The organism is Flavobacterium mesophilum (assembly GCF_039581405.1).
Taxonomy (GTDB): domain Bacteria; phylum Bacteroidota; class Bacteroidia; order Flavobacteriales; family Flavobacteriaceae; genus Flavobacterium.
On sequence record NZ_JBCPXZ010000002.1, the window covers coordinates 173,014 to 230,684 of the forward strand.

Here is a 57,671-nt window from a genome sequence, read left to right on the forward strand (position 1 = left end):
TTGTTATTTCAGCTTTGGTATTGGCATCAATAATTTTTGAAGCCGAATTTTTATCTAAATAATTATACACTCTGTCCAATACCTCTTTTATTTTTTCCTTTTGCGGAATCACATAAGGTGTTGGATAGTCGGGTTGCATTAAGTGCAAAGGTGCTGTAGCATCTGTTTTCTGAGCGTTTGCAGTACCGAATACTCCAAAAGCAAGTAATGTGATTGTGGTTAATTTATAGTTCATGGTTAGTGTTTTAGTTAGTTGAAAATGAAATTATTTGCTTACTTCAACCGTTATTTTGGCAGAAAGCTGTTTCGCCAAAGTGGTTACATAATTGCTGAAATATGTTGAATCTTTAAAATTTTTATCAGCACTTAATTCCCAGCCAGCGATGGCGTAATAACTGATTTTTTTATTGTTTTCGATAGCTAATTTTGCTAAGTATGAATCTGTTAATTGTCCTGTTTTTGGTGCTTCGATGTATCCTTTATATATTTTTTTCGGAACCAAAATTGCAGTTCCTAGAATCCATTCTCTATTGTATGTCAAATTATCGTGCTGAATAAAACAAACCCAATCACCAGCTTCGACAACCTGTAGCGGATTTTTATTGTTGATATTTGAAATGGCCGCTAAAAATGTCTCGCCACCTTTTAATCCAGTTATTGAAACTGTATTTTCATAACCATACATTCCCGGCCAAATTGAGGTCGTTTCCTGAACTTGATATTGATTTCCAGAAGCTTTCCAATTCTGGTATTTATAACTCAAAACCGAATTCACCGGGCCTTCACTCACGATCTTAAACGTTGTTTTTTCAACGTTATTCAAAGTATCATTTGTCAAAATTCCGAGTCTGTTGATTTTGTCGTTGATTAATAAAGCATATCCACCTAAACCAACAGAATTTCCAACAGGAAAAATATCTCTACCCCAATCATACATTTGGTGATAATTATCTTCAACCTCTCCTTTGCTGTTAATTCCAACATTTTCTGGCGTAATCGCAGGAATTTTTTTCCCGAAAACATCTTTAGAATTTCTTCCATCCAAATAATGTCTGAAACCTACTTTATCATTTTCCCAAGTTGGACCGTCAGTCTGATATTTCTGAAAACCTAATTTTTTATAAACTTGGTTCGCCATTAAAACTTCTTCAGTCGCAGGTTGAACTGGCAAATTTTTGGCTTCTCTTTTTCCGAAACGCACACTCGTTTTAATTGGAAATTTCGGATCTTTTAAAGACCAAGTTAATATTGCCGTTTTGTTTTCACTTGGTGCAAAATCAGTTACCAAGAAAAGCTCATCCCATTTTCCATCGCCATCCAAATCATTTAACTGCGCTGGAATTGTATCCTTTTTACTGATCAAAATAGGAAAACTGTTTGCAACATATTTTGATGCAATTTGGTTTCTTTTGATGCTGATTGCTTTTTGTGGAACAGCAATGTCAGAAGTGTTTTTTAATGTAATTTTTTGTGCATTGCAATTGACGAAAATCGTTGTTGCAAAAACTACAGACAAATAATATTTTGTTTTCATATTTCTTTGTTTCAGGTTTCAGGTTTCAGGTTTCAGGTTTCAGGTTTCAAGTCTAAAAACAAACATTAATCCAGGTGAAAAACCTCTTTTAAGGAAACTGCAACTGGAGAATTATCTGGATTTGTTTCCATAATATCGCCCATATACGCCCACCATTTTTTTACGATTGGATGATTCGGCAAATAATCGAAATCAAAATCAGCACTTATTTTCTGAACGGCAAAAAGCGTCAAAGTTTCTTCATCTAAAAAAATACTATAATCTTGGATTCCAGTTTCAGAAAGCAAAGCTGCCAATTCAGGCCAAATTTCGTCATGTCTTTTTTTGTATTCTGCTTCAAAACCAGGTTTTAATTGCATTTTGAATGCGTTTCGAATTGTATTTTTATTTGCCATTTTTCTAGTGTTTTAAATTTATTTGAACTTGATTGTCTCTATTGCATACAATCTCTCCATTTATATATTCAAGTTCTGCAACTTGTATTGAACTTCTTTTTGTTTCGTAACTGTCAACTCCTTTATTTTCTGGAGTTCTTCCTGGATGTGTAAAGTAAAAAATATACGCTTTATCTCCGTCAACTATTACATCTGGATGTCCTCCAATCACTTTGTCATCTTCACCAGTTCCGGGAGTTTGAAGAATATTTTTTTCTTGACGATTCCAATTTAAAAAATCTTCCGAAGAATAAACATTCAAACCTCGCCAAGAATCTGAAATCATCCAGTTTTTTCCTTTCCAAGTAAAGACTTTTGGGCCTTCTCCTCTATCTTTTACAATTTTCGTTCCGCTGTCCCCCCAATTGTACAAATCTTTGCTATCTGCGTAATAAATTGATTTACCGTCATTTTCGTTATTGTAAAACATTCTCCAAGTTCCGTTTGGCAATCTAAAAACCGACGCATCAATGCATCTTTCCGAAGCTAATTTCAATTCCGATTCAAATTTCCAATCCATTAAATTCGAACTTGTCAAATGAATGATCGAACGTGGATGATACCAATCAGTAAAAATTCCGGGAACAATGGTCAAATACATATGATATTTGTTTTTGTATTTAATGACATCTGGTGCCCAATAGGTCACATTTTTCAAATTGTATTTAATGTTGCAAGTGTCTTTATACGTCCATTTTGCACCATCTTCCGAAGTTGCAACTCCGATTTTTGTTCCGTGAACCCACGTAATTCCTTTTGCGGTTGTATCTTTTGCTCTTCTGTTGGTATAAAACATGAACCATTTTTTCTCTTTTTCATTCCAAATAATCGTTGGATCAGCGGCACCATCAAAAATAGGATCACGATATAGTGGTTTTGGCGCAATATGTTTTTGGTCTTTTTTTGCTTCTTTTTGAGCATTCATTGTTATACTGAAAAATACAACAATAAGATTAAAAAAAAGATGTTTTAAGTTTATTCTCATTCCGTTTTGCTTAATTATTTCACTCGCAGATTCCGCAGATTATTTGCTTTGATTATCATTTAATTTACTTTCCCAATCATCTGTTCTAAAAGGCGATGCAGGCAAATTTTCGGCGTTGAATAAATTCGGTTCTGGAACTGCTTTCCATGCAAATCGAACAGCTACTGGATCTTTCACTTTTTCAGAATAAACTACAATTGTTTTGCCTTCAATTTTTGCCGTTGCCGGATAAAACACTTTGTCACTTCCAGCTATTTCAAACTCTTTCAAAGCTTCGTTGCTCTTTTTAAATCCGTTTTGAACATCATCAAAAAACAATTTGATTTGCTTTTTTTTGATTTCCATATGATTGTATGTTGGTCCAGAGAATACAACTTTATTTTCTCCGTACGTTTTTGCTTTTGCGATTAAAGCCAGACGATAACCAACAGTTTGTTTGTCAATCGGATGAATATTTGTGGCATTTCCAACATCTGTAGTAACTACCATTCCGCTATTCGGAATCACTTTTGACGCCATCAACTGCGCTTCTCTAATATCTGGATTTTGGCCTTTATGTGGAGCAATCTGAACATAATAAAAAGGGAAATCACCTTGATTCCATTCACTTCTCCAACTTTTTACCATTGCAGGAAAAAGACTTCTGTATAAAAATGCTTTTTCGGCGTTGCTTTCTCCTTGGTACCAAATCACACCTTTCATTGTATAATTTGTAACAGGATGAAGCATTGCATTATAGAGAACATATGATGTTTTATTTTCTTCTTTTTTAGGCTTTTTCAATTTAGAAACATCTCCATTATTTGCAAGACGTTCTTTTGTCAAATCAGCATAATAATTTTCTAATTTTTCTTGGAACAATTTTTCGTTTTTTGCATCCTGTTCCAAAATCGGAAGGAAGTCTGTGTTTTGCTCCAATACAGCTTGCGAAGTCCAAGCTTCGGCTTTAGTTCCTCCCCAAGAAGTCGAAATCAACCCAATTGGAACTTTTAAATTTTGATACAAATCTCTTCCGAAGAAATAAGCAACTGCTGAGAAAGTTTTAATCGTTGATGGAGAACATTCTGCCCAATTTCCTGTAACATCTTCTAAAGGTTTTTGCGAAGCTTTTGTCTGTACCGTAAACAATCTGATTGCTGGGAAATTTGCGTTTTGAACTTCTTCTTCATAATTTTTCACTCCTGTTTTCCAAGTTCCGTCTTCTTTTCCAACAGGAAAATACATATTCGATTGTCCCGAACAAATCCAAACTTCACCAATTAAAATATTCTTAAGAACGATTTTATTTGAAGCTTCAATTGTGATTTCATATTGTTTTTCGCTTCCTGCTGGCGTATCAACAGTCGTTTTCCAAGTTCCATCAGCATTTGCGGTAATTTCTACGGGAACATTCTGCCAACCTAATTGCAGTCTTATTTTTTCGTTTGGAGAAGCCCATCCCCACAAATTCACTTTTGAATTTTGTTGCAAAACCATATTATTTCCTACCAAAGCAGGAAGTTTTACTTGAGCGCAGACTGTTAGCTTTAATCCTAAAACAATGAATAATAATAACAGTTTCTTTAAATAAATCATTCGGAATATAATTTTAATACTAAAACTTTAAAGATAAAGCACTAAATCGATATCGGTATCCTGTGCTTCCCTGTTTTACAGAAGAATTGTAAAAAGAAAAAGGCAGTAACAAGAAGTTACTGCCTTCGTAAAATCAAAACCACTTAATTTTACCTTTACCATATTAACGAAAACCAATATCCTTAAAATGATTAATCAAATATATTTATTAAATAACTGAGAACTATCCTGTTGTACCCTGCTCAGACATAAAAAAAACCGTCTCATTTTTTGAGACGGTTTCTAACATGAAAAAACTAAAAAAACAAGTTCTTTTTAATATCCTGGATTCTGCATTGCATCTTTCTCTGCAGCAGTTAAAGGTTTTCCGTTTGCATAAACTCCGTCAAGGAAAGTTTGCGGAATTGGGCGCAAATTATGATACTCTTGAATGTTTGGATTTGCTTCAATATTATAAGCTTTTGCTCTCGCCACCAAAGTTTTAGTTCTGCTCAAATCTTCCCAACGGTGAAATTCTCCGCATAATTCTCTAGTACGCTCATTCAATACCAAACATAACATTCTGTCATAATCTGTACTATATCCCAATTTTGCAATTACCGCCATATCTTCAGCAGGCAAAGCATTCACACTGCTTATAGTCAAATTTGTTGCTGTTGTCGCAACGGCAATATTATTTGACTCATAATATGAGTTTTCAGGAATATAAGAAATAGGAATTCCAGCTTGACCTGTAGTCGTATAAGCAGCTGAACCATCGGCGTAAGCAGCACGGTTTTCACCAGATTTATAAGCAGCACGCGTACGAACAGCATTAATATAAGGTAATGCATCCGCAAATGTTGCTCCTCCCGCTTTTGCCAAACGAATTTTTGCTTCAGCAGCCATCAAATACGTTTCGGCAGAACGAGCCAAAGTAATATCACGTGACCCTTTTATATTACTTAAATCGATTCTGTTTCCGTCCATATATTTACTTAAAGATGGAAATCTTACATCGGCCATTAAACCAACTTTATCCGCAGCATAAGCAACATAGGCACTTGGAATCGTTTTTCCTGTTTTTGGATAAATAATAGCATCCGTATTTTTAGTTTTTGCAAAACGTGTATCAGACGGGCTATTAATGATGTACATGATACCTAAATCTCCGTTCACATAATAGTTTCCTGATTTATTGTTTACAATACTTTTTGTTTGGAAGCTTTTCCAAAAACGAGAATCATTTACATGATCAAAAACATCATATACAAAGTAAGTTGGAGCAAGACGGCTAAATGGTCTTCCACCGGCAAGGTTACGCTTCATTTGAGGCAATTGGTCGTAAGTTGAAAGGAAATATAAATGTTGCTGATTTCCTCCAGTTGTTAATGTACTGGCATTGAACTGAGCAGACAAAATTAACTCTGGAAGTTTTTCATTTGCACCATCAGCAGTTGTGTAAGTCCATAAATTATCATAATTAGCGGCTAATGGGTGATGCGAAATTACCTCGTCTGACAAAGTAACAACTTGCTGTAAATCGGCAGTTTTTGTAGTTGCATTCCAGCTATCGTTGATTTCACTTGCACGAGTCAAATATGCTTTTGCCAAATAATGCGCAGCAGCATCTTTAGTAATTTTTGCTGGTGCACCAGCATTGCCTAATAAATTATATGCTTGAGTGAAGTCGTCAATTATTTGCTTTAAAACATCTTGTGGCGCGGCACGAGTAAATTCCAACTCCACTTTTGAGCTTGGTTTCAATTTTAAAGGAACTGCTCCATACTGGCTAACTAATTGAAGATAACAGAAAGCTCTCATGAAATAACCTTCACCTAATGCTGTTTTTTTGATTGCATCGTTTGTCGAAGCAATTTTTGTAGCCGAATCAATTAAAGTATTTGCATTTCCAATTCCGATATATAAATTATCCCAATGTGTATTTGCTGCAACTGTATTCGCATTAGAAACGGTTACAAAAGCATTAAAACCAGTTGAATAAGAGTTCCAAATCCAGTTTGACGGGTCACCTCCAGCATGGAATTCATCTGTCCCTGATTCTGTTGACGAAAGTGGTACTTCGCCTTGAAATTCAGCTGCAAATACCTGATAATAGGTCCCGACAGCCAATGCCTGAATTCCAGCTTCGGTATTATAATAATCTTGGCTGTAGGCAGTTGTCAACTCTTCGTCAAGAAAATCTTTGTTGCATGAACTGCTCACAGTCAGCGCCGCAACAAGCATTAAGTTGATATATAGTTTTTTATAATTTTTCATAATGATGTTTTTAAATTAATTTAGAATCCTACATTTAACCCTAAAGTTATACCACGATTTGAAGCCGTTGTTTGCGTATCCAAATCAGTCCATTTTACTTTTGTGAAAATCATACCCGGATTATTTGCCTGGCAGTATATTCTCAATTTTGAAAGTCCTAGTTTTTGTACTAAATCTTTATCGAAATGATAGCCAAGAGAAATATTTCTCATTTTTAAGAATGAACCGTTACGGTATCCTAAAATTGGATAATATGCATCTCCAGTACCTGCAGAATAAATTGGTTTTTGATATTCTGAATTAATGTTGTTATCATTATAATAATTAATAGAACGTTGGCTTCCTTTTGCTCCTTCATTTTCTCCACCTGTATCATAGTAATAGCCCATTTTTCCATAAACAAAGAATGATAATTCGAAATTTTTATAATTGAAAGTATTGGTCATACCAAAAATATATTTTGGATCTTTTGACCCAATAATTACACGATCATTATTAGCATCAATTTTATAATCCCCATTTTGATCTACTGGTCTTGCATTACCAAAAGAGAAAATGTTTGAACCTGCCGCAGCATTGAATTTTGCCATTTCAGCGGCGTCTTCAGGTTTCCAAATTCCATTTGATGCGAAACCATAAATTACGTTTTGAGAATATCCAATAAATAAATTGTTGTTGATGTCGTCAAATTTTCCATTTTGAAGCGAAACAATTTTGCTTTTTTGATATGACGCACTAATATTAGTTGTCCATTCAAAATCTTTAGAAGTAACGTTTACTGTATTCAACGTAAGCTCAACTCCATGCCCTTCGGTTTCTCCAACATTTTGGTACGTATCTTTTACTCCAATAACTGTTGGCACACTACTTTTTAATAATAAATCTGTTGTTCTACTAGTGAAATAATCCAAAGCACCTGACACTCTGTTGCTGAACATTGCGAAGTCAATACCATAGTTGAATTGCGCTGTTTTTTCCCAACCTAAATCAACATTTCCTAAAGAAGTATTGTTTACAACTCCAGATCCGTTTGGATAAACAATTCCAACTAATGGAGGTTGTGTAGCATAAGCCGGAACTGCCGCGTTTCCGGTTTCTCCATAACCAACTCTCATTTTTAATTGATTGATCCAAGTTACGTTTTCTAAGAATTTTTCTTTATTGATAACCCACGCCGCAGAAGCACTTGGGAAAAACGCCCATCTATTTTCAGCTGCTAATTGTGAAGCACCATCATAACGTCCAGAAGCTGTTAGCAAATATTTGTCAGCATAACTATAGCTTACTCTACCCATATAAGACAGTAAACCTGTATCAACCAATCCAGAAGAATATCCAGCAAGTGTAACATTTGCAGGAGTTAACGCATTCCATTTATTTTCAGGATTCTTGATGTCATTTGCAGACATTGAACTGTTTTCATTATGATACTCCGTTTGGCTCATCAACAATGTTCCTCCAAAAGTGTGATTTCCAAAAGTTTTATTATACAAAAGCAAATTATCCAGTGTATATGAAATCGTTTTTTCATTTGTTAAAGAAGCAAAACTTGTTCCTGAACGAATTGCTGATTTCCCATCTAAATAAACACCATCACGGTATGAAGTAAGATCCGGACCAAAGTTGATGCGGTATTTTAAACCGTCAAGTTTATGAGAAATTGCTCCTAAATCAAATTGTGCGTACAAACTACCAAAAGCACGTAATGTTACTCTTTGATCTTGAGATAATTTATACTCATCAACCGGAGTTCTGATTGTTGAATCTCCACCAGGATTATCAATTCTGTTTCCGTTGCTGTCGTAAGGAACAGCATAAGGAAGGTTGGTACGAGCTGTAGCATAAATTCCTGTTGAACTTGTAACCGCAGTTCTACCTACGTTTGACTGTCCGTATTCATTTACACCGTAACTTGTATTAAGGCTTACACCCATTGAAAACCATTTTGTTGGTGTAATATCAACGTTTGCCGTACCACTATAACGAACATAGCTTTGTCCGAACAAAGTTCCTGTGTTATCCAAATATCCAAATGAACCGTAGCCTTTCATTTTTTCAGTTCCACCACTTACACCAATTGTATGTTGTTGGGTGATTCCTGTACGTGATACAAATTTGGTCCAATCTGTAGTTGCAACTTTAGAACCGTCCCAAGTTGTAGTAAGATTTCCATTAGCATCTCTCCAACCTTTTTCGATATTTGCCCAAGCAGAAGGATCTGCAGAAGCCAAGAAAATCAATTTATCATTTTCGATATTTGGCTGATCTCCTTTTGGAAAAGCTGAAGGATTAGAGTAGTATCTTCCCCAACGACGAAATTCAATATATTCTCCTGCCGTCATCATTGGCGCATTTTCATGAATTGTTTCTGTCATTAAAGACGTATCGTAATTCAAGGTAAATTTCCCGTTTTTACCTTTTTTTGTTGTTACGATTACAACCCCGTTTGCACCACGTGAACCATAAATCGCAGTTGCCGAAGCATCTTTCAAAACGTCGATTGTTTCAATATCTGTTGGATTCAAGAAATCAATCCCTCCAGAATTGGGATCAACACTAATTTTTCCTGTTGATGCATCAGTAACCAATCTTGTATTTAAAGGAATTCCATCAACAACATAAAGTGGCGCATTTGAAGCAGAAATAGAACGAGCACCACGAATGGTAATAGCTCCTACCGTTCCAGGACGCTCACTTGACGCAACATCCACACCGGCAGCTTTTCCTTGCATTGCCTGTACAGCATTTACAACTGGTCTTGATGCAATTTCATCCGCATTTACACTCACGATTGATCCGGTAAGATCCTTTTTCTTTTTTGTACCGTAACCTACTACGACTACCTCCTCAAGAGAATTGTCTTCTTCTTTCAACACAACGTTGTAAACGGTTGCCGCTCCAACAGTAATTTCTTGTTTTTTAAAGCCGATAAAACTGTAAACAAGCGTATTTCCAGTTGCAGCATTAATGGAGTAACTTCCGTCCAAGTCAGTACTAACACCGTTTTGGCTTCCCTTGATAAGTACATTCACACCTGGGATTGGCAACCCTGTGGCATCTTTAATGGTACCTTTGACTACTTTGTTCTGCGCGTAACCAGAGGCATGCAATAATGCAAAAATGGCTATGAGCAGCAGCACATTCAATTTGTTTTTCATAAAAGTTAAATTTGGTTAATTAATTAGTTACTCAAATTTATTTAGAAGTTAATTCGGCACTATCCTGTAGTGTCCTGCAAAGCAATTTAGTACCATTCTAATTTACAGAGTTTTACAAATTACTTTTAAGTTTTTTTTAACCATAAAATCCTTCAAAGCCTTGATTTTCAAAGGGAATTGAAGAAAAAACTTCTAAATGCGAATATCCGAATCAAACAATATTTTTTTTTCAGATACCATAATTTTATTCAAAATTTTTTATCGAATATAAAACAAATATCTGAAAATTATGACAATTTGAAGATAAAAATGTAATCGATTGCATTTTAATTTTGAGAAAATTGTTTTGCGCCTCCATTTTAGTGTCATTTATAGTGCTTATTTCTGAGCTTAAAACAAAAAAAAAACCGCCTCACGAATGAGACGGCTTTCAAAAACAAAAATAAAAAAGTTTAATAACCTGGATTCTGCCAAGCTGCTTTTTGCGCTGGAGATAAATTAGAACCATCATCATTCAGCAATCCATCAATAAATGTTTGAGGAATTGGACGAAGTTCGTGTTTATTCGCTGTAATATTAGTTGCTGCTTCAGCATTAAATGCTTTAGCACGTTTGATAAGCATTCCTGTACGAGAAAGTGTTTCCCAACGTTGCCACTCTCCTAAAAGCTCACGAGTTGACTCGTTAAGAATAAAGTTGATTGCACGTTCTTTATCTGATGAAGCTCCAATTTTAGACATAATTGCTTCGTCTTCCGCTGGTAAATTATTTGGGAAAGAAGTTAATCTTAAATCTGAAGCTGCAGTAGTAACCGCTACTGTTGGGTTAGATAAATAATACGTATTCATATCTAAGTTAGAAGCTGTAAAGTTTGTAGCTGAACTTCCAGTATTTAAAGGATTCACTTTAAACGCTTGAGAACCGTCATTATAATAAGATCTATTTTCTCCTGCTTTCCATTGTGCTCTCGCTCTAACTACGTTAATATCCTGCATTGCATTTCCATATTGGCTAAGACGAACATAACATTCCGCACGTATTAAATAAGTTTCAGCTAGACGAGCCATAATTACGTCACGGTGTGCATCACCTCTTTCAGCTGTACGAGAACCGTCATCTGTTTTGTTGATACCAGCAAAGAAGTTACAAATTGGTTGATTTTTGAATGTTGGAGCAACATAGTTTCCGTTTTGGTAAAGTACCAAAGAGTTCGGAACAAATTGTCCTTTTTTAGCTGTCAAAGTTCCAGTTGTAGCTGTTTGTCTTTTTCCTGTAGCCCATTCTGGCAAACGCCCTGCAGCATCTGTCCAAGTTGGAGCCTGAACACTTGCACCAAATTTAGCACCATTGTAAGTGTTATCATTTTTAGTATTCAAAATCATTACGATAGCAGGATCACCAATAGCTACTCCAGCATTTGCTGTTACTACAGTATTAGTTCCATAAACCGTTCTGAAAGTTTTCCACATACGAGCATCGTTTACGTGATCAAACACTGCATACGTGTATTCTGTTGGACGACAACGTTGAAAATCCATACTTCCGATCCAAACTCCACGTTTTACCCATCCTCCAGAAAAACTAGAAAATTGAGGAGCAAAATAGTTATAAGTACGGTTTCCGAAACGACCTACAGTAGAAGCATCTCCATTATGACCAGCTGCCATCAAGATTTCACTCAATTGCTCATTTGGACAGTCAATTCCAGTCCAGTTTGCATATAAATCACTATAATTTGCCGTTAAAGGACCACGAGCTGTAATTGCATAAGAACAAGCATCGATTGCTTCCTTAAGATCTGCATCTTTATAAGAAGCATTCCAAGAATCATTACGCTCAGATGAACGGAACAATAAAGCTTTTGCTAAAAAGTGAGCTGCAGTTGCTTTTGTCCAAGTAACTCCTTTTCCATAAGTATAAACTTCACCTTCAAAAAGTTTGTAAGCCTCACGGAAGTCAGCAATTACTTGTTCCCAACATTTCTCTTCTGTCGCACGCTCATAGTTACGAACAACTCCTTCAATAGGTTTAGTTTGAAGAACAACACCTCCGTATTGTGCAACCAATTTATAATAGTTAAATCCTCTTAAAAAGTAAGCATGAGCCAAAATACGATTTCTAGTTTTTAAATCTGGAATTACTTTTTCAGCTTTAGCAATTATCGTATTAGCAGATGCAATACCATAATACATTTCATCCCAAACCGCATTCGGGTTAGTTGCATTTCCATTTGCAGCACCTGTTGAAGTTGATGCACCTACTGGACCGAAACGATTATCGTAGGTATTCCACATTTCGTTTGTAAGGTCATTTGCATTAGTAAACTCATCTGTACCATACAATGTAGTTCCGTAAGACCATTCAAAACCAAAATGCCAACGAATATTACCATAAAGCGATACTGTTAATGCCTCAAGACCTTCAGGCGTATCAAAATATGCTGTCGAATATGCATTTGTTTGTTCTTCGTCCAAGAAATCTTTCGAACATGATGAAAAGGTTACCCCTGCCATTATCAAAAGACCGATTCCGATATTTTTTATATTATTCATTTTGTTACTTTTAATGTTATAATTCAATTCGCCATAATTTATTAGAAACCAACTTCAACGCCCATTACATAACTGCGATTGAAATATGTTCTCTCAGTATCAAAATCATACCATTTTAAAGATTGATAGATACTTCCTGGATTTACAGCTTGAACATAAAATTTCATGTTTGCCAATCCAATTTTATTTGCAACATCTTTAGATAAATTGTAACCCAAAGAAATATTACGAATTTTCACGAATGATGCCTTTTGGAAACCAAGAAGTCCAGAGAAAGGATCTGCAGAACCTGAGGTTGCCTGACCTAAAATTGGTTTTTGGAATTCAGCATCTGGATTATCTGGAGTCCAGTAATCAGTTTCACGTTGGTTAGCATGTGCTGTCAAAGCTTCACCTCCTAAAGATGCAGTGTAACCTGTACGTCCAATAATATTTACTCCTAAATCAAATCCTTTATAAGTAAAGCTGTTATTCCATCCTCCTGTCCAACGAGGGTTGCTGTTACCAACAACTACACGATCAGTAGCATCCATTTTGTAATCACCATTTTGATCTTTAGGTCTTACGTTACCTGGTGTAAATTTGTAACCGTTAGCATTCCATTTTGCCATCTCAGCAAGATCTTCTGGCGTATTCTGCCAAAGACCATCATTATCGTAACCGTAACGAACAGCGATAGATTGTCCAATAAACCAAGAGTTGCTTACCATGTCTTGTGCACCATTTGCTAATGAAACGATTTCATCTTTTTGGAATGCAGCATTCAAATTAGTCTCCCAAGTAAATCCTGTAGCAGTTTGAATTGGAATAAGATTAAGTGTTGCTTCAATACCATGATTTTTTGTTTCACCAATGTTCGAAACAATATATGGGTATCCTGATACTGGTGGGATATCTACTCTTAATAATAAATCTTTAGTATCTGATTTATAAGTATCAATTGTACCGCTGATTCTGTTGTTCAAGAAACTAAAATCAATTCCAAGATTGTATTGAGTCGTTTTTTCCCAACCTAAGTTTTTATTAGGCATTCCAGTTTGATTAGCTGTATAATAAGGTTCATTTGTAGTAAAACCAATAACGTTGCTCATACCATTAAAAGGAAGGAAAATTTGGCTAATATTTCCTAAAGTTCCATAAGGATCAACAGAAGAGTTACCAGAAGTACCAAAACCTAAACGAAGTTTTAAGTTTTTAATCCAATCAACATTTTTCAAGAATTCCTCATTGTTGATACGCCAAGCTAATGCTGCAGAAGGGAAAAAGTCCCATTTGTGTCCTTCAGATAATTGAGTAACTCCGTCCCAACGTCCTGATACAGTCAATAAATAACGATTATCATAACCATAATTAGCACGAGCCATATAAGAACTGATAGCACGTTCTGTAAGACCTGAACTCATACGTGCATTGTTTGCCGCATTTGTAGCATCAACTGAACCCATTGCATTCCATAAGAATGAAGGCTTAGGAATATTATTAGCACTCATTGAAGAGTTTTCGATATTCCAAGATGATGCAGTTTGCAATAAAGTCATTCCAACTTTATGTTTAGCAGCAAATGTGCGATCGTAGTTAATAATGTTATCTACAGTCCATGAAAAATCGCGACGGTTTTGAAGACGAGCAAAGTTAGTACCTGCACTACCATTTGAATTCACTTTCAAAGATGATGTTCCATCAATATAAACACCTTCTCTCCAGTGACGGAAATCTGGTCCGAAATTCAATTTATAAGTAAGTCCTTCTAATGATTTGGTCATTTTACCAAAATCTAAATTAGCAGTGAAATTACCTAAGATACGCATGGTTTGAGATTGTTGCGTACTTTTATTCCATTCATCCATGATCGTGTAAACACCTGATTCACCACCTGGATTAATAATCAAATTGCCATTTGCATCATAAGGCACAGCAATGTTGTAAATTTGTTTAGCAGCACCATAAATTGCATCTGGCGCTGTACCACTTCTTGCACTTAAAGTTGACATACCGTAATCTTGCTCACTCCATGAAACATTAAAAGAAGCAGTCATTTTAAACCAATCAACTGGTGTAATATTTGAAGTCAATTTAGCAGTATAACGTTTGTACCACTGCCCTTTTTGAGTACCTTGATTATCTAAATACCCAACAGAACCATACGTATTCACTTTTTCAGAACCACCACTTGCACTAATTACGTGCTCTGTGCTAACTCCACCTTGAGTTACATATTTAGTCCAGTCTGTGTTCGTTACTTTAGAAGCATCCCAAGTTCCACTTGCCCATCCTTTTAATACATTGTCTCTTGATGTTTGACCATCTAATGCGCTGTCAAAAATCAATTTATCATTTGCAAGCGTAGGTGTTGCTGGATTAGCATATTTAGTTGGATCAAGATTGTATGCTGCCCAACGTCTGTAAGTAATAAAATCTTCAGCACTCATTGATGGTGATCTATCAACAATTTCAGAAGTAGTTACCGTACCAGTATAATTCAAAGTAAATCTACCAGATTTTCCTTGTTTTGTTGTTACGATAATAACTCCATTTGCACCACGAGATCCATAAATAGCTGTTGCAGAAGCATCTTTAAGAATATCCATAGATTCAATATCTCTTGGATTTAAAGTTTCAATTGCAGATGCAGACATTAATGGCACACCATCAACAACATATAAAGGATCATTACTAGCAGTCAAAGATCGATTACCACGAATACGAACAGTACCAACACTTCCTGGACGCTCGTTTGTTGTTACATCAACACCGGCAATTTTACCTTGTAAAGCTTCAGTCGCACTTGCAACAGGTCTATTCATTAATTTTTCAGAAGATATCGTTGCTACTGCCCCTGTCACATCAGATTTCTTCTGAGTCCCATAACCAACTACAACAATCTCGTTAAGCTGAGAAACTTCTTCTACAAGCTTCACATTAATTTCTGAATTCGTACCAACTGTTCTCTCAACAGATTTAGAACCTGTGGATGAGAAAACCAATACTTGTCCACTATTAGCACTGATAGAATATTTTCCATCAAAATCAGTACTAGTTCCCTGTTTTGTTCCTTTAATAAGTACATTTGCTCCTGGAATAGGTAATCCGGCCGCATCAGTGATTGTACCTTTAACCACTTTGTTCTGCGCATAACCTGCCGTCTGCAATAATGCAAACAAAGCCAAAATTAGCAAAAGACTAAGTCTATTTTTCATAAAAGTTAAATTTGGTTAATTAATTAGTTTATCCAAATTTATCCAGAACAACATGGCACAGCATCCTGTAGTATCCTGTTAACTTTCAGGTTTTTATAACAAATTTTATATTTTTCTTAACTTTAAAAAGTTTCAACTCCTTGATTTACAAGGGTGAATAAGTGTAGAATCCACAAATATTATATCGGAAATTTTATTGAAATATTTTTTTGTAATTCATAGTATTTTGAACTGAAAAATGCGAAATGAGAAAAAAATACGACAAATTATTACTCATTTGATTTTTAACAAAAAGATACAAAACAGGACGCTACAGGATAGCAAATTGAGTTTCTACTTCTACTTTTACCTTATCACAACTATTAAAAAGTTACTATTTTATGATTCTATACTTATATGAAGTAAGTAAATTAGTGACCGCTACATAAAACTATTGAACCTTAAGTAATGAAATTAACCAAATCAAATTGTCTTATCCTTTTATCCTTTTGCTGGATCTTTAGTGCTTCGGCTCAGGAAAAAAATTCACCTTGGCCAAAATCAACAAATATAAATCAGCCGTGGGCACGCTGGTGGTGGATGGGAAGCGCGGTAGATAAACCAAACTTAAAAAGAAGCTTAATCGATTTTCACAATGCAGGAATTGGTGGCGTAGAAATCACCCCTATATATGGTGTAAAAGGTGAAGAAGCTAATTTCATCGATTATCTTTCTCCAAAATGGATGGATATGCTAGACTATACCGTTCATATTGCAGACAGTCTTCATATGCAGGTTGATATGGTTTTAGGAACAGGATGGCCGTACGGTGGATCGCATGTTACTGTAGCCAATGCAGCAACAAAACTGATTATCGAAAAATATCCGCTCAAAAAAGACGAAACATTTGACCGAAATATTTCACTTGAAAATAAAAAAGAAAAAAATCCTGCCGAACTATTATATGTAGTAGCTTACGGAAAAGATGGTTCTTATATCAATTTGACCGATCAGCTAAAAAAGAATCAGACAAAAGCGAACGATAAAGGTATTGATGGAACTTCTGTAGCAATTCCGAATCAAACAGATCCTAATAAATTAAAATGGAAAGCCAAGAAAACAGATTATACTATATATGCTGTTTTTAGTGGCAAAACTGGACAACAAGTAAAACGAGCGGCGCCAGGCGGAAGCGGTTTTACATTAGATCATTATTCGCAAGATGCTTTTAATGCTTATGTTGTACCATTTAACAATGCATTTAAAGGTCGCGAAGGAAAAATTAGAGCTGTCTTTAATGACAGTTATGAAGTTTATGGCACTGATTTTACGCCTAAATTCTTCGAAGAATTTCAGAAATTAAGAGGTTACGACCTAAAAAAACAATTGCCACTATTATTAAATGAAACGGATGGCGAAGTTGGAAATCGTATCAGAAGTGATTACCGCCAAACAATTGGTGATTTACTATTAAACAAATTCGATAAACCTTGGACAGAATGGGCACATTCTAAAAGTTTCAAAACCAAGCTTCAAGCGCATGGATCTCCTGGAAATTTAATTGATTTGTATGCTGCAGCAGATATTCCTGAATGTGAAACTTTCGGTTCAATGCCTTACGACATTCCGGGGTTTAGGAGAGAAAAAGAAGATATCCGTGAAGGCGATGCCGATCCTGTTATGCTAAAATTTTCATCATCTGCAGCGCATATTTCTGGAAAAAATCTAGTTTCTTCTGAGACTTTTACGTGGCTGAGAGAACATTTTAAAGCTGCGCTTTCACAATGTAAACCAGAAGCTGAAGATTTGATGCTGAGCGGCATAAATCATATTTTCCTGCACGGTTCAACTTATTCGCCAGATCGCGCAGCATGGCCGGGTTGGAAATTTTATGCATCTGTAAATTTCAATGCTAATAATAGTATTTGGGAAGATGCTCCTTCTCTATTCTCTTATATTTCAAATTGTCAGTCTTTATTGCAACAAGGAAAATCAGATAATGAAATTCTGCTTTATTGGCCAATTTTTGACACTTGGGATAAATACCAAAAAGGAACTTTGTTTTTTGAATTCAAAATCCATTCGCTTCAAGAATGGCTTCACCCAACCACTTTTTACACTTCAACTAAAAACTTGATGAATAAAGGGTATGGTGTTGATTTTATATCAGATAATTTTATTGCTGATGCTAAAGTTGTTGACGGAAAAATTAATCTTAACGGAACTACTTTCAAAGCATTAGTTGTTCCTCCAGTGAAAAAAATGCCACTTGCTACTGTGCAAAAACTGATTGAGTTGCAAAAAGCGGGTGCCAAAATTATCTTTGAAGGTCTTCCAGAATCTGTTCCAGGTTTTAACGATTTTAAAAAGCAAGAGCAAGATCTTCAAAATCTTTTGACTGCTAATGGTGATTTGGTTAAACCAACTTCAGATATTTTCAAAACTTTAGAAAGTGCTCAAATTTATCCTGAAACGCTTGTAAATACAGGTTTGAAATTCATCAGAAGAAATGTTGATGGCGAAAAAATCTATTATTTAGTGAATCATACTCCTAAAACAATCGATGAATTTATTCCGATTGAAATTGGAAATAAAGAAGTTGTGATTTTAAATCCCTTGACTAGAGAACTTGGAAATGCAATTGTAAAAAAAGAAGCTAATAGAACATTGGTTAAAATTAAAATTGCACCTGGAGAATCTTATTTCCTAAAAACAGAAAATACCGCTTCGCAAAAAAAATGGAATTATTACGAAACAATTGCTGAAGCTGTTCCATTAAAAGGAAACTGGAAAATCAATTTTGATAAAGGCGGACCACAATTGCCTCCAAACGCAACAGTTTCAACTTTAGAATCTTGGACAAAATTAAGCCCAGAAGCCGAAGCTTTTTCAGGATCAGCGACTTATACGTTACAATTTGACAATCCGAATGCAAAAATTGAACATTGGAGTCTAAACTTGGGTGATGTTCGCGAAAGCGCAAAAGTTTGGCTTAATGACGAGTTTATTGGTACGGCTTGGTCAGTTCCGTATCAATTAAATCTTGGAAAATTAAAATCAGGAAAAAACACAATAAAAATTCAAGTAACCAATCCTTCTGCAAACCGAATTCGAAACAAAGAATTAAAAGGCGAAGAATGGAAGATTTTTTACGAAATCAATATGGTCGATAAGGATTATAAAAAATTCGACGCAACAAAATGGGCTCCAATGCCTTCGGGACTTTTAGGGCCAATCACGATTACACCATTAAAACAGCAAAACTAACTATTAACTAAGAATACAAAAAATGAAAAAATTATCTCTATTCTTCTCAATATGCTTTTTGTACACCTGTACAATCAGCGCGCAACAGCCATTTGATAAAAAATTAGTCTTAAAACAAATGATTTTGGCCAATGATTATTTCATGCAAAAATGGCCAGAAACAGGTAAAACAATCATCACCAATAAAGAACGCCCAAGCAACATCTGGACTAGAGGTGTTTATTATGAAGGATTAATGGCATTGCACGAAATTTTCCCAAAAGATACTTATTATGACTATGCTTATTCTTGGTCAGAATTCCACAAATGGGGATTTAACGGCGGAAATACAACTCGTAATGCCGACAATTACTGTGCTGCTCAAACCTATATTGATTTGTATAATTTAGAGCCAGATGCTAAAAAATTAAAAAATACTAGAGCAAATATCGCAATGCTTTTGAATACGCCTCAATTGGACGATTGGTCTTGGATTGATGCCATTCAAATGGGAATGCCGGTTTTTGCTAAAATGGGAGTTTTGGAAAAGGACAACCGTTATTTCGAAAAAATGTATGAGATGTACATGTATTCAAGAAACAAACACGGTGACAATGGACTTTTCAATCCGAAAGATGGTTTATGGTGGCGTGATGCTGATTTTGATCCGCCTTACAAAGAACCAAATGGAAAGAACTGCTACTGGAGCCGTGGAAATGGTTGGGTTATTGGCGCTTTGGCAAAGGTACTTACGATAATTCCTGAAAATGCACCGCACAGAGATCAATATGTAAAAGATTTAAAAGCAATGGCAGCGGCATTAGTTCCAATTCAAAGACCTGACGGGTTCTGGAATGTGAGTTTGCACGATCCAACAAATTTTGGTGAAAAAGAAACTTCTGGAACTGCTTTATTCGTTTACGGAATTGCTTACGGAATCAACAGTGGTATTTTGAAAAAGGAAACGTATTTGCCTGTTGTTCAAAAAGCTTGGAATGCCATCACAACTGAAAGTTTGCATACAAATGGATTTTTAGGTTTTTTACAATCAACTGGAAAAGAACCTAAAGATGGTCAGCCATTATCTTACGATAAAATTCCTGATTTTGAAGATTATGGTTTAGGCTGTTTCTTATTGGCTGGTTCAGAAATCTATAAAATGAAATAATGAAAAAAGCACTCTTATTTCTTGTTTTAATTCTTTTTAAAACCACGATATTTTCTCAGGAATTTAAGAGAGAAAAATACAATTTCAATTCCGATTGGAAATTAAAAACTGGAGACTCTCAAAATGCGGAGTCTCTTGGTTTTAATGATAATTCGTGGAAAAAAGTCACTTTACCGCACGCTTACAACCAAGAAGAAGCTTTCGAAAAAGATATTGAACATCTCACTACTGGAATTGTTTGGTATCGTAAAAAATTTAAGCTTCCAAAAGGAATAAAAGACAAAAAAATATTCCTAGAATTCGAAGGAATTCGTCAAGCCGGAACTATCTATATCAACGGACAAAAAGTTGGATTGCATGAAAATGGCGTGATGGCTTTTGGTTTTGATATTTCAAATTTGATCAAGCCTTTTCCGCAAGAAAATATTGTTGCACTCCGAATCGACAACGACTGGAAATACAAAGAACAGGCGACAGGAGCTTCTTATCAGTGGAATAACATTAACTTCAATGCCAATTATGGCGGTATTCCAAAAAATGTTTTTCTGCATATTACCAATAAATTATACCAGACGCTTCCGCTTTATTCTAACTTAAAAACGACTGGAGTTTACATCTATCCTTCAAAAATTGATATTCAGGCAGAAAGTGCAGTAATAAATGCTGAATCCGAAATTCGTAATGAATTTGATGCTGCAAAAACAATAGAGTATAATGTTATCATTGAGGATTTGGAAGGCAAAAAAGTAGCTTCTTTTTCAGGCGAAAAAACTGTAATTGCTCCCAATGAGACAAAGACATTAAAAGCTAATGCTCTAGTAAACAAGCTACATTTTTGGAGCTGGGGTTACGGCTATTTATACACTGTAAAAACCATTTTAAAAGTTGATGGGAAAATTGTGGATGAAGTTTCAACTAAAACTGGTTTCAGAAAAACAGCTTTCGCTGAAGGACAATTTTGGCTGAATGACCGAGTTTTACAGGTAAAAGGTTATGCACAAAGAACCAGCAACGAATGGCCAGCAATCGGAATGTCAGTTCCGGCTTGGTTGAGCGATTTCAGTAATAAATTAATTGTCGAAGGAAATGGAAATTTAGTTCGATGGATGCACGTTACACCTTGGAAACAAGATATAGAATCTTGCGACCGAGTTGGTTTATTACAAGCGATGCCTGCTGGTGACGCTGAAAAAGATGCACAAGGCGATACTTGGAAACAGCGTGTAAACCTGATGCGCGATGCTATTATTTACAACAGAAATAATCCGAGTATTATTTTTTATGAAAGTGGCAACGAATCCATCAGCGAAGCGCACATGCACGAAATGAAAAGCCTGAGAGATACTTATGATCCTTTTGGCGGACGTGCGATCGGTTCGCGTGAAATGTTGGACAGTCAAGAAGCCGAATACGGTGGAGAAATGCTTTACATCAATAAAAGTGCAAGAAAACCATTATGGGCAACTGAATATTCAAGAGACGAAGGAATGCGAAAATACTGGGATGAATTTTCACCTCCATTTCATAAAGAAGGAGATGGTCCTTTATATCGAGGAGCTCCAGCTTCTGATTACAATCACAATCAAGATCGTCATGCTATTGAAAATGTCGTTCGTTGGTATGATTATTATAGAGAAAGACCCGGAACTGGAAAACGAGTAAATTCTGGTGGCGTAAATATTATTTTTTCGGATTCAAACACACATCACCGTGGCGAATCAAATTACAGAACCAGTGGTGAAGTCGACGCTATGCGTATTCCAAAAGATGGTTATTGGGCACATCAAGTGATGTGGGATGGCTGGGTTGATGTTGAAAAACATCGTACGCATATTATGGGACATTGGAATTATGCCGATAATGTGGTAAAGAATATTTATGTCGTTTCTACAGCTTCAAAAGTGGAGCTTTTTGTCAACGGAATTTCGCAAGGTTTTGGAAAACGAAGCAGTGAATTTTTATTTACTTTTGAAAATATTACTTGGAAAGCTGGCACAATTAAAGCTATTGGCTACAATGAAAACGGAACTGTTTTAAGTCAAGATGAAAAAATAACTGTTGGAGAACCATCTCAAATTAAATTAAAATTAATCACACAGCCGAAAGGAATACTTGCTGATGGTGCTGATACAGCTTTAATTGAAGTTGAAGTATTGGATAAAAACGGTAATCGTTGCCCTATCAGCAATAACATAATTTCTTTTTCATTAAACGGCCCTGCAACTTGGTTGGGAGGCATTGCTCAAGGTCCAAAAAATTATATTCTTTCAAAAGAAATTCCAGTCGAAAATGGTATAAACCGAGTGATGATTCAATCTTTGGCGAAAGCCGGAAAAATTAACGTTTCAGCTCAATCTAGCGGGTTAAAATCGGCTTCATTATCATTTGAAACAAAAACAATAAATACAGCAAATGGACTTTCAGTAGAACTGCCTGGAAATAATCTGCCTTCTAATTTAGAACGCGGACCAACTCCAAAAACGGCTTCTTATACACAAAAAAGAATTCCAGTAAATATTTTAAATGCGGTTTCGCCATCAAGCAACAATGATACGTACAAAAGTTATGATGACAATGAATTAACGGAATGGCGAAATGATGGAAACATCAAAACAGGATCAATAACTTATACACTTTCTAAACCATCAATTGTAAACGAAACTGTTGTTAAATTTACAGGTTGGAGAACCAAAATTTATCCAATCAGAATTTTAGCTGATGGAAAAGAAGTTTTCAAAGGAAACACCACTCAGAGCTTAGGTTATATTACGATTCCCCTAGAACCTGTGTTGGCAGAAAAAATCACCATTGAATTAATTGGTGCCAATACAGAAAAAGATGGATTTTCGAAAATTGTTGAAGTAGATCCAACAAAAGAATTAGATTTATACAAAGATAAAACATCGGTTGATGCAACCGGTCAATTACGCATCGTTGAAATAGAATTTTATGAAAAAATCAAATAGTTTAAACCATTTAAAAGCTGTCCTGCTTTTACTATTTTTAGTAACCGTTCCGGCGCTTTCGCAGAAAAAAGAAATTCCATTGTGGGATAAAATTCCCGATGAAATTGTTTCAAAAGAATACGCAGAAACTGTCGAATATGATAAAAACGGAATTGCGGATGGTGTTCGAAAAGTAACTTTACCAACACTCACTGTCTATTTAGCAGATCCAGAAAAATCAAACGGAACATCAGTGATCATTTGTCCAGGAGGAGGCTACGGCATGTTGGCCATCAATAAAGAAGGTTTTAAAGTTGCTGATTGGCTGAATAGTTTGGGCATAAATGCTTTTGTTTTGAAATACAGATTGCCTAGCGATTTAATCATGAAAAACAAAACTTTGGCGCCATTGCAAGATGCTCAAGAAGCTGTACGAGTAGTCAGAAGAAATGCCGGAAAATGGAAATTGAATCCAAATAAAATTGGGATAATGGGATTCTCGGCTGGAGGGCATTTGGCTTCTACATTATCAACGCATTACAATGATCAAGTTTACACAGCTTCTGACACAACTAGTGCTAAGCCTAATTTTTCGATTTTGATTTATCCTGTAATTTCGATGCAGGAAGGCGTTACGCATCAAGGCTCTAAAGACAATTTATTAGGCAAAAATGCAGGAAATGAATTAGCCGATAAATATTCAAATGAAAAGCAGGTCACAGCTGCAACACCAAAAGCCTTTTTAGTTCACGCCACAGATGATAAAGCTGTTCCTGTTGAAAACAGCATCAATTATTATTTGGCACTGAAAAAAGAGAAAGTTCTGGCAGAAATGCATTTGTATGAAAATGGAGGTCACGGTTTTGGTTTAGGCGTAAAAGGAACAAATGCCAACTGGCCAAAAGATTGCGAAAAATGGCTTACTGCAAACAATTATACATTAAAACCAGACGGTTACGTTTTTACTTATTTTAAAGGAAACGGCGAAGACGGATTACATTTAGCTTACAGCGAAGATGGCTACAAATGGACAACGCTAAAAAACGATACTTCATTTTTAACTCCGGAAGTTGGAAAAGATAAATTGATGCGTGATCCATGCGTTATCAAAGGCGGGGATGGCTTATATCACATGGTTTGGACCGTTAGTTGGACCGATAAAGGAATTGGTTACACCTCTTCTAAAGATTTAATTCATTGGTCAAAACAAGAATTTATTCCGGTAATGGCGCATGAAGAAAAAGCTAGAAATACATGGGCGCCCGAAATCACTTATGACGAAAAATCAAAAACCTATATGATTTACTGGGCATCGACAATTGATGGCAAATTTCTCGAAACTAAATCGGATGAAGAAAAGGGATATAACCATCGTATTTACTACACGACAACTAAAGATTTTAAAAAGTTTGCCAAAACAAAATTGTTGTATGAACCTGGCTTCAATGTAATTGATGCTTCGATTGTAAAGGAAGAGCAGCAGTTTGTCATGTATTTAAAAGATGAAACTCGTAATCCAGTTCAGAAAAATTTAAAAGTTGCTTATAGTAAAAACTTAACCGGCCCATACAGTGCTGCAAGCAAACCGATTACTGGCGATTATTGGGCAGAAGGTCCAACAGCTATAAAAATAGATGGAAACTGGATTGTATATTTTGATAAATACACTCAAAAAAAATATGGCGCTGTCAAACAAACTTCTAAAGGCTGGGAAGACATTTCTGAGCAAGTTAGTTTTCCAATTGGAACTCGCCATGGAACAGTAATAAAAGTCAGCGCTGAAGAAATTAATGCTTTAAAAAAAGAATAGCAAAATATTGAAATAAAAAAGCAGGATATTGAGCAACTTATATCCTGCTTTCTACAAATGAATTAATACAATTTTTTTAACCTGAATATTTAGGTTTTTCATACTTCCTACATTCAAAACGCCGCTTTGTAAACGTTTTGAAATTAGTTGCAAAACACAAAATTCACTTGAAAGCACGTTAAATTTTACCACAAAAAGCTTTAAAACTGATAGATCAAGCCAGATTACAAGTTATTATTTCATAATGAGCTGAAATTAAATTAATTCTGTTAGAAAAAACGTGGTGTCGTTATCCTGTTTTGCCGCTTAGCAAACAGATCAAATCGAAGGAAAATTTCATGTGAACCACCATTGTAGTTCCCTATATTAGTTACATCATAATCGTAAGCATATCCAATATTTAGACTTGGGCTAATTTGGAATCCTGCCATTCCGCTTACTGTGGAGTCCCATCTATAGGCCAATCCGAGCGTTACTTTTTCCATAATAAGAAAGTTCGCTGACAAATCAACCGCTATTGGCGCACCGCTAACCGCTTTTACCATTGCAGCAGGTTTGAATTGAAGGTTTTGATTTAATTTGAATACGTAGCCTCCCATTGCATAAAAATGCATTTTTTGAGAAGCTATTGATACTTTCACATCATCGTAAAACTTTGTTTCTAAAATTTGAGGAATCGATATTCCAAAATACCATTGATCAGAATGAAAGTAGACTCCTGCGCCTATATTAGGAGAAACTTCACTCAACACTCCTGTTAATAAAGGGTCGTCAGGGTCATAAACGTTGAGTTTGTTAAAATCAACTTGCATAAAATCAATTGAAAAGCTTACGCCTAAAGACATTGTAAGCGATTCTGAAAGTGCTATAGGACGGGAATAACCAACTGAAAAAACAGTTTCTGAAGAAGGTCCAATCTGATCATTGATAATTGACAAACCAACACCTTGACCATTTTCAGTAATGGGCGTTTGGATTGAAAAATTTGCAGTTTCTGGCGCCCCATCTAATCCTACCCATTGTGATCGATACATTCCAAATACACTTGGCACTCCTCGCGTACCAATGTACCCGGGATTGATGCTCATCGTATTATACATATATTGTGTATACTGTGATTGTTGTTGGGGAAAACAAGGAGAAAAACACAACGAAATCAAAAACAAAAGTATTTTTTGATTCATAATTGCGATTTAGAATTATAAAATATCAAATCTTACTCATTAAGCTTTTTTAAGCTTATTGATTCTGCAACGAAGATCTTCAACAATTTGAATAATTAAAATACAATTAAAAATACTGTAATCCAGACCTTTAAAAATCAATAATCAAACTATATCACATAGTCTAATTATGCTAAATATATCAGATAAGAAAGCAAAGGCAGTGAATTAAGAATAGGCATTTAATTAAAATACATAACTTCTTGAAAATTTAAAATAACAGGCTGATAAAAGGAATATAGCCAACAGCTCTTTTGAAAAAAAACTTTATACGAGTAGACAAAACCATTATTAAAAAAACAAATAATAGGGTTTCTTTAAAGAGCTATCAAAATTACTGAAAATCAATAAATTATTTAAAACAATTTATTGATTTTTAGCAAAGTGAAAAATGGAATATTATTTTATTCCTTTTTGAAGTTTAGTAAGAGAAGAATCGCTTAAAGCTTTAAGCTGATTGATTACGATCTGAGCAATTTTATTTGCACCTAATAAAGAAAGATGTGTATCGTCTTTTTTCTCATCTTTATAGTAAGGCACTTCTCCAGCTTTAAAATGCAAATGAAGCTGTTTTGACTTTTCAGGACCATAAGACTGTTCCAATAATTCTGTATAATATTCTAAATCTATAAAAGGCACTTTATATTCTTGTGCCACTAAGCGAGTTTCTAATGGATAATCACCATGAGTAGGAACCAAAACACCTTTTTCATTAAAATTACGACGGGCAATTGAAGTCAATAAAATTGGAATTGCTCCTTTTTCTCTGCTTTCTTTAACGAACTTTATTAAATTGTATCGATACGCTGTATGCGGATTTGTATAACGCGTTGAATCTTCGATTTTTTCATCATTGTGTCCAAATTCGATAAAAACATAATCGCCTTTTCTAAGCTTTTTATAAATTGAGTCCCAGCGGTTTTCGTTAATAAAACTTTTTGTGCTTCTTCCATTTACTGCCTTATTTACAACCATTATATCATCATTAAAATAAGATTGCAAAACCTGCGCCCAGCCATGTTCTGGATTACGATCTGGATCTTTTTTGTTCGCCATCGTAGAATCACCAATACAATACAATGTAGTTTTTTGTGCGAAACAAGCTGATGTGATTAACAATATTATGAGAAGATATTTTTTCATTTTTGTTGTTTATTTAATACTGTTTGAATATCCGTCAAAACAAAGCCAGAAACCTGTGAACCTTTGTCCCTTTGTCCCTTTGTTACTTTGTCCCTTTGTTACTTTGTTACTTTGTCCCTAAGAAAAAAACTTATTTCGCCGCTGTAGGCACAGTCGCTTTCTTTCCTATAAAAACATCAGTCATCAAGACATTTTCGGCATTCTCATTTGAAAGTGCATTTTTTGCTTCTTTGATTTCAATGTTTTTCAATGAAATATTTTTGATTTTTTTATCTGGAAATCCTTGAATTACAATTCCGGATTCAGTTGCTTTGTTGCAAATAATATTTTCAAAAAAAACATTTGAAATCTCAGATTGATATCCTTTTCCTTCACCGTGATAATTTGCCGTGATATACAAGCAATCTTCAACTTCATCTAAATTGATATTTTTAACAAAAACATTTTTTATATAACCGCCACGATCAGCATTTGTTTTCAAATAAATCCCTCTTTTTAAATAACCAGCTGTTTTACAATTTTCTACGAAAACATTCTGAACTCCCGCAGACATTTCACTGCCAATTACTACACCATGAAGGCCTATAAAATTACAATTTCTGATTACAATATTTTCACTCGGAGTTTCTGTATTGGCTCTGCCTTCATGATCTCGTCCGGCTTTTATGGCAACATTATCATCTCCATTATTAAACGTTACGTTTTCAATCAAAACATCCTTTGCATACTCTGGATCGATTCCATCATTATTGTAATTCAACGATTTATAACTGATGCCGCGAATTGTAACACTTTGTGATTTTAAAAGATGAAGGCACCAAAAAGGCGAATTCTCGATTCTGATATTCTCCACCAGAATATTTTTGCAGTTAAAAAATTGAATCATTTGTGGGCGAAGAAAATACCCCTCTCCAAATTTTCTGTCTTTCAACGGAGCATTATTATGGTTCATTTCTCGACTCAACATTTTACCTTTCTCTTCTTGTTTTTTAAAGCTTTTCCAGGTATTTCCTCCTTCACCATCAATAGTTCCTTCTCCAGTTATCGTAATATTACTACAATCGTAAGCATAAATAAGCGGACTGTAGTTGTAGAGCATTGTGCCTTCCCAACTAGTCAGAACCATTGGATAATCTTTAGGATTGTCACTGAATTTTATTTTTGCTCCTTTTTCAATTTTAAGATTGACGTTGCTTACAAAATGAATTGGTCCGTTGATTTTATATGTCCCTTTTGGTATAATGATAGTGCCACCATTATTCTTCTTGCATAATGCCATTGCTTTGTCAAAAACCAATTTGTTATTTGAAATTGAATCGCCTTTTGCACCAAGCTTCAAGATATTAATCTCATAAGACGGAATAACTGGAAGCTGAATTCTCTTGACAATTGAATCCACTTTTGAAGTTGGAAATTCACTTTTTTGAGCAAAAGAAATAGCCGAAATCAATAAAAATACAAAGCATTTAAAATTCATAATAACATCTTTAAAATGTAAATTATTTGGAATACCAATTCGGCACATTATCTTTCAAAATATTTTCTATGGTATATTTTTCTGCATCCGCTTTTTTTAGCTGATAAGACCACGCCACTCTTTTTGTTGGCTGAAATCCTTCACCAGAACAATTATACTCGGCATAAAAAGCTGTTTTTTCAGCTTCAGGTTTCGACCAGTTTTCCCAACCTTCTGGCCTAATTTGTTTGCCCAATTCACAATTAAAAAAAACTGTTTTGGCATAGATGCGCCAAGGCCTTCCTAAATAGACAGCATTTGCAGCAGGTTCAGCCGTTAATTTGCAAGTTTTGAAAACAAATCCAAAAGGACAGCCCTCCGGTGTTGAAGCAGCCGTTATGTACGAGTTTTTTATGCTATGAATTTCGCAGTTTTCAAATAAAGCGGTAGCGCTACCAAAAATAAAATCAGTTGTACCTTCGATATAACAATTTAGAAAATACTGTTTTGCATCTTTGCCAGATAAATACAACGTATCTTGGTTACCAAGAATATTGCAGTTCGAAATTTTAGCTCGATTAGCAACTACAGACAATGCAATGGCCTGTCCATTATCTCCTGAAGCATTTTTAATTGTTAAGTTTGAAGCTGCAAAATCATCCCCTTCAACCAAAACAGTATAGGTGTAAAAAGTGCTATTTCGACCGACGTTGATTTTCGAAAAATTGTCATCAAACGTAATTATAGTTTTCTCCTTGCTTTCACCTTGCAAAACGACGTTTGTATTCCATTCCGGAATACGGACTTTTTCATTGTAAATTCCGTTTTTTATTATCACAGTCACCTTTTCGTATGGAAATGCTGGACACGCATAAATAGCATCTTGAATTTTGGTAAAATCACCCGAACCATCTTGAGCAACAGTAAGTAATGTTACATTTTTTTTATCTGAAGTCGAAACTTTTGTACCGTTTTTAACTGCCCATTCTGGGAATTTTTTCAAAACTTCTTTTGGCGCATCCGAGTACCATGAATACCCATTTCTTCGCTCAGAACCAATTTGGTCCAAAGATTTTTTCTTGATTCCGTCACGATCGCAAAAGAAAGGCTCATTGGTTTCCAAATCTATAAATCTTGCCCATATTGGCCCTGCATTTGTGGCTGGAATCATCTTTTTATCAATGATTTTCCCTTCATCATTCAAAACTCTCTTTTCTTCTAAATTGGTGATTTTTGTTTTGTCAAACCAAGCAACAGCACTTTTTACCGAAGTAATAATTTCTCTAGAAGGCTTTTCTACTGACATTAAAAGCAATACAATTTTTGCAGATTCACCACCGCTCAACGACGCCAATTCAAAAGCTCTTGCATTTGCTGGAGCAAGTGTAAATTCATCATGTTGCGCGCACCATGCCGTCAAAACACCATTTTGTTTGTATTGCGTTTTTAGAATACAATCGATTCCTTTATCAAAAGCTTTTTTACATTTTGCAACAACTTCTTTTGATGGTTTTATGCTATAAAAGTCAGTCTCTTCCCCTATTTGTTTCAAGACATTCATAATATTTACCATCGAATCATCATTGTATGTAATATGCGTATAATATCCTTTTTTAAGCGGATAAAACTGTGGCCAACCTCCATTTGCATATTGCGCTTCTAACAAATAATTTACTCCTTTCAAAAATGATTCTTTGTATCTTTCATCTTTAACCTGCAAGTACATTCTAGACATAAAAAGCATTTCTTGGCAAGTCGCGCCATTATCAGTCGTAGTTTCTACAGCTGTTTTTTTGAGCGCTACTAAATCTTTTTTTTGAGCAGGTGTCAATTCATCTTGCATGGCAATATTTTTTGGCCAACCGCCAATATTTCTCTGATAAAGCAAAACATTTTCAGCTACTTTTTTAGCCTCATCAGTTCCAAACCATGCATCATCGTGCTTACGAATAAAACTAGACCAACTTTTGTAGTCACTTTGAGCGTATGTACTCAATCCTACAAAAAACAAAAAAAACATTATTATTTTTACTCGAATCATCTCAATATTATTTAGTAATTCTAAACCAATCTACCGCAACATTTCCTGAATCATTCGTGATTTTTTCGCTCAAAGCAAAAAGACCAACTTTGGCTCCAATCCATTTTCCTTCTTTTGAAGTAAAATCATCTCCAATTGGCTGGTATTTTTTATCATCCAAACTGTAATAAAAACTGCAGATTCCTCCTTTTTTGATTTTAACTCTCAAGTAAATTGTATTATTGGAAATCAAAACCGGATTTGTTTCCGTCTCTTCAATTTTCTTATCAAAAGTCCCAGTCTTTTGATTTAGATATAATTTTCCATTATCATTTTTTAGGTTTAAATAACTGTAATCTAATCCCATGATGATCAAACCTGTTGTTTCACCATTCAATCTCGTGTTGAAAGTCAATTTTGCAGTTGCAGTAAACTCTTCAGCAGGAAATTTTTGAAGAAGCAAATTAGGTGCTTCAAAAATTTTCTTGCTGTCTTTGATTGTTGGTACACAGTATAAACTCAAATATCCTAAACTGGTTGGAAATCCCCAATTGTTTTGTGCATTTGCCTGCCATTGCCATTGCAAGCCCAATTTCGGCAAATTAAACTCATCTGATTCTGCGGGAGTTTCAATTGGATATTTCTTGCCAACATTTGGTTTTTTAAAAGTAGTTACTGGTTCGCCGATTCCATTTTTATCAAAATCCTGCCCCATTACCGGCCAATCATTTTCCCATTTCATTGGCTGAAGATGAACAATTCTTCCATAAGCGCCTTTGTCCTGAAAATGTATAAACCAGTCTTCACCCGTTTGCGTTTGAACCCACGCTCCTTGATGCGGGCCGTTTATGTTTGTTTTTCCTTGTTCTAAAACTTTCTTTTTTTCATACGGTCCGAAAACATTTTTAGATCTTAAAACGGTCTGCCATCCAGTTGAAACTCCTCCAGCTGGAGCAAAAATGTAGTAATAATTATTTCGTTTATAAAACTTCGGCCCCTCGATTGTTCCCTCACCATCATGACCGTCAATAACCATCACTTCGTCATTATTGGTTACAGTTCCTTCTGAATTCATACTGCAAACAACTAGCAAGCTTTTGATCTTTGCACGGCTTCCTGCAAAAGCATGAACCAAATATACTTTTCCATCATCATCCCAAAGCGGACTCGGGTCAATTAATCCTGATCCAGCTTTTACTAAAACTGGCTCTGACCAAGGTCCTTCAGCTTTTTGAGCCTTAATCATATAGATTCCAAAATCTGGATCTGGATAATAAATATAAAATTCATTGTTGTGAAAATTGATGCTTGGTGCCCAAACTCCATTTCCGTGCTGTACTTTGTCAAAAGTTTCCGTTGGTGTCTGTTTTATAAGTGCGTGGCCGATAATTTTCCAATTCACTAAATCTTTAGAATGCAAAATTGGAAGCCCAGGAATACAGTTAAAAGACGATGCCGTCATATAAAAATCATCGCCTACGCGAACGGCATCCGGATCTGAATAATCTGCATGAATAATTGGATTTGTATACGTTCCGTCTCCATTGTCAGGCACCCAAACCTGCGAAAAGTTTTTCTGAGAAGAAAACACAGACAATAAAAGAAAGAGGAAATTTATTTTTTTCATTTTAATATTTCTTTTGAAAACGAGTGCCCTAGCCCCGATAGAGCCGGTATCCTTTTTGTAACGCGATAGCGGGACAAAAAGATATAGGCGAAAGCGGGAAATAGCTCCTTATTCTAAAACTTAAACTTGATTTTATCTATTTAATTCTAAAGCTGCCAAAATAAATGGTCCAGTTGCTTTAGGATCGTTATCTTTCTTTTTCTCTTTTACGTAATATTCGTAAGAACCATCTCTGTAAGGAGTTCCTCCTAAACCAGCCACTTGACACGCTTGCGTCAATGTGATAGTTCCATCAGCATCTACTTTCATCAATTTTGTAGTCAAACCGTCAAATGCCTTATTCGCCAATTTTTTATATTTTGCTGGCAAATACCCTTTATTTGCTCCTTTTGCAAAAGCATATGCAAACATTGAAGATCCAGACGCTTCTAAATAATTTCCTTCTTTACCACCTTTGTCTGTAACTTGATACCACAATCCAGATTTATCTTGATATTTAGCCAAAGCATCGCACGCATTATTTAAATATTTTACCAATTCTTTGTGCTTTGGATGTTCTTTTGGCATATAATCTAAAACATCAACAAGTGCCATTACATACCATCCTAAAGCTCTTGACCAAAAGTTTGGAGAGTTTCCTGTTTCTTTATTTGCCCATGGCATTTTTTTGCTTGAATCCCAACCGTGATATAACAAACCAGTTTTTGGATCTGTTGCATGAAGCTGAATTTCTTCAAATTGTTTTGCTACGTCATCTAAATATTTTCCGTTTTCAAAAGTAACCGTGTATTGTGCATAAAATGGCTCACCCATATACAAACCATCTAGCCACATTTGATTTGGATAAATATTTTTATGCCAAAATCCGCCTTCTGGTGTTCTCGGCTGTTCTGATAATTGTTTGCGCAACAATTGCATTGCTTTCAAGTATTTTTCCTCTTTTGTTTTTGCATAAATATCAAAAAGCAAGCGACCAGAAACAACCATGTCAATATTGTATTTATCCAATTCATAAGACTTAATTGTTCCGTCATTTTGAACCAAAGCATCTACATAACCTTTTACATAAACTGGATATCTCGGATCTGGATTCTTTTTGTACAATTCTTCAAAACCATGCAAAACCAATCCATGAACATAATCCCATTTTGGCGCTTTTGAATCATCGATCATATACGCTTCTGGATGGCGTTTCATCAAAGTCAAAGCCATTTTATCTGACCATTTTGAGTTTTTTGAAATAACGATTTCTTTTTCCTGAGAAATTGCTTTAGAGCTTGTAAAAGCAACTAAACAAGTTATTGCAGCCGATGCGAAATATCCAAGTTTTCTGTTATTTTTCATTTTAAAATATTTTAAGTTTTGCTTCTTTTCGTTTCGTAATTATTTAAAAATTTTATCCAAAAATTGTGTGATATAGCCTTCCATTTCTGTAAACCAAGGTTCAAAAAACCAAAATGAATGAGGCGAATCCTTGATTGTCTTTACATCATTATAGATTTTATACTGATTTAAAATCGCAATCATATCATCTCTTCCAGCATGAAATCGATCGAAACTGCTGTTTATAAAAAGAATTGGTGGCGTATTTTTATCGCTATGGCTTAAAGCCGATGCATTTTTCCAGTTTTCAGGATTTTCCTCATAAGAACCTTTTAGCCAAAACGATGCCATTTCTCCTTCTTGAGATTCCGGATGCTTAAAAGCTAAAATTCCATCGACGTCAATAATTGCATTTACTTTTGATGAAGATTTGCTCTTAAAACTTGAATCTTCAAAAGCTGAATTTCCATTGGTTGTCCCAATCAGCGCTGCCATTTGTCCGCCTGAAGAACAGCCTAAAACCGTAATTTTATTTGGATCGACATGAAATTTTTTAGCATTATCTTTTATGAACTTAATTGCATTTTTTACGTCATAAACCGCATTTGGATATTTTGCCTCCAATGACAATCTATACTCCACAGGAAAACAAGAATACCCTTTTGAAGCAATATCTTGAGCCATAATCTGCATATGACTTTTATTTCCAGATCTCCAGCCTCCGCCATGAATCATAATTACGGCCGGATTTGCTTTTTTGCTATTATAAAAATAAGCATCTAGATGCAATTTCCTTTCTCCTATAGCATTATAAACCAAATCATTTATTTGACTTACATTCTTATCTTTTTTTTCCTTTGCAATTGTGATGAAAGGATATTTTTTGATTAATTTATTGTAGGTACTTTTAACCGTGTATGAAGTGTCAATGCTATACTGGCTCTGAGCTGTGACAGCATTTAAAAACAATAAAAAAAAGAATATTATTTTTTTCATTTTAGAACTTCTAATTTAGTTAAGAAAGGAGTTCGATATGCGATCAAACTCCTTTTTTAACAACTTCAAAAAACAACTTTCTTAAAAAATCATCAAATTATTACTAACCAAGATTTTTGAAAAATAAAAACACAAAATCGATTTTTATTTCTTTTTGATAATTATTTGAAAGCTTACAATTGGTTTGGTTATAAAGAAAATTAAGTGGTTTAATTTTTAATGGATTCCATTTTCTTTCCGTTGATATAGGTATTAATAAAATTTACCTTGTTCACATTTTTCAACGAATAAACAGAATCAACTTTTGCTATTGTCACATTCTTGAACGTAATATTTTCGATTGGTGATTCTTTGTAGCCATCTGCCAAAATCCCAAATTTCCCTCCATTTTTCACCTTAACATTCTCAAGGCTGATATTTTTAATCGTCGGAATAAAATTCCCAACTTGACTTCCATAAATATCATAAAACATTGTCACTCTCAACACGCATTCTTTTACAGTTCCCACTTCAATATTTCGAACATAAATATCTTCGGTAGTTCCGCCACGTTTTGAATTTGTTTTAATTCTGATAGCTCGATCCAATTCAGGACTATCCATCACACAATTTTCAACATATACATTATTTACGCCTGCTGTAATTTCGCTTCCCATTACAACTCCACCATGACCATCGATCATTTTACAATTCTGAACGATAATATTTTTGCTCGGGATTCCCACTCTTCTACCGTCGGCATCTCTTCCCGATTTAATTGCGATACAATCATCACCAGTATTGAATGTACAATTTCTAATAATTACATTTTGAGAATATTCAGGGTCACAACCATCATTATTTGGTCCGTGGCTATTTACAGTAACTCCATCAATAATGACATTATTTGATTTTAAAGGATGTAAAATCCAAAAAGGAGCATTTACAACCGTAATATCTTTTACTAAAACCGTATTACATTCAAAAAATTCAATAAAATTAGGGCGTAAATAATGGCCTTCTCCAAAAATACGTTCGGCAACTGGAACATCTTTTTCAGCCATTTCAACTAAATTATCACGATTCAGCGGATCATGCTGTGATGGTTGTCCTTTATCCCAGCCGAATCTTTTACTGCCACACCATGGCCACCAAGTTGTATTATTAGCTTGACCATTCAAAGTTCCTTTTCCAGTTATTGCAACATTAGTTTTTCCTTTTGCAGAAATCAGCGGTGAATGATTCATTAATTCTGTTCCTTCCCATGAAGTGTGTACCAAAGGATAATCTTTTGAATTAGTACTGAAAAGAATTTCCGCTTGATCTTCTAAATGCAAATTAACATTGCTTTCTAAGCGAATTGGTCCTGTCAAATATTTTCCATTTGGTACCAAAACTTTTCCTCCTCCATTAGCAGAACATTCCTTAATTGCTTTTTCGAAAGCAAGTGTATTCATTGTTTTTCCATCAGCAACAGCGCCAAAATCATTAATATTATAAGTCTTATTTACAAAATGTGTTTCAGGAATACTTTTTACAATTAATTCCATCTTTTTCCAAGGATCAGTTTCAGAAGTACTAGACACTTGTTTTCCGCATGAAGTAATCAATAAAGAAAACACTCCTAAAAAAGTGATTGATTTTAATGCTATAGACTTATTTGTAATCATTTACGCAGTATTTAATAGTTTTGACAACAAATCGACGACTAATTATGTAATCGATTACACGAAAGTATAAAAATTGTTTGTACAGAACAAATTTATTTAGAAATAATTTATATATTTAATTTTTATTTGCGATAATATTTACAGTTAACATAAAAAAACACATAATTTTTTATCATTGTAGAGCTTAAAACGTTTGCGTTACTAATTATGTAATCGATAACAAAAAAATATTGTCATATATAAAAAAAATGTATTTTTGTTTAAAATTAAATCTGAAAACCTTTTTTAATGAGCGAAAAAATAACTATTTATGATATTGCCAAGAAATTGAATATCACTGCTGCCACTGTTTCCAGAGCTTTAAATAACAACCCGAAAATAAAGGAAAGCACTAGAGAATTGGTTATCAAAACCGCTGCATCGATGAACTATAAGCAAAACAAACTTGCTTTAGCATTAAAAAGCGGAAGAAGCAACAATATCGGCGTTATTGTTCCTCGTATTGACAGCAATTTTTTTGCATCTGTTATTAGAGGTATTGAAGAAGAACTTCATCCTCATGGTTATCAGGTAATTATTTGTCAGACACACGAAAGTGCAAAAAGAGAAAACGAAAATCTATATACTTTAATCGACGCCCAGGTTGATGGAATTATGATGTCGGTTACTGATGTTGCGGATGAAAATACTGGCGCTTTTAATTATGTACTGGAGAAAAACGTTCCGCTAATCTTTTTCGACCGTAGCAAGCATATTGACGGAGTAAGCTCTGTTACAGTTAATGACTTTAAAGGTGGTTATGTTGCAACCAAACATTTAATAAATGAAGGATGCCGTGCAATTGCGCATTTTTCAGGAGATCAATCTCTTGAAATTTTCAAAAACAGGTTTTTAGGCTACAAACAAGCATTATTAGACAATGGACTCACTTTTAAAGAAGAATATGTTATTCGTACCAAAAGTAGTGTTGAAGCCGGAAAAGAAGCAATCAATGCTCTTTTAGCTTTAGAAACACCTCCTGATGCATTATTTTCTGCCAGTGATTTTGCCGCTTTAGGAGCAATTCAAGAATTAAAAGAAAAAAACATCCGTATTCCTGAAGAATTTTGCGTTGCTGGTTTTAGTAACGAGCCATTTACTAAATTCATGGAATTATCAATTACTTCTGTTGATCAATCGCCTCTCGAAATGGGAAAAATGTCTGCTAGAGTTTTCTTGGAACAAGTGGACAAAACCGATACTATAAAAATTGAAAAAAAGGTGGTTCTTGCACCGGAATTGCATATTCGCAAATCTTCTTCTAGAACAAACGCCTAATTAAGTCAAAAGTCAAAAGTCGAAAGCTGTAGCGCTATATAAATAAGACATTAGTCTTCTTAAAAATTTTAAACCATATAAGTCATATAAGACAATTTAAGCTTTGTCTATAAATATGATTTATATGGTTTCTTTTTTTAGCACAATATTTTAAATGAATTTATATAACTTATATAGTAAAAAAAAAGACGCACAACAGTGCGTCTTCATATAAAACTTTATCCCTTTGTAACTCTGTAACTTTGAGCCTAAAAAACTATAATGAAACTCCTCTTTTCCAAGGAATAAATACATCTTGTTTCAACTGGTCTGCTTTTGTTTCCACGTTTCCGCTCGCCAATTCTATAATGTAATCTACTATTTCTGCTCCAACCTCAGTAATGGTTTTTTCACCAGTAATCACCGTTCCGGCATTTACATCGATAATATCAGACATTCTATTAATTAATGCCGTGTTCGAAGAAATTTTTACAACGGGTGCAATCGGATTTCCCATCGGATTTCCTAAACCTGTGGTAAATAAAACAACTGTTGCGCCAGATCCAACCAATCCTGTTGTACATTCTGCGTCATTTCCTGGCGTATTTAAAAGATTTAATCCTGGTTTTGAAATATATTCTCCGTAATCTAAAACATCTACAACAGGTGAAGTTCCACCTTTTTTAGCTGCGCCAGCAGATTTCATTGCATCTGTAATTAATCCGTCTTTGATATTTCCCGGAGATGGATTCATATCAAACCCTGAACCTGCATCTACAACTGATTTTTCAAAAGCTTTCATTAAAGTTAAAAACTTATCTGCTTTTTCTTCGTCCACGCATCTATTCATCAATTCTTGCTCAACGCCACATAATTCTGGAAACTCTGCCAAAATTGTTTTCCCTCCCAAAGCTGCAAAAATATCTGAAACAATTCCTAATGCCGGATTAGCAGAAATTCCGGAAAATCCATCAGACCCTCCACATTCTAAACCAATACTTAGCTTTGAAAGAGGAGCAGGTTTGCGTTCAATTTTGTTAGCTCTTTTAATGGCTTCATAAGAATCTTTAATCACCATTTGAAACATTTGATCAGTAGTTCCAATTTGTTGTTGCTCATAGATCAAAATTTCTTTATCACTATTCGGACTCATTTCTTTCAATGCCTTTTTAAAAATATCAACTTGCAAATTTTGGCAACCTAAACTTAAAACAGTTGCACCTGCAACATTTGGGTTGTTCACATATCCTGCAAGCAGTTTTGCCAACAATTCTGAATCTTGTCGAATCCCTCCACAACCACCTTGATGATTGATAAATTTTACTTCGACATTATCTAAAAGATTTTCATTTAAATTTTTATCCGAAACTTCTTCTACACTTTTTTCTTCAATTAAAGAGCGTAACAAATTTTTATAAGAAACTTCTTTTTTGGGCATTAATTCGTTTTCAAAAATATCTTTCAGTTTTTCGATATTTTTGTTTTCGCAAAAAACCAATGGAAAAAATAACCAAACGTTTTTGGTTCCAACTTGTCCATCAGTACGGTGGTATCCGTTGAAAGTTTTATCTTTCCAACGATCTACATTTGGTGGAGTCCAACCTAAATTTCCGTTTTTACCAAAAACTTTTTCACTTTGATGTTTTACATTTTCGGTGGTAATTACTTCTCCTTTTTTTATAGGTTTAACAGCTTTTCCAACCAAAACACCGTACATTACAATATCATTACCAATTGAAAAATCATTCTCTGCGATTTTATGTTTTGCTTTAACATCAGTTGTTGGTGTGACAGTGGTTCCTTCAAACATAATTTGTTCGTTTTGTACCAAATCGGTTAAAGCGACAATTACGTTATCTGCTGGGTTGACTTTTATTAATTTTTTTTGCGTTGCCATAACTATCGTATGTAATTCTTAATTAAATTGTTTTTGAAAATTGATGAAACCCTGCTCAACGCCGTTTGCATCAATTTCTTCTAAGGCTTTTGCAATTGCATCTGTCAATGAAGGAATTTCAGTCAAATCTTCATCCCAGAAACTTTTGTTTTGCAAAGTCAATCTTGCTATTTTATTGTAATCATCTGAAGTCCAAAGTCCATTGAAAAATGAAACGATATCCTCACTGTCCTGAACTGGAAGATTTTCGCCTTTCCATGTTCCTTTATAAAAACGAATCAAACATGCAAATGCAAATGTCAAATGAACTGGAAGTTTTTTGTTTACATCAACATAACCTGTTAAACTCGGTAATACACGAACTTTGAATTTAGAAATTGAATTCAGTGCAATTGAAGACAATAAATGCTTGATAAACGGATTTCTAAAACGATCTAAGATCTCTTCTGCAAAACTTGTCAGCTCTGCTCTATCCATGTTTAGAGTTTCGTTAATCTCATCAAAAACCGCTTTATTTACAAATTCTCCTGTAAAGGCGTTATCAACAGTCTCTTTTACAGTTTCGTTTCCATAAAGCAATGAAAACGGCACCATTGCAGTATGAGCTCCATTTAAGATTCTCACTTTACGCGTACGATATGGCTGCATGTCTGCAACTATTTTCACATCTAAATCTGTTTTTTCAAAAGGAAGTTTTGCTTTTAATTTGTCATCACCTTCAATCACCCATAAAAAGAAACTTTCAGCACTTACAATCAAGTCGTCTTTGTAAAGTAGCTGGCTGTTGTATTCTTCGATTTGGTCTTTTGGATACCCCGGAACAATTCTGTCAACCAAAGTATTATGAAAAGAACAATCGTTTGTTAGCCATGATTTAAAATCTTCTCCAAGATTCCAGTCATTGCTATATTTCAAAACAATTTCCTTTAAAGTATCTGAATTATAGTTAATTAATTCACAAGGAATAATTGTCAAAGCCTTTGATTTATCGCCATTAAAATGCTTAAATCTCTCATACAAAAGTACGGTTAATTTTGCAGGGAAAGAAACCGGAGGCGTCATTGAAGCACTATCTGAAGCGATATATTCAATTCCAGCTTCAGTTGTATTTGAAATGATGAATTCTAATTCTTCTTCTTTGGCTAAAGCCAAAAATTCTTGAAAAGAAGCATAAGGATCTACCGCTTTTACAATATTGGTAATCAATTCCTTTTCCTGAATTTCCTGTCCTTTTTTAACACCTTTCATGAATAAAGTGTACAGACCATCCTGATCATTAATCATATTCACCAAACCTCTGTCAATAGGTTGTACAACTGCAATACCGGCATTGAAATCTGCTTTTTTGTTCAATTCCTGAATCGCATATTCTACAAAAGCTCTCAAGAAATTTCCTTCTCCAAATTGTACAATTTTTATAGGAAGCCTATGTGAAAACTCCGTATTTGATCTGTTTATTTTTTCCATTATTCTAAATTTCCATTAAGTGTTATAATAACCCTATTCATTGCCTTATTTTGTGGGGATTTGATTCATATTGTAAAAGAAACATTACACCTGAAAGAGTAAAATAAATCCTGCTGTGAGGAGTGACAAGATTTATTTTGCAAGCGTAATGTTCAATTACAACATCTAAAACTCTAAAAAAAACCGCATGCCAAATAAGGAATTGGTATGATTATTCCCTATTTATTTTTAATATTTTTGATGATATCCAAAACCTGACTTACTTTAGTTTGCAAACCGTCATAGTCTTTTTTATCTAATATATCTTTTGAAATTAATTGCGAACCTAAACCAACACAAGTTGCTCCAGCATTCAACCAAGAACTCAAACTTTCAACCGTTGGGTAAACACCGCCTGTAGGCATAATGTTTGTCCACGGACATGGTCCTTTTATTGCTTTAATAAATTCCGGTCCGTAAATATCAGCTGGAAATAATTTTACAATTTCACAGCCTAATTCTTCAGCTCTGGCAATTTCAGAAAGCGTACCACAACCCGGTGACCATAAAACTTTGCGTCGGTTACAAGCGATTGCGATATCTTCTCTAAAAACCGGTGTTACAATGAAATTTGCTCCCAAACTCATATAAAGCGAAGCTGAAGCCGCATCTGTAACTGAACCTACTCCAAGCATCATTCCTGGTAATTCAGCCAAAGCATATTTATTTAAAGCTCCGAAAACTTCATGAGCAAAATCACCTCTGCTTGTAAACTCCATTAAACGTGAACCGCCGTCGTAACAAGCTTTCAATACTTTTTTACTTAATTCTATATCAGAATGAAAAAACAACGGAACCATTCCGTCCTCTTTCATTTGCTGTGCTACTTCAATTCTTGAATATCTTGCCATTTCTTTTTTATCTTGATACTAATGCCGAACCGTCGCCATCAATCATGTTTTCTACTTCTTTCAAAGTCACCAAGTTATAGTCGCCCGCAATCGTGTGTTTTAAACAACAAGCTGCAACTGCAAAATCCAAGGCTCTTTGATTATTATTTTTATATTGAAGCAAACCATAAATCAAACCGCCCATAAAAGCATCACCGCTTCCTACTCGGTCAACTACTGGCGTCACTTCTTTTACTGCTGCCTGATAAATTGCTTTTCCATCGAACAGAATTCCTCCTATCCTTTGATGTGAAGCACTTACCGAATAACGCAAAGTCGTTGCTACAGTTTTTAAATTTGGAATCAATTCAAACAGTTTTGTGTATAAAACTGGCAATGATTTCTCATCTTGATAATTCGGATTCACTTTCGGAATTCCCAACATGAAATAAGCCGTATCAATGTCACCTAAAATCACATTACTGTATTTCAACATTTCAGGCATTACTTCGCTTGGTGTTTTTCCGTATTGCCATAATTTCGAACGATAATTCAAATCGCATGAAATCATGATTCCTTTTTTATGCGCTACTTTAATTGCTTCTAAGCAAGCTTCAGCAGCACTTTCAGAAATCGCTGGCGTTATACCGCTCCAATGAAACCATTCTGCACCTTCTAAAACCTTATCCCAATCGATAATTCCCTTTTGAATAGTTGCCATCGAACTGTGCGCACGGTCATAAACTACATTACTACCTCGTGTTCCCGCTCCAGTTTCAAGAAAATAAATTCCCAAACGCTCTCCACCAAAAGTTATATTTTGGGTTCCTACGTTCATTTTTCGCATTTCCTTTAATGCCGATCCTCCAATTTCATTTTCTGGCAATCTTGTTACAAACTCAGCATTTACGCCGTAATTTGCTAAAGAAACACAAACATTAAATTCACCGCCACCATAAGTCGCACCAAATGCTGTAGACTGTGAAAAACGCAAGTGCCTTTCTGTTGATAAACGCAACATGATTTCTCCAAATGCAACTACTTTACTCATCTTAAATACTCAATTAAAATTTAAAATATTCTTTTGCATTGTGGTATGAAATATCAGAAACTAATTTTCCAATCCATTCCATATCATTTGGAAGCTCACCACGTTTAATTTCATCTCCTAGAAGATTACATAAAATACGTCTGAAATATTCGTGTCTAGGGAAAGACAAGAAACTTCTAGAATCTGTCAACATTCCAACGAAACAGCTAATTAAGCCCATATTTGAAAGCGCGTTCAACTGTTTTGTCATCCCGTCTTTTTGATCCAAAAACCACCATCCTGAACCAAATTGTACTTTTCCACGAACGCTACCGTCGTTGAAATTTCCAATCATAGTTGCCATAACTTCGTTATCAGCAGGATTTAAGTTGTATATAATTGTTTTAGACAATTTATCTTTACTGTCCAAAGCATTTAAAAAGCTTGATAACTTTTGCGCTTGCGGATAATCTCCAATAGAATCCCATCCTGTATCTGGACCTAAGATTCTGTGCATACGCGCATTGTTGTTTCTTAAAGCGCCTAAGTGAAATTGCTGTACCCATCCAAATTCATGATACGTTTCGCACAAGAACAATAAAATCGCGCTTTGGAATTTTAATGCCTCCTCTGGAGATAATACTCCGTTTTCTCTTTTCTTTTTGAAAATTGCACTTACTTCATTTTCAGTGAAATTTTCAAAATAAATTTGATCTAAACCGTGATCGCTTAATTTGCATCCGTTTGCATTAAAGAATTCAATTCTTTTTCTCAATGCCGATTGCAAATCTGCATAAGTGTTGATTGAAACACCAGCTACTTCACCTAATGTATCAACATAAGCATTGTAACCGTCGTTAGCAATCAAAATCGCTTTATCAGGTCTGAAAGCAGTACTCATTTTGATTCCAGTCGAATTATTTGCGAATTTTTGGTGATATTCTAAAGTATCAATTGGATCTTCAGTAGTACAAACCAATTCAGCGTTTACTTTTTTAAGAAGATTTTGCGTGCTGTATGCTTGCGAATTTATTTTTTCCGAAGTTTCGATATAAATTTTCTCAGCCGATTTTTCATTCAATAAATCATAAATATCAAAATAACGAGCCAATTCCAAGTGCGTCCAGTGGTACAAAGGATTACGCATTGTGTACGGAACTGTTTTCGCCCAATTCAAGAATTTATCTTTATCTGAACCATTTCCTGTTACAAATTGCTCATTAATTCCAAGTGTACGCATTGCACGCCATTTGTAGTGATCACCGTTAATCCAAACTTGAGTAATGTTATCAAAGATTTTATCTTCGGCAATAAACTGCGGATTTAAGTGATTATGGTAATCAATAATTGGCTGATTTTTAGAATAATTATGATATAATTCTTCAGCAAATTTATTTTCTAATAAAAAATTATCATTTATGAATGTATTCGCGCTCATGTCTTTTTAAATAAAATTTTGAGAATTATTCTTCGTTTGATGGTTTTCCTATTGTTGCCAAAATACCGCCATCAACATATAAAATGTGACCGTTTACAAAATCACTAGCTTTTGATGATAAAAATATTGCTGCTCCTGCCAAATCACCTGGATCCCCCCATTTAGCTGCAGGAGTTCTGCTAATGATAAAATCATTAAAAGGATGACCGTCAACTCTGATAGGTTTTGTTTGTTCTGTGGCAAAATATCCAGGACCAATTCCGTTGATTTGAACATTATATTTTGCCCATTCTGTTGCCATATTTTTAGTCAGCATTTTCAAACCACCTTTTGCAGCAGCATAAGCCGAAACTGTATTTCTACCCAATTCACTCATCATTGAGCAAATGTTGATTATTTTCCCTTGTCTTCTTTCAATCATGCCTTTTGCAACATGTTTTGAAACAATAAATGGACTTACTAAATCAATATCAACTACTTCTCTAAAATCTGAAACTTCCATATCCAGAAGCGGAATTCTTTTAATAATTCCAGCATTATTGATTAAGATATCGATTGGACCAACTTCACTTTCAATTTTTTGAACTGCAGCTTTTACTTCTTGCTCTTCTGTAACATTAAATTTGTAACCAACAGCATTAATACCTTCGCTTTTTAATTCAGCTACAGCAACATCAATCTTTTCTTGAGAAGAATTTCCGTTAACCACAATTGTAGCACCCGCTTGTCCTAATCCTTTTGCCATTGCCATTCCAAGTCCGTGTGTACTTCCTGTGATAAGGGCAACTTTTCCTTTTATATCAAATAAGTTTGTCATAATTCTTATCTTAAATCTGTGATTTTGCAAACATCCATATCTCCGTAATCTAAGTTTTCACCAGCCATTCCCCAGATAAAAGTATAATTACTAGTTCCTGATCCCGAGTGAATCGACCAAGGCGGAGAAATAACTGCTTGATGATTGTTCATCCAGATATGTCTTGTTTCTTGTGGTTGTCCCATAAAGTGGCATACAGCTTGATTTTCTGGAATATCTAAGTAGAAATACACTTCCATTCTACGATCGTGAACGTGCGCTGGCATTGTATTCCAAACGCTACCTGGATTTAATTCCGTCATTCCCATTTGCAATTGGCAAGTTGTAACCACACTTCCAATAATCATTTGGTTTACTGTACGGTGGTTAGCTGTTTCCATTGCGCCTAAATTCAATTTATTCGCTTCAGCTAAACTTACTTTTACAGTTGGGTAAGTGGTATGAGCTGGAGCTGAATTAAGATAAAACTTCGCTGGATTTTTGCTGTCATCACTTTTGAAAACGACTTCTTTATTTCCACTTCCAATATATAAAGCATCTTTAAAACCTAACGCATAAGAAGTTCCTTCAACAACAACAGAGCCGCTTCCTCCAACATTAATGATTCCTAATTCTCTTCTTTCTAAAAAATATGGCGCTTTAAGCGGATCGATTGTTTCTAAAACTAAATCACCTTTTACTGGCACCGCAGATCCAGCAATATATCTGTCGTAATGAGAATAAACCAAAACGATTTCATCTTCCTGCATTAAATCATCAATTAAGAATTCTTCTCTTAATTGTTGTGTATCATATTTTTTTACAGCTTCGGGGCTTGATGCGTATCTTGAACTATATTTTGTCATAATTTCTAAATTAATGTAATCGATTGCACAAATTTAATTTTTTATATTGAAATACCATAATTGAAAGCAAAAAAATATTTCACACAAGCCATTTTTTTATTTATAATTCTACTTTTTTCATTTTTGGAACTAGAATATGCATAATCAGCCAAGCCAATAAGTACGATCCTCCACAGATGCAAAACATAATAAAATAACCTGTTTCAATTTTGCCCAACTTGGTATAATAAACAAACATATTTTTTTGAACTACTAAAGTCAACAAGATGCCGCCAAGAGCTCCAAACATCCCACCTAATCCTGTAACAGAAGCTGTTGCTTTTTTAGGAAACATATCTGAAACTGTTGTGAAGATATTTGCACTCCAAGCTTGATGCGCTGAAACCGCCAAACCAATCACTAAAATTGCCCACCACATGTTTATACTTCCTAAATATTGTGAAAACAAAACCGGCAAAACTGCAAACGCATAGAGCAACATACTTGTTTTACGAGCTTTATAAGCCGGCCAATTGTTATTTATTAATTTCAATGGAAGCCAGCCTCCGCCAATACTTCCCACGCTTCCTATCATATACACTAGTGCACAAGGCCAGATAATTTCAGTTGCCGTCAACTTATATTGTTTCATCAAGAAATCTGGAAGCCAGAATAGATAGAACCACCAAACCGGATCTGTAAGTAGTTTCCCTATTGCAAAAGCCCACGTTTGACGGAATGATAATAATTTAATCCAAGAAACTTTTTCTTTTGATTCTTCTTCAGTCACTGTAACCTGATCTGAAGTAATATATTCTAATTCTGCTTGCGACAAACGTTTTTGTTTTTGCGGAACCTCATACAACAAGAACCACAATAAAAGCCAAACAAAACCAACAATACCTGTTAGAATAAAAGCCCATTGCCAACCATAATTCTCTGCAATATGCGGAACGGTCAGTGGCACTATAATTGCACCAATATTACTTCCTGAATTAAAAATTCCTGTTGCCAGGGCTCTTTCTTTCTGCGGAAACCATTCGGCTGTCGCTTTGATTGCTGCCGGAAAATTTCCCGCTTCAGTTACTCCTAAAAATACGCGAGCAATCAAAAACCCTCCCGTGCCCGTTGCAAGCGCATGACCAATTGCCGCTAAACTCCACAATCCTGTCGAAAGTGCATAGCCTAATTTTGTTCCTAATTTATCAATGATTCCTCCCGCAACTAGCATTCCAAGCGCATAAGCAATTTTAAATGCGATCTCAATATTCGAATAATCAATAACCTCTTGTTCTGGTGTCCAATGAAAAGCTTCTGCTAAAAAAGGACGAAGGTAACTTATTACATTCCTGTCTAAATAATTTACAGTTGTTGCAAAAAAGACTAAACTGCATATTGTCCAGCGGTATTTTCCAATTGCTGCGTTGGTTTGGTTCATAATTAGTTGGTTGGTTTAGTTGGTTAGTTAGTTTCAAATCTTGGTTAGAGATCTGTAATTGGTCGGTACTTCGGCACCAAAGTTTTCATTACTATCCAGCCTGCTAAATAACAAACTGCACAGATTGAAAAAATAATCATATAGCCCGAATTAATCCCGTTTACAACAGTTTCTCCAGAAGTTGTAAGTGATTTTAAGAATTCTTCTAGATTCCCCACTCCTCTTTCAGCCAGAAAAGCTTTTTCTGTAACAGCATTTTGAAGCTGTGGATATTTTTCTAATAGTGGTTGACCATTTACTGTGCTCCAATTTCTTTGTGTAAAATCAAATAACACACCTGAGCCTTTGTTTATTAATGTAGAGCCTATTCCTCCTGCTAATCCTCCGATACCGGTAATCGTTGCGATTGCTTTCTTTGGAAACATATCTCCTACTGTAGTAAAAATATTTGCAGACCAAGACTGGTGCGCCGCTCCAGCGATTCCGATAATGATAACCGGCACCCAATAGCTAATATAACCCAATGGTTGTGCTGCTAAAGCCAACAAAGGGAAAAAAGCAAAAATTAGCATCGCCCTCATTCGTCCCTCGTACGGATTCATACCTTTTTTCTCCACGAAATAAGTTGGCAACCATCCTCCAATAATTGACAACAAAGTAATCATATACAGAACAAATAACGGTAAAGCCGCTTGTGTAGAATCCATTCCGTAAACTGAGCTTAAATAAGCCGGTGTCCAAAATAAAAAGAACCACCAAACGCCATCTGTCATGAATTTTCCAAAAGCAAAAGCCCATGTTTGTTTGTATTTAAAACAATCTTTTAGCGATACTTTTGAGCCCGCTTCTGAAACATATCCTAATTTGCTATCTGCAACATCATCTTGCTGAATATAAGCTAATTCTTCTGGACTTACTTTTGCATGTTTTTCTGGCTTATCATACATAAACATCCAGAATCCCATCCAAATAAATCCTAAAGCTCCAATGATTATGAATGACATTTCCCAACCAAAAGATTTAGCTATAAAGGGAATTGTAACTGGTGCCGCTAAAGCCCCAACTGTCGCTCCCGCATTGAAAATACTTGTTGCAAAAGCTCTGTCTTTTTTAGGAAAATATTCTGCTGTAGTTTTAATAGCAGCTGGAAAGTTTCCAGCTTCACCGACAGCTAAAACAAAACGTGCAAAAATGAACAAAGTCACACTTACATTAATCACTAAAGCTGTATCTTGAACCGTGCTTATTATTGCTTTTGAACCATGAAAACCTACGAACCAATCACCAGTAATTATTCCAGAAGTAGCAATACCACAGAAAGCGTGAAGACAAGCTCCAATAGACCAAATCCCGATTGCCCAAAGAAATCCTTTTTTTGTATCTAGCCAATCTACAAATCGGCCTGCAAACAACAACGAAACTGCATAAAATATCGAAAACAAAGCTGTTATGTCTCCATAATCACTGTTTGTCCAGTGAAATTCTGGCGCAATAAAGTCTTTCCATGTTAATGACAGAACTTGACGATCTAAGTAATTGATTGTGGTTGCAAAAAATAGCAAAGCACAAATGCTCCAACGATATTTTCCTGCAGATTTTACGCTTTGGCTGATAGTAGCTGAATCTTCTTGGCTCATGGTTATTTGTATTGTAAAAATTGATGTTTTTTGGTTCTTTTATTTTATCACGAAATCCGAATTAAAAAGCACTAAAAAACAATGATTTAATACAAATAAAACGAAATAATGTAATCGATTGCACAAATATAGTTTTTAATCTTTATATTCCAAATAAATTATATAAAAAATTATTTTAATCCAGAAAATAAACATATCGCACAAAAAAAATAATACAATATTACATATTAAACAATATATTTGTTAAATAGCAAAGTGCCAAATTCATCCATTACTAGTACTAAAATTGTACAAATTACAGGGCAAAATTGTTTTGCCAGCTTCCTCTTTTTAAGCTTATTTACATTCGTATAAAATCCATCTTAAAATAATTTTCTAAAAAATGAAACGCTTCCTTTCTTCAAAATTACTCATTTGCTCAGCATTATACTCATTAATTATCAGCAACTTGCATTCTCAAAACCAAATAATTCCGTTATGGAGCAAAATTCCAGACGAAATAGTTTCTGCTGATTACAAGGAAAAAGAAATCATAAAAGAAGGCGTCGTTCAAAATACTAGTTTTGTATCTGTACCTACCTTAAGCATTTTTATTCCCAAAGATGTCAAACCTAATCAAACTGCAATCATTATTTTTCCAGGTGGAGGCTATTCACATCTTTCAATGGACAAAGAAGGTACTAAAGTTGCAAATTGGCTCAATAGTTTAGGAATCACAGCTTTCGTTCTAAAATACAGATTGCCGAGTGATTTAATTATGAAAAACAAAACCATCGGCCCATTGCAAGACGCGCAAGAAGCGGTACGATATGTACGTGAAAATGCTTCAAAATGGAATATTGATGCAACTAAAATTGGAACTTTAGGATTTTCTGCTGGCGGTCATTTAGCTTCAACTTTAGCGACACATTTTGACGAAAAAACATATGAGACTACATCCAAAACAAGCGCTCGCCCAGATTTTTCAATCTTGATTTATCCTGTAGTTTCAATGGAAAACGATATCACACATAAAGGATCTCAAATAAACTTATTGGGAGAAAGACCTTCAAAAACTTTAATTGATTCCTTTTCAAATGAGAAAAAAGTAACTGCACAAACTCCGCCAACATTTATAGTCCACGCCACAGATGACACTGCGGTTGTTCCAGAAAACAGTATCAATTACTATTTAGCGCTCAAAAAAAACAACGTTACATCAGAGTTACATTTATATGAAAATGGCGGGCATGGTTTTGGTTTAGGAGTAAAAGACACAAGCAAAAACTGGACAAAAGACTGCGAAGAATGGCTTAAAAACCACAGTTATTTTTAGAATCTAGCTTTTGAAAAAAAAGGGTTTTTAAATTTGGCTAACGTGTAACCAAATCTAAAAACCCGATAAAAATTTGACTTCTTGTATTTATCTTGCAAATTTATACAAGTCCACGATCAAATGAAATGTGTCGAATTTCTATTAAACTTGTTTCTCCAAAAACAGTATATCCATAGAAACCTTTTAAAGATGATTAAAAAGGCAAAAACATCTTAAATTTCTATTTCTACGGGACAAATTTACCCTGCTTAAAAAGTATATCATTACGGTTTTCCTCATTCTGAAAAAAAATTTTTACTTTTTTTTCATCAAAAAACACAAAAACAAAACAATTTATTGATTATCAAAACAATACAAGTTTATGATTTTATATATAAAAATTAAAAAAAATAAAAATTAACTTTCCCTTTACATTATTTCTTGTCCTAGATTAAGTTCAAAAGACATATTTACCTCTAAATTTGCTTTGAAAATTGACTCATTATGAAAACTCTAGAATTCTTATTACTCGGAAAAAATGATGCCATTTTAGCTATTTTGCTTCGCTTGGTAAATGCAGATGAAAATTGGAATGCCGTTGCTTTTAATAACGAAAAAGAAGCTCAAGAATACTTTCAAAATCATAAAATTGATATCGTCCTTTTAAGTTCTGCAATTGAGGACCACGTCGAAAAAGAGTTTACTTCCTTTTGCCTGAAACAACAGCCAGATGTTGAAGTTATTGAACATTTTGGAGGTGGAAGCGGCTTACTGAAGTCAGAAATTATGCATCGACTGTATTTGAAGGGAAAGCTTTAAATGAAGGGAAAGCTTTAAATAAGTCGAAAGTCGAAAGTCGAAAGTCGAAAGCTGTCAAGTCTAAACTAACTTTTTTCAAAACTTAAGAGACATTTTACACATTACATTTTACATTTTACCATCAATAAAACCTCATAAAATGCAGAAAACCTATTCAGTTGTATTTCATCCTTCGGCAGAAATTATTGCCGTTATTAAAACAATGAAGGATTTCTTAAAAAGCAAAATCAACTGGTACAACAGTTGCAATTCTGTAGCACATATAACGGTTTGTGAATTTGAAATTGAGGAATCACAGCTTGAAAATTTCAAGAAGAAGCTTGTAAAAATATGTGATACTTTCACTCCTTTTATGGTACATATAAATGATTTTGGCGCTTATGATAATGGTGCGTTTTTTATAAATCCAAGTGAAAGCTCTAAAAACAACTTAGAGCCTACTATGAAAAGGGTACAAGAAACTTTGAAACCTTTAAAACTGAAAAAAAGTAATGATCCGCACATTTCTATTGGCCGAAGATTAACTCCAGAAAATCTTAAAATTGCTTCACAGCTTTTCACCACCATAGATATGGAATTTTTATGTGATTCGATTGTCATACGAGAATTTGATCCGAAAGTAAAACAGTTTTTTGTCATTGATACAATTCCGTTTGGCAGTAATCCTGAAGCGGAGTTTATACAGGGAAGCTTGTTTTAATTTCCTTAACCGCAAAAACGCAAAGAATTACGCAAAGTTCGCTAAGAATAAAAACATTTCGTTCTTAGCGCAGTTCTTTGCGTCTTTGCGGTTAAAAACTCATAATATATTTTTTCGTATATTTGAATTTTACAATTCACATATGAAATCCCTAGATTCATTTTACAAAGAGATTACCGAAGGCTCAACAATTGAACCCAATTCATTATTGCCAAATGACATTCAAAAAGAAATTGGTCATTTTAATGTTTTTAACATCAAAGAGCTTTTGGAACGTTTGCAAGGAAAATCGGTCATGCCATATGACAGAAGGGCTTATTACAAAATAAGTTTGATCAGAGGACATAACAAAGCGGAATATGCCGATAAAGTAATTGAAATCGAAAAACAGGGATTGTTATTTGCAACGCCAAAAATTCCGTACAATTATATTCCGCAAGACACGAATCAATCGGGGCAATTTTGTGTTTTTACAAGCGAGTTTTTATCGAAAAACAAAAGTGGAATTGACTTAGATGATCTTCCAATTTTTGCTTCAGACGGCTATCCTATTTTTCAACTTTCTGATGAAGAAGTTTCTGAAGTTGAACTGATTTTCAATAAAATACAAAAAGAAATCAACTCTGATTATATTTATAAGTATGATTTAATCCGAAATTATGTTGCAGAATTAATTCACTTTGGACAAAAATTACAGCCCATTACGGCATTGTATTCCAAACATAATTCGGCTGCGAGAGTTTCATCTTTATTTGCTGAATTATTAGAAAGGCAATTCCCGATCGAATCTCCAAATCAAAAATTACAATTAAGAACGGCGAAGGATTTTGCCGAAAGATTATCTGTTCACGTCAATCATTTAAATAAGGTTTTAAAAGAAAGCACAGGGAAAACGACAACCGAATTAATCAGTTCAAGGCTAACAAACGAAGCCAAAATCCTTTTAAAACAAACGGATTGGAACATTTCTGAAATCGCTTATTCACTTGGTTTTGAAGAATTGGCGCATTTTTCTAACTTCTTTAAAAAACAAACTTCATATACGCCTTTAGCTTTTAGGAGTTAAATTTTGTTTCAGGTTTCAGGTTTCAAGAAACTTTGTCAAAGTTCAAAACTTTGACAAAGTTGAGGAATTTTACAAGTGATTTGAATTTCGCAAACATCGGTTTGATATTTACAATTCCCCAGAACTACTTCGCTCCTACCTTTGTCTTATCAATTTAAAAGATCGAAAAGATGAATTTATCAAACAACAAAATTTTAATAACAGGCGGTGCAAGCGGTATCGGACTTGGGCTTGCCGAAAGATTTATTCAAGAAAACAATACTGTTATTATTTGTGGCAGAAGAGAATCTGTTTTAAATGAAGTAAAAGCAAAATTCCCTACTGTCATTACAAAAGTATGTGACTTGTCAATCGAAAAAGAACGCATCGCACTATATGAATGGATCACTGCAAACCATCCAGATTTAAACGTTTTGATCAATAATGCAGGAATTCAAAACTGGATGAATATCACAGATGCAGCTTTTTATGAAAACATGAAAAACGAGCTTAGCACCAATATAGAAGCTCCATTGCATTTAACTTCATTATTTATTCAGTTACCCTCACTTAAAACGGTGATGAATGTAACTTCTGGATTAGCATTTTCACCTTTTGCAAAAGTTCCAGTTTACTCGGCTACAAAAGCGTTTTTCCGTTCGTTTACGCTTTCACTTCGCCATTTGCTAAAAGCAAAAAACATCGAAGTAATCGAAATTATTCCGCCCGCATTAAATACCGATTTAGGTGGAATTGGACTGCATGACGCGCATCCAAGCGTAAGCAGTTTTATCGAAGCTATTTTTGAGCAGTTAAAAGAAGGAAAACAAGAACTTACTTTTGGAACCAGCGAAACGAGACTAAACGCAAGCGCAGAAGATTTGAGAAATCATTTTGATGCAATGCATGGAAACAATTAAACAATTAACAATGGACAATTGATAATTATACATTATCAATTATCAATTATCAATTAAAAAAAGATGGCAGTAAATACAAAAATAGCGCTCGTTACAGGCGGAAGCAGAGGTTTAGGGAAAAACATGGCGATTGCAATTGCCAAAAAAGGACTTGACGTAATCATTACCTACAACAGCAAAAAAGAAGAAGCGGATGTAGTGGTAAAAGAAATTGAAAATTTAGGACAAAATGCCGTAGCGCTTCAATTGAATGTTGGAGATTCGAGCACTTTTGACGCTTTCTTTTCAGAAGTGAAAACAGTTTTAAAGAATACATTTAAAACAGATAAATTCGATTTTATCGTAAACAATGCCGGAATCGGAATTCACAATTCTTTTGAAGGGACAACGGAAGAAGAATTTGATTTATTAACAAATATCCAATTCAAAGGCCCATTTTTCTTGACACAAAAAGCATTAAACGTAATGAATAATGGCGGCGGAATCATCAACATCTCAACTGGACTAGCAAGATTTTCTACACCAGGTTATGTTGCGTATGCTTCCATGAAAGGCGCAATTGAAACTTTGACAAAATACCAAGCAAAAGAATTAGGCGCAAGAAACATTAAAGCTAATGTTGTTGCTCCAGGTGCCATTGAAACTGATTTTGGAGGCGGTGTGGTTCGCGATAATGAGCAATTAAATAAAATGCTTTCATCGATTACGGCTTTAGGCCGAGTTGGACTTCCGGACGATATTGGAGGTGTTGTTGCCTTTTTATGTACAGAAGATGCCCGTTGGGTAAATGCACAACGTATTGAAGTTTCTGGGGGAATGAATTTATAGTTCAAATTCCAAAACTGAAATTCCAAATTCCAAATTCCAAGTTTCAGGTTTCAGGTTTCAGGTTTCAGGTTTCAGGTTTCATGTCTGAACGTGTAATACGAAACTTGAAACTAAAAAACACAAAACAAAACCCGATAGTCCTAAAACTATCGGGTTTGCCTTTTAAATATATTGAATTAGTAAGCAAGTATATTTCAATTTTTCTCGATAGAGACATCAAAATCTCCATCTTTATCGAAAACAACATCATAAAATTTGGAGCCTTTTTTAACCCCAACTTCATAAGTCGTCTTCTTTTTATCATCCATCACGACTGCGATTTCTTTAATTTCTTTTGGCGAATAATTCTTTTTCAAATAAGCTTGTGCACTTGCAGGCAATTTGCTTAGTGGAATTTGCTGCTCAAAAGCTTTCAAAACACCAGAATTGTCATATATCGCAACTGCTTTTGTGTTTTTATCTTTATTGAATTTCGCTTCATAACGAACTTCGTCATCATCATCTCCCACATATTCTTCAGACCAAACAGCAGTTTTTCCTGGATATTCTTTTTCAAAAGTAAATTTTACCTTTTCAGGTGGCGTTATTACTTTTTTCATATTTGTTCCTTCCTGCGCAATCAAAAAACCGTTGCACGAAAAAAGAATAATGAGTAAAAGATTTTTCATAACCGCTCATTTTCAAATTAATAATCGTATTAAAATTACTACTTTTAAATGAAGATTAAATGAAGTGTCTTTAAAATATTATCAACAATTTCTTATTTTTTTAATCGGTCTGACAATTCTCTTTTATATGTGATTCCTATTGGCAATTTTTCATGTTTGATAATCACAAAATCTTTTTCAGTTTCTTCAATTTTGTCTAAGGCAACAATATATGACTTATGAATTCGCATAAAATTTTTCTCCGGAAGACACTTTTCTAATTCAGTTGTGGTTATTGAAGCTAAATACGTTCGCTTTGTGGTATGAAGTTTTACATAATTTCCAAAACTCTGTGCATACAAAAGCTGGTCTAACTCGATGTCAATAAAATAACCGTCAACTTTTACGCTTATTGAATTTACAATTGTTTCTTCTTCTTTAACTTTAACTGATTCTGTTGAAAAAAAGCGGTCAACTGCTTTTAAAAATCTTGGAAAATAAATGGGTTTCAGCAAATAATCAATTACGCCGTAATCATAACTTTCTAATGCAAATTCAGAATAAGCTGTCGTTAAAATAGTCTTGGGATGATTCGGGATAATCTTCAACAATTCCATTCCTGAAATTTCAGGCATATTGATATCTAAAAACATCAAGTCAACATGATTTTCACGAAGATAATCCATTGCCTCGATTCCGTTATAGCCTTGAAAAACAAGTTCTAATTGCGGATTCTGTTTGATATAATTCGCCAAAACATAATGAGCCGCCGGCTCATCATCAACAATTATACATTTTTTGGGCTCTTTCATTATACAAACTTTTTCAGTTGCAATTTCAAATCAACTATATAGGTGTTTTTTTCATCCTGAATGTCTAATTTATAGTTTTTTCCATAAATTAAATTCAGTCTTTCTATAGTGTTTTTCAAACCAATTTTAGTGGAAACAACATCTGTTTTCTTCGTCGGAATTGAATTAATCACATGTAAATGAAGATCTCCATCTTCAACCGTAATAAAAATTCGGACAAAACATTTTTCGATTGCGCAAGTTCCATGTTTAAAGGCATTTTCAATAAAAGCAATTAAAAGCATTGGCGAAATTTTATACGCATTCTCGTTGTCAATTTTAGAATCAAAAGTAATATCGCAACGATAGCCAACTCTTTCTTTTTCAAGCTGCACATAACTGTTAATGAACTCCAATTCGTCTTCTAAAGATACACATTGCTTGTTATTGCTTTCCAGCTGATAACGCATTAATTGCGACACTTTCATAATCAAATCTGGCGTTCTTTCTGGAAATTCCAAACTGATTCCGTAAAGCGTATTAAAGGTATTAAATAAAAAATGCGGATTCAGTTGTCCTTTCAAAGAATTCAATTGCATTTGATTGAACAAAAGCGCCTCATCGGTTTGTTTTCTGTGGATTCTGTAGAATTTAAAAACAATAATCGGGCTTAAAATACAAACCAATGTTCCCAAAACGCTGGCCAATTGGTACACATAACTTCGTTGATGCGAGTTTTGGTACAATCGGCAATTACTGAACATATCCAGCATTGTGATTTCATACAAAATGACTGAGAATACAAATACTCCAAAAAGAGTCAAGAAAATATACGTTAACGGGCGTTGAGTTTTAAATAAAATTGGAAGCAGAAAAAAACGATTAAACTGGGCATGCATGTACAAAATGAAATAGAAAAAAATCCCCATAAAAATGGACGTTACTGAACTAAACAGCATCCAGTCATTTTTTAAAGTATAGATTGTAAATGAAAAAAGGACAACAGCAATTTCCTGCCACCATTTGTTATCCAATATATTATCAAACTTTTTATTCATTTTTTAAACTTAAATAGTGTACAAAGTTCGCACAAATATTTAATTCTTTTTTCCAAAAAATGACAAATTCAATTGGTCATTTATCAGTGCAGTACATCACTTAACCTGACTTTTATCAGTATAAGAGAAATAAATTTGCAGCATAATTTCACATTTTGAGTTTTATGTATTTCAAAAAAATTACCTTATTATTTTTCTTGATTATTACCTCAATTGGTTACTCACAAACCTTGTCTTTAAAAGAAGCGATAAAAACAGGTCTTGAAAACTATGGTTCAATCAAAGCAAAAAACAATTATGCTAGTGCCTCAAAAGAGACTTTAAAACAATCTCGACGTGATTATCTTCCTAATCTTAATTTATCAGCACAACAAGATTATGGAACAATCAACGGACAAAACGGTGCTCTTTACGGATTCAATGGTTTAGGAACTGCTTCTTCTGGACCAGCATTGCCAGAACAAAACTGGAACTCTGCTTTTGGAGCTTTGTATTTGGTGAATATGAACTGGGATTTTTTCACTTTCGGAAAAACTCAGGAAAAAATCAATTTGGCTAAAATTGATGTTCAAACCAA

Annotated in this window: 41 protein-coding genes (2 of these 41 only partly in view); 12 read left to right on the forward strand and 29 right to left on the reverse strand. The window is 34.6% G+C overall.

Annotation, left to right across the window (positions count from 1 at the left end):
- The 9 genes from AAYQ19_RS05295 to AAYQ19_RS05335 all read right to left on the reverse strand — a co-directional run.
- A protein-coding gene (locus AAYQ19_RS05295; protein WP_343534649.1) for a glycoside hydrolase family 88/105 protein crosses the window boundary here: on the reverse strand, window positions 1-235 show its 5' end (the start). 1,115 nt of this gene lie to the left of the window's left edge; only the first 235 of its 1,350 coding nucleotides appear in the window; it begins with the start codon at window positions 233-235; the stop codon falls past the left edge of the window.
- 30 nt (window positions 236-265) lie between these two features.
- A complete protein-coding gene (locus AAYQ19_RS05300; protein WP_343534651.1) occupies window positions 266-1,534 on the reverse strand; it encodes a DUF4861 domain-containing protein in 1,269 nt (422 codons plus the stop codon).
- A gap of 65 nt (window positions 1,535-1,599) precedes the next feature.
- A complete protein-coding gene (gene rhaM, locus AAYQ19_RS05305; protein ID WP_343534653.1) occupies window positions 1,600-1,929 on the reverse strand; it encodes an L-rhamnose mutarotase in 330 nt (109 codons plus the stop codon).
- Window positions 1,930-1,933: 4 nt separating this feature from the next.
- Window positions 1,934-2,953: a family 43 glycosylhydrolase gene (locus tag AAYQ19_RS05310; protein ID WP_343534655.1), complete on the reverse strand. Its 1,020-nt coding sequence runs from the start codon at window positions 2,951-2,953 to the stop codon at window positions 1,934-1,936.
- A 39-nt stretch (window positions 2,954-2,992) separates the two neighbouring features.
- Window positions 2,993-4,528: a sialate O-acetylesterase gene (locus tag AAYQ19_RS05315; protein WP_343534657.1), complete on the reverse strand. Its 1,536-nt coding sequence runs from the start codon at window positions 4,526-4,528 to the stop codon at window positions 2,993-2,995.
- A gap of 315 nt (window positions 4,529-4,843) precedes the next feature.
- Entirely contained in the window at window positions 4,844-6,787 is a 1,944-nt protein-coding gene (locus AAYQ19_RS05320; RefSeq protein WP_343534660.1) for a RagB/SusD family nutrient uptake outer membrane protein, read from the reverse strand.
- 20 nt (window positions 6,788-6,807) lie between these two features.
- On the reverse strand, window positions 6,808-9,945 hold the full coding sequence (locus AAYQ19_RS05325) for a SusC/RagA family TonB-linked outer membrane protein (protein WP_343534662.1): 3,138 nt from the start codon (window positions 9,943-9,945) through the stop codon (window positions 6,808-6,810).
- A gap of 452 nt (window positions 9,946-10,397) precedes the next feature.
- Complete coding sequence (locus tag AAYQ19_RS05330; protein WP_343534664.1) at window positions 10,398-12,497, reverse strand: RagB/SusD family nutrient uptake outer membrane protein; 2,100 nt, start codon at window positions 12,495-12,497, stop codon at window positions 10,398-10,400.
- 41 nt (window positions 12,498-12,538) lie between these two features.
- Window positions 12,539-15,694, reverse strand: a complete 3,156-nt coding sequence (locus AAYQ19_RS05335; RefSeq protein ID WP_343534666.1) for a SusC/RagA family TonB-linked outer membrane protein — start codon at window positions 15,692-15,694, stop codon at window positions 12,539-12,541.
- Between the two features lie 447 nt (window positions 15,695-16,141).
- Between AAYQ19_RS05335 and AAYQ19_RS05340 the strand changes: the two genes are divergently transcribed.
- From AAYQ19_RS05340 to AAYQ19_RS05355, 4 genes are read left to right on the forward strand one after another with little or no spacing between them, the layout of a single operon-like run.
- Window positions 16,142-18,940 (forward strand): glycosyl hydrolase, encoded by a 2,799-nt coding sequence (locus AAYQ19_RS05340; RefSeq protein WP_343534668.1) that lies wholly within the window; start codon window positions 16,142-16,144, stop codon window positions 18,938-18,940.
- A gap of 22 nt (window positions 18,941-18,962) precedes the next feature.
- On the forward strand, window positions 18,963-20,087 hold the full coding sequence (locus tag AAYQ19_RS05345) for a glycoside hydrolase family 88/105 protein (RefSeq protein WP_343534670.1): 1,125 nt from the start codon (window positions 18,963-18,965) through the stop codon (window positions 20,085-20,087).
- Window positions 20,087-23,053 carry a glycoside hydrolase family 2 protein gene (locus AAYQ19_RS05350; protein WP_343534673.1) on the forward strand — a complete coding sequence of 989 codons (2,967 nt, stop codon included), beginning with the start codon at window positions 20,087-20,089 and terminating at the stop codon, window positions 23,051-23,053. Before AAYQ19_RS05345 ends, AAYQ19_RS05350 begins: the two co-directional genes overlap by 1 nt.
- Window positions 23,037-24,842, forward strand: a complete 1,806-nt coding sequence (locus AAYQ19_RS05355) for a prolyl oligopeptidase family serine peptidase (RefSeq protein ID WP_343534675.1) — start codon at window positions 23,037-23,039, stop codon at window positions 24,840-24,842. Before AAYQ19_RS05350 ends, AAYQ19_RS05355 begins: the two co-directional genes overlap by 17 nt.
- Window positions 24,843-25,111: 269 nt before the next feature.
- Here the strand turns inward: AAYQ19_RS05355 and AAYQ19_RS05360 are convergent, their stop codons facing one another.
- The 8 genes from AAYQ19_RS05360 to AAYQ19_RS05395 form a co-directional block, all read right to left on the reverse strand.
- Window positions 25,112-26,026 (reverse strand): PorP/SprF family type IX secretion system membrane protein, encoded by a 915-nt coding sequence (locus tag AAYQ19_RS05360; RefSeq protein WP_343534677.1) that lies wholly within the window; start codon window positions 26,024-26,026, stop codon window positions 25,112-25,114.
- Window positions 26,027-26,464: 438 nt separating this feature from the next.
- The gene (locus tag AAYQ19_RS05365) at window positions 26,465-27,208 is read right to left on the reverse strand and encodes a rhamnogalacturonan acetylesterase (RefSeq protein WP_343534679.1); all 744 of its coding nucleotides are present in this window, start codon (window positions 27,206-27,208) and stop codon (window positions 26,465-26,467) included.
- 130 nt (window positions 27,209-27,338) lie between these two features.
- A complete protein-coding gene (locus tag AAYQ19_RS05370; RefSeq protein ID WP_343534681.1) occupies window positions 27,339-28,685 on the reverse strand; it encodes a glycoside hydrolase family 28 protein in 1,347 nt (448 codons plus the stop codon).
- A gap of 22 nt (window positions 28,686-28,707) precedes the next feature.
- Window positions 28,708-30,705 carry a pectate lyase gene (pelA, locus tag AAYQ19_RS05375; RefSeq protein WP_343534683.1) on the reverse strand — a complete coding sequence of 666 codons (1,998 nt, stop codon included), beginning with the start codon at window positions 30,703-30,705 and terminating at the stop codon, window positions 28,708-28,710.
- A 7-nt stretch (window positions 30,706-30,712) separates the two neighbouring features.
- A complete protein-coding gene (locus tag AAYQ19_RS05380; protein WP_343534685.1) occupies window positions 30,713-32,311 on the reverse strand; it encodes a glycoside hydrolase family 43 protein in 1,599 nt (532 codons plus the stop codon).
- A gap of 132 nt (window positions 32,312-32,443) precedes the next feature.
- A complete protein-coding gene (locus AAYQ19_RS05385; protein ID WP_343534687.1) occupies window positions 32,444-33,655 on the reverse strand; it encodes a glycoside hydrolase family 88/105 protein in 1,212 nt (403 codons plus the stop codon).
- Between the two features lie 39 nt (window positions 33,656-33,694).
- Window positions 33,695-34,630, reverse strand: a complete 936-nt coding sequence (locus tag AAYQ19_RS05390) for an alpha/beta hydrolase fold domain-containing protein (protein ID WP_343534689.1) — start codon at window positions 34,628-34,630, stop codon at window positions 33,695-33,697.
- Window positions 34,631-34,839: 209 nt separating this feature from the next.
- Window positions 34,840-36,279: a glycoside hydrolase family 28 protein gene (locus AAYQ19_RS05395; RefSeq protein WP_343534691.1), complete on the reverse strand. Its 1,440-nt coding sequence runs from the start codon at window positions 36,277-36,279 to the stop codon at window positions 34,840-34,842.
- Between the two features lie 288 nt (window positions 36,280-36,567).
- Here AAYQ19_RS05395 and AAYQ19_RS05400 point away from each other — a divergent pair, with 288 nt between their 5' ends.
- Complete coding sequence (locus AAYQ19_RS05400; protein WP_343534693.1) at window positions 36,568-37,596, forward strand: LacI family DNA-binding transcriptional regulator; 1,029 nt, start codon at window positions 36,568-36,570, stop codon at window positions 37,594-37,596.
- A gap of 256 nt (window positions 37,597-37,852) precedes the next feature.
- Here the strand turns inward: AAYQ19_RS05400 and AAYQ19_RS05405 are convergent, their stop codons facing one another.
- The 9 genes from AAYQ19_RS05405 to AAYQ19_RS05445 all read right to left on the reverse strand — a co-directional run bounded on the left by AAYQ19_RS05405 (window position 37,853) and on the right by AAYQ19_RS05445 (window position 48,992).
- A complete protein-coding gene (locus AAYQ19_RS05405; RefSeq protein WP_343534695.1) occupies window positions 37,853-39,472 on the reverse strand; it encodes a UxaA family hydrolase in 1,620 nt (539 codons plus the stop codon).
- 18 nt (window positions 39,473-39,490) lie between these two features.
- The gene (locus tag AAYQ19_RS05410; RefSeq protein ID WP_343534697.1) at window positions 39,491-40,939 is read right to left on the reverse strand and encodes a tagaturonate reductase; all 1,449 of its coding nucleotides are present in this window, start codon (window positions 40,937-40,939) and stop codon (window positions 39,491-39,493) included.
- A gap of 218 nt (window positions 40,940-41,157) precedes the next feature.
- Entirely contained in the window at window positions 41,158-41,829 is a 672-nt protein-coding gene (locus AAYQ19_RS05415) for a bifunctional 4-hydroxy-2-oxoglutarate aldolase/2-dehydro-3-deoxy-phosphogluconate aldolase (protein ID WP_343534699.1), read from the reverse strand.
- 7 nt (window positions 41,830-41,836) lie between these two features.
- Window positions 41,837-42,859, reverse strand: a complete 1,023-nt coding sequence (locus AAYQ19_RS05420; RefSeq protein WP_343534701.1) for a PfkB family carbohydrate kinase — start codon at window positions 42,857-42,859, stop codon at window positions 41,837-41,839.
- A 13-nt stretch (window positions 42,860-42,872) separates the two neighbouring features.
- Entirely contained in the window at window positions 42,873-44,276 is a 1,404-nt protein-coding gene (uxaC, locus tag AAYQ19_RS05425; protein WP_343534703.1) for a glucuronate isomerase, read from the reverse strand.
- 25 nt (window positions 44,277-44,301) lie between these two features.
- Window positions 44,302-45,093: a gluconate 5-dehydrogenase gene (locus AAYQ19_RS05430; protein WP_343534705.1), complete on the reverse strand. Its 792-nt coding sequence runs from the start codon at window positions 45,091-45,093 to the stop codon at window positions 44,302-44,304.
- Between the two features lie 5 nt (window positions 45,094-45,098).
- Window positions 45,099-45,938 carry a 5-dehydro-4-deoxy-D-glucuronate isomerase gene (gene kduI / locus AAYQ19_RS05435; RefSeq protein WP_343534707.1) on the reverse strand — a complete coding sequence of 280 codons (840 nt, stop codon included), beginning with the start codon at window positions 45,936-45,938 and terminating at the stop codon, window positions 45,099-45,101.
- Window positions 45,939-46,038: 100 nt separating this feature from the next.
- The gene (locus AAYQ19_RS05440) at window positions 46,039-47,355 is read right to left on the reverse strand and encodes an MFS transporter (RefSeq protein WP_343534709.1); all 1,317 of its coding nucleotides are present in this window, start codon (window positions 47,353-47,355) and stop codon (window positions 46,039-46,041) included.
- Window positions 47,356-47,399: 44 nt separating this feature from the next.
- The gene (locus tag AAYQ19_RS05445) at window positions 47,400-48,992 is read right to left on the reverse strand and encodes an MFS transporter (protein ID WP_343534711.1); all 1,593 of its coding nucleotides are present in this window, start codon (window positions 48,990-48,992) and stop codon (window positions 47,400-47,402) included.
- Between the two features lie 382 nt (window positions 48,993-49,374).
- Between AAYQ19_RS05445 and AAYQ19_RS05450 the strand changes: the two genes are divergently transcribed.
- The 6 genes from AAYQ19_RS05450 to AAYQ19_RS05475 all read left to right on the forward strand — a co-directional run bounded on the left by AAYQ19_RS05450 (window position 49,375) and on the right by AAYQ19_RS05475 (window position 54,598).
- The gene (locus tag AAYQ19_RS05450) at window positions 49,375-50,307 is read left to right on the forward strand and encodes an alpha/beta hydrolase (RefSeq protein WP_343534713.1); all 933 of its coding nucleotides are present in this window, start codon (window positions 49,375-49,377) and stop codon (window positions 50,305-50,307) included.
- Window positions 50,308-50,790: 483 nt separating this feature from the next.
- Window positions 50,791-51,105, forward strand: a complete 315-nt coding sequence (locus tag AAYQ19_RS05455) for a hypothetical protein (RefSeq protein WP_343534715.1) — start codon at window positions 50,791-50,793, stop codon at window positions 51,103-51,105.
- Between the two features lie 139 nt (window positions 51,106-51,244).
- Window positions 51,245-51,805 (forward strand): 2'-5' RNA ligase family protein, encoded by a 561-nt coding sequence (locus AAYQ19_RS05460; RefSeq protein WP_343534717.1) that lies wholly within the window; start codon window positions 51,245-51,247, stop codon window positions 51,803-51,805.
- A 142-nt stretch (window positions 51,806-51,947) separates the two neighbouring features.
- Complete coding sequence (locus tag AAYQ19_RS05465) at window positions 51,948-52,871, forward strand: helix-turn-helix domain-containing protein (protein ID WP_343534719.1); 924 nt, start codon at window positions 51,948-51,950, stop codon at window positions 52,869-52,871.
- Between the two features lie 170 nt (window positions 52,872-53,041).
- The gene (locus AAYQ19_RS05470; RefSeq protein ID WP_343534721.1) at window positions 53,042-53,770 is read left to right on the forward strand and encodes an SDR family oxidoreductase; all 729 of its coding nucleotides are present in this window, start codon (window positions 53,042-53,044) and stop codon (window positions 53,768-53,770) included.
- Window positions 53,771-53,833: 63 nt separating this feature from the next.
- Window positions 53,834-54,598, forward strand: coding sequence for an SDR family NAD(P)-dependent oxidoreductase (locus tag AAYQ19_RS05475; protein WP_343534723.1), 765 nt, complete (start codon window positions 53,834-53,836; stop codon window positions 54,596-54,598).
- A 194-nt stretch (window positions 54,599-54,792) separates the two neighbouring features.
- Here AAYQ19_RS05475 and AAYQ19_RS05480 read toward each other — a convergent pair whose 3' ends face one another.
- The 3 genes from AAYQ19_RS05480 to AAYQ19_RS05490 form a co-directional block, all read right to left on the reverse strand.
- On the reverse strand, window positions 54,793-55,266 hold the full coding sequence (locus AAYQ19_RS05480; RefSeq protein WP_343534725.1) for a hypothetical protein: 474 nt from the start codon (window positions 55,264-55,266) through the stop codon (window positions 54,793-54,795).
- Between the two features lie 92 nt (window positions 55,267-55,358).
- On the reverse strand, window positions 55,359-56,057 hold the full coding sequence (locus tag AAYQ19_RS05485) for a LytR/AlgR family response regulator transcription factor (protein WP_343534729.1): 699 nt from the start codon (window positions 56,055-56,057) through the stop codon (window positions 55,359-55,361).
- Window positions 56,057-57,094 carry a sensor histidine kinase gene (locus AAYQ19_RS05490; protein WP_343534731.1) on the reverse strand — a complete coding sequence of 346 codons (1,038 nt, stop codon included), beginning with the start codon at window positions 57,092-57,094 and terminating at the stop codon, window positions 56,057-56,059. Before AAYQ19_RS05490 ends, AAYQ19_RS05485 begins: the two co-directional genes overlap by 1 nt.
- Before the next feature lie 164 nt (window positions 57,095-57,258).
- On the opposite strand from AAYQ19_RS05490, the gene AAYQ19_RS05495 reads away from it, so the two are divergent.
- Window positions 57,259-57,671, forward strand: partial view of a TolC family protein gene (locus tag AAYQ19_RS05495; RefSeq protein WP_343534733.1) — the 5' end (the start) only. Its footprint extends 973 nt past the window's final position; 413 of the gene's 1,386 nt are visible here — the first part of the coding sequence; the start codon lies at window positions 57,259-57,261; its stop codon lies off the right edge, out of view.

Coding starts and splice junctions, on each gene's coding strand:
- AAYQ19_RS05360 (WP_343534677.1), bottom strand. CDS start 26,026: ATGAATCAAAAAATACTTTTGTTTTTGATTTCGTTGTGTTTTTCTCCT.
- AAYQ19_RS05355 (WP_343534675.1), top strand. CDS start 23,037: ATGAAAAAATCAAATAGTTTAAACCATTTAAAAGCTGTCCTGCTTTTA.
- AAYQ19_RS05345 (WP_343534670.1), top strand. CDS start 18,963: ATGAAAAAATTATCTCTATTCTTCTCAATATGCTTTTTGTACACCTGT.
- AAYQ19_RS05320 (WP_343534660.1), bottom strand. CDS start 6,787: ATGAAAAATTATAAAAAACTATATATCAACTTAATGCTTGTTGCGGCG.
- AAYQ19_RS05380 (WP_343534685.1), bottom strand. CDS start 32,311: ATGAAAAAAATAAATTTCCTCTTTCTTTTATTGTCTGTGTTTTCTTCT.
- AAYQ19_RS05400 (WP_343534693.1), top strand. CDS start 36,568: ATGAGCGAAAAAATAACTATTTATGATATTGCCAAGAAATTGAATATC.
- pelA (WP_343534683.1), bottom strand. CDS start 30,705: ATGATTCGAGTAAAAATAATAATGTTTTTTTTGTTTTTTGTAGGATTG.
- AAYQ19_RS05330 (WP_343534664.1), bottom strand. CDS start 12,497: ATGAATAATATAAAAAATATCGGAATCGGTCTTTTGATAATGGCAGGG.
- AAYQ19_RS05455 (WP_343534715.1), top strand. CDS start 50,791: ATGAAAACTCTAGAATTCTTATTACTCGGAAAAAATGATGCCATTTTA.
- AAYQ19_RS05430 (WP_343534705.1), bottom strand. CDS start 45,093: ATGACAAACTTATTTGATATAAAAGGAAAAGTTGCCCTTATCACAGGA.
- AAYQ19_RS05410 (WP_343534697.1), bottom strand. CDS start 40,939: ATGGAAAAAATAAACAGATCAAATACGGAGTTTTCACATAGGCTTCCT.
- AAYQ19_RS05450 (WP_343534713.1), top strand. CDS start 49,375: ATGAAACGCTTCCTTTCTTCAAAATTACTCATTTGCTCAGCATTATAC.
- AAYQ19_RS05440 (WP_343534709.1), bottom strand. CDS start 47,355: ATGAACCAAACCAACGCAGCAATTGGAAAATACCGCTGGACAATATGC.
- AAYQ19_RS05420 (WP_343534701.1), bottom strand. CDS start 42,859: ATGAGTAAAGTAGTTGCATTTGGAGAAATCATGTTGCGTTTATCAACA.
- AAYQ19_RS05310 (WP_343534655.1), bottom strand. CDS start 2,953: ATGAGAATAAACTTAAAACATCTTTTTTTTAATCTTATTGTTGTATTT.
- AAYQ19_RS05445 (WP_343534711.1), bottom strand. CDS start 48,992: ATGAGCCAAGAAGATTCAGCTACTATCAGCCAAAGCGTAAAATCTGCA.
- AAYQ19_RS05390 (WP_343534689.1), bottom strand. CDS start 34,630: ATGAAAAAAATAATATTCTTTTTTTTATTGTTTTTAAATGCTGTCACA.
- uxaC (WP_343534703.1), bottom strand. CDS start 44,276: ATGAGCGCGAATACATTCATAAATGATAATTTTTTATTAGAAAATAAA.
- AAYQ19_RS05465 (WP_343534719.1), top strand. CDS start 51,948: ATGAAATCCCTAGATTCATTTTACAAAGAGATTACCGAAGGCTCAACA.
- AAYQ19_RS05490 (WP_343534731.1), bottom strand. CDS start 57,094: ATGAATAAAAAGTTTGATAATATATTGGATAACAAATGGTGGCAGGAA.
- AAYQ19_RS05315 (WP_343534657.1), bottom strand. CDS start 4,528: ATGATTTATTTAAAGAAACTGTTATTATTATTCATTGTTTTAGGATTA.
- AAYQ19_RS05395 (WP_343534691.1), bottom strand. CDS start 36,279: ATGATTACAAATAAGTCTATAGCATTAAAATCAATCACTTTTTTAGGA.
- rhaM (WP_343534653.1), bottom strand. CDS start 1,929: ATGGCAAATAAAAATACAATTCGAAACGCATTCAAAATGCAATTAAAA.
- kduI (WP_343534707.1), bottom strand. CDS start 45,938: ATGACAAAATATAGTTCAAGATACGCATCAAGCCCCGAAGCTGTAAAA.
- AAYQ19_RS05480 (WP_343534725.1), bottom strand. CDS start 55,266: ATGAAAAATCTTTTACTCATTATTCTTTTTTCGTGCAACGGTTTTTTG.
- AAYQ19_RS05415 (WP_343534699.1), bottom strand. CDS start 41,829: ATGGCAAGATATTCAAGAATTGAAGTAGCACAGCAAATGAAAGAGGAC.
- AAYQ19_RS05460 (WP_343534717.1), top strand. CDS start 51,245: ATGCAGAAAACCTATTCAGTTGTATTTCATCCTTCGGCAGAAATTATT.
- AAYQ19_RS05475 (WP_343534723.1), top strand. CDS start 53,834: ATGGCAGTAAATACAAAAATAGCGCTCGTTACAGGCGGAAGCAGAGGT.
- AAYQ19_RS05325 (WP_343534662.1), bottom strand. CDS start 9,945: ATGAAAAACAAATTGAATGTGCTGCTGCTCATAGCCATTTTTGCATTA.
- AAYQ19_RS05335 (WP_343534666.1), bottom strand. CDS start 15,694: ATGAAAAATAGACTTAGTCTTTTGCTAATTTTGGCTTTGTTTGCATTA.
- AAYQ19_RS05300 (WP_343534651.1), bottom strand. CDS start 1,534: ATGAAAACAAAATATTATTTGTCTGTAGTTTTTGCAACAACGATTTTC.
- AAYQ19_RS05405 (WP_343534695.1), bottom strand. CDS start 39,472: ATGGCAACGCAAAAAAAATTAATAAAAGTCAACCCAGCAGATAACGTA.
- AAYQ19_RS05370 (WP_343534681.1), bottom strand. CDS start 28,685: ATGAATTTTAAATGCTTTGTATTTTTATTGATTTCGGCTATTTCTTTT.
- AAYQ19_RS05350 (WP_343534673.1), top strand. CDS start 20,087: ATGAAAAAAGCACTCTTATTTCTTGTTTTAATTCTTTTTAAAACCACG.
- AAYQ19_RS05385 (WP_343534687.1), bottom strand. CDS start 33,655: ATGAAAAATAACAGAAAACTTGGATATTTCGCATCGGCTGCAATAACT.
- AAYQ19_RS05365 (WP_343534679.1), bottom strand. CDS start 27,208: ATGAAAAAATATCTTCTCATAATATTGTTAATCACATCAGCTTGTTTC.
- AAYQ19_RS05470 (WP_343534721.1), top strand. CDS start 53,042: ATGAATTTATCAAACAACAAAATTTTAATAACAGGCGGTGCAAGCGGT.
- AAYQ19_RS05340 (WP_343534668.1), top strand. CDS start 16,142: ATGAAATTAACCAAATCAAATTGTCTTATCCTTTTATCCTTTTGCTGG.
- AAYQ19_RS05485 (WP_343534729.1), bottom strand. CDS start 56,057: ATGAAAGAGCCCAAAAAATGTATAATTGTTGATGATGAGCCGGCGGCT.